Annotated in this window: 52 protein-coding genes (2 of these 52 running past the window's edge); 17 read left to right on the forward strand and 35 right to left on the reverse strand. The window is 40.2% G+C overall.

Features of this window, described 5'->3' with window-relative positions; all coding sequences use genetic code 11:
• On the forward strand, positions 1-177 hold the 3' end of the coding sequence (locus tag EGN73_RS16735; protein ID WP_219292542.1) for a hypothetical protein. 585 nt of this gene lie to the left of the window's left edge; the window shows 177 of its 762 coding nt (coding positions 586-762); its start codon lies beyond the left edge, outside the window; the stop codon is at positions 175-177.
• Here the strand turns inward: EGN73_RS16735 and EGN73_RS16740 are convergent.
• The gene (locus EGN73_RS16740; protein WP_219292544.1) at positions 170-619 is read right to left on the reverse strand and encodes a hypothetical protein; all 450 of its coding nucleotides are present in this window, start codon (positions 617-619) and stop codon (positions 170-172) included. The genes EGN73_RS16735 and EGN73_RS16740 overlap by 8 nt on opposite strands.
• 164 nt (positions 620-783) lie before the next feature.
• Between EGN73_RS16740 and rluF the strand changes: the two genes are divergently transcribed.
• A complete protein-coding gene (gene rluF, locus EGN73_RS16745) occupies positions 784-1,515 on the forward strand; it encodes a 23S rRNA pseudouridine(2604) synthase RluF (protein WP_219292546.1) in 732 nt (243 codons plus the stop codon).
• 39 nt (positions 1,516-1,554) lie between these two features.
• On the opposite strand, the gene EGN73_RS16750 is transcribed toward rluF, so the two are convergent.
• The 4 genes from EGN73_RS16750 to EGN73_RS16765 all read right to left on the reverse strand — a co-directional run bounded on the left by EGN73_RS16750 (position 1,555) and on the right by EGN73_RS16765 (position 5,744).
• Complete coding sequence (locus EGN73_RS16750) at positions 1,555-2,325, reverse strand: XRE family transcriptional regulator (protein WP_219292548.1); 771 nt, start codon at positions 2,323-2,325, stop codon at positions 1,555-1,557.
• Between the two features lie 12 nt (positions 2,326-2,337).
• Positions 2,338-2,592, reverse strand: a complete 255-nt coding sequence (locus tag EGN73_RS16755) for a hypothetical protein (protein ID WP_219292550.1) — start codon at positions 2,590-2,592, stop codon at positions 2,338-2,340.
• 464 nt (positions 2,593-3,056) lie between these two features.
• Complete coding sequence (locus EGN73_RS16760; protein WP_219292552.1) at positions 3,057-5,312, reverse strand: Tex family protein; 2,256 nt, start codon at positions 5,310-5,312, stop codon at positions 3,057-3,059.
• A gap of 180 nt (positions 5,313-5,492) precedes the next feature.
• Entirely contained in the window at positions 5,493-5,744 is a 252-nt protein-coding gene (locus EGN73_RS16765; protein WP_219292554.1) for a hypothetical protein, read from the reverse strand.
• A gap of 178 nt (positions 5,745-5,922) precedes the next feature.
• Between EGN73_RS16765 and EGN73_RS16770 the strand changes: the two genes are divergently transcribed.
• From EGN73_RS16770 to EGN73_RS16780, 3 genes are all read left to right on the forward strand, one after another.
• Positions 5,923-6,498 (forward strand): TlpA family protein disulfide reductase, encoded by a 576-nt coding sequence (locus tag EGN73_RS16770; protein WP_219292556.1) that lies wholly within the window; start codon positions 5,923-5,925, stop codon positions 6,496-6,498.
• Positions 6,499-6,602: 104 nt separating this feature from the next.
• Positions 6,603-7,253, forward strand: coding sequence for a hypothetical protein (locus EGN73_RS16775; RefSeq protein WP_219292558.1), 651 nt, complete (start codon positions 6,603-6,605; stop codon positions 7,251-7,253).
• Positions 7,254-7,360: 107 nt separating this feature from the next.
• Positions 7,361-9,697: a glycoside hydrolase family 95 protein gene (locus EGN73_RS16780; protein ID WP_219292560.1), complete on the forward strand. Its 2,337-nt coding sequence runs from the start codon at positions 7,361-7,363 to the stop codon at positions 9,695-9,697.
• A gap of 115 nt (positions 9,698-9,812) precedes the next feature.
• On the opposite strand, the gene EGN73_RS16785 is transcribed toward EGN73_RS16780, so the two are convergent.
• The 21 genes from EGN73_RS16785 to rsmA all read right to left on the reverse strand — a co-directional run bounded on the left by EGN73_RS16785 (position 9,813) and on the right by rsmA (position 34,705).
• Positions 9,813-11,732, reverse strand: a complete 1,920-nt coding sequence (locus tag EGN73_RS16785) for a sialate O-acetylesterase (protein ID WP_219292562.1) — start codon at positions 11,730-11,732, stop codon at positions 9,813-9,815.
• A gap of 108 nt (positions 11,733-11,840) precedes the next feature.
• Positions 11,841-12,074: a hypothetical protein gene (locus EGN73_RS16790; protein ID WP_219292564.1), complete on the reverse strand. Its 234-nt coding sequence runs from the start codon at positions 12,072-12,074 to the stop codon at positions 11,841-11,843.
• A 56-nt stretch (positions 12,075-12,130) separates the two neighbouring features.
• Positions 12,131-12,937 (reverse strand): metallophosphoesterase family protein, encoded by an 807-nt coding sequence (locus EGN73_RS16795; protein WP_219292566.1) that lies wholly within the window; start codon positions 12,935-12,937, stop codon positions 12,131-12,133.
• Positions 12,938-12,987: 50 nt separating this feature from the next.
• Complete coding sequence (locus EGN73_RS16800; RefSeq protein ID WP_219292568.1) at positions 12,988-13,185, reverse strand: hypothetical protein; 198 nt, start codon at positions 13,183-13,185, stop codon at positions 12,988-12,990.
• Positions 13,186-13,526: 341 nt separating this feature from the next.
• Positions 13,527-16,796 carry a VPS10 domain-containing protein gene (locus EGN73_RS16805; protein ID WP_219292570.1) on the reverse strand — a complete coding sequence of 1,090 codons (3,270 nt, stop codon included), beginning with the start codon at positions 16,794-16,796 and terminating at the stop codon, positions 13,527-13,529.
• A 129-nt stretch (positions 16,797-16,925) separates the two neighbouring features.
• Positions 16,926-17,426, reverse strand: coding sequence for a helix-turn-helix domain-containing protein (locus tag EGN73_RS16810; protein WP_219292572.1), 501 nt, complete (start codon positions 17,424-17,426; stop codon positions 16,926-16,928).
• Positions 17,427-17,975: 549 nt separating this feature from the next.
• The gene (locus tag EGN73_RS16815) at positions 17,976-18,488 is read right to left on the reverse strand and encodes a nuclear transport factor 2 family protein (protein ID WP_219292575.1); all 513 of its coding nucleotides are present in this window, start codon (positions 18,486-18,488) and stop codon (positions 17,976-17,978) included.
• A gap of 47 nt (positions 18,489-18,535) precedes the next feature.
• Positions 18,536-18,757: a hypothetical protein gene (locus tag EGN73_RS16820; protein WP_219292577.1), complete on the reverse strand. Its 222-nt coding sequence runs from the start codon at positions 18,755-18,757 to the stop codon at positions 18,536-18,538.
• Between the two features lie 344 nt (positions 18,758-19,101).
• The gene (locus EGN73_RS16825) at positions 19,102-21,858 is read right to left on the reverse strand and encodes a M14 family zinc carboxypeptidase (RefSeq protein WP_219292578.1); all 2,757 of its coding nucleotides are present in this window, start codon (positions 21,856-21,858) and stop codon (positions 19,102-19,104) included.
• 65 nt (positions 21,859-21,923) lie between these two features.
• Positions 21,924-23,075: an aminotransferase class V-fold PLP-dependent enzyme gene (locus EGN73_RS16830; protein WP_246611634.1), complete on the reverse strand. Its 1,152-nt coding sequence runs from the start codon at positions 23,073-23,075 to the stop codon at positions 21,924-21,926.
• Between the two features lie 255 nt (positions 23,076-23,330).
• Entirely contained in the window at positions 23,331-23,471 is a 141-nt protein-coding gene (locus EGN73_RS16835; RefSeq protein ID WP_219292580.1) for a hypothetical protein, read from the reverse strand.
• A complete protein-coding gene (locus EGN73_RS16840) occupies positions 23,471-25,162 on the reverse strand; it encodes a sulfatase family protein (RefSeq protein ID WP_219292582.1) in 1,692 nt (563 codons plus the stop codon). The genes EGN73_RS16835 and EGN73_RS16840 overlap by 1 nt, the downstream gene beginning before the upstream one ends.
• Before the next feature lie 282 nt (positions 25,163-25,444).
• A complete protein-coding gene (locus tag EGN73_RS16845) occupies positions 25,445-27,031 on the reverse strand; it encodes a hypothetical protein (protein ID WP_246611635.1) in 1,587 nt (528 codons plus the stop codon).
• A gap of 136 nt (positions 27,032-27,167) precedes the next feature.
• Positions 27,168-27,746: a hypothetical protein gene (locus EGN73_RS16850; RefSeq protein WP_219292584.1), complete on the reverse strand. Its 579-nt coding sequence runs from the start codon at positions 27,744-27,746 to the stop codon at positions 27,168-27,170.
• 115 nt (positions 27,747-27,861) lie between these two features.
• Positions 27,862-28,440, reverse strand: a complete 579-nt coding sequence (locus tag EGN73_RS16855) for a hypothetical protein (protein ID WP_219292586.1) — start codon at positions 28,438-28,440, stop codon at positions 27,862-27,864.
• Positions 28,441-28,846: 406 nt separating this feature from the next.
• On the reverse strand, positions 28,847-30,160 hold the full coding sequence (gene xylA, locus EGN73_RS16860; RefSeq protein WP_219292588.1) for a xylose isomerase: 1,314 nt from the start codon (positions 30,158-30,160) through the stop codon (positions 28,847-28,849).
• A 351-nt stretch (positions 30,161-30,511) separates the two neighbouring features.
• Positions 30,512-30,907, reverse strand: a complete 396-nt coding sequence (locus EGN73_RS16865) for an HIT family protein (protein WP_219292590.1) — start codon at positions 30,905-30,907, stop codon at positions 30,512-30,514.
• A gap of 53 nt (positions 30,908-30,960) precedes the next feature.
• Positions 30,961-31,434: a transcription elongation factor GreA gene (gene greA / locus EGN73_RS16870; RefSeq protein ID WP_219292592.1), complete on the reverse strand. Its 474-nt coding sequence runs from the start codon at positions 31,432-31,434 to the stop codon at positions 30,961-30,963.
• Positions 31,435-31,629: 195 nt separating this feature from the next.
• Positions 31,630-32,565: an NAD(P)-dependent oxidoreductase gene (locus EGN73_RS16875; RefSeq protein WP_219292594.1), complete on the reverse strand. Its 936-nt coding sequence runs from the start codon at positions 32,563-32,565 to the stop codon at positions 31,630-31,632.
• Positions 32,566-32,567: 2 nt separating this feature from the next.
• Positions 32,568-33,935 carry a magnesium transporter gene (gene mgtE, locus EGN73_RS16880; protein WP_219292596.1) on the reverse strand — a complete coding sequence of 456 codons (1,368 nt, stop codon included), beginning with the start codon at positions 33,933-33,935 and terminating at the stop codon, positions 32,568-32,570.
• A complete protein-coding gene (gene rsmA / locus EGN73_RS16885) occupies positions 33,923-34,705 on the reverse strand; it encodes a 16S rRNA (adenine(1518)-N(6)/adenine(1519)-N(6))-dimethyltransferase RsmA (protein ID WP_219292598.1) in 783 nt (260 codons plus the stop codon). The genes mgtE and rsmA overlap by 13 nt, the downstream gene beginning before the upstream one ends.
• Before the next feature lie 185 nt (positions 34,706-34,890).
• Here rsmA and pdxA point away from each other — a divergent pair, with 185 nt between their 5' ends.
• Positions 34,891-35,919, forward strand: a complete 1,029-nt coding sequence (gene pdxA, locus EGN73_RS16890) for a 4-hydroxythreonine-4-phosphate dehydrogenase PdxA (protein ID WP_219292600.1) — start codon at positions 34,891-34,893, stop codon at positions 35,917-35,919.
• Positions 35,920-36,636: 717 nt separating this feature from the next.
• On the opposite strand, the gene EGN73_RS16895 is transcribed toward pdxA, so the two are convergent.
• The 3 genes from EGN73_RS16895 to EGN73_RS16905 all read right to left on the reverse strand — a co-directional run bounded on the left by EGN73_RS16895 (position 36,637) and on the right by EGN73_RS16905 (position 38,889).
• Complete coding sequence (locus EGN73_RS16895) at positions 36,637-37,671, reverse strand: 3-keto-disaccharide hydrolase (RefSeq protein ID WP_219292602.1); 1,035 nt, start codon at positions 37,669-37,671, stop codon at positions 36,637-36,639.
• Positions 37,672-37,762: 91 nt separating this feature from the next.
• Positions 37,763-38,314 (reverse strand): hypothetical protein, encoded by a 552-nt coding sequence (locus EGN73_RS16900; RefSeq protein WP_219292604.1) that lies wholly within the window; start codon positions 38,312-38,314, stop codon positions 37,763-37,765.
• A 47-nt stretch (positions 38,315-38,361) separates the two neighbouring features.
• A complete protein-coding gene (locus EGN73_RS16905) occupies positions 38,362-38,889 on the reverse strand; it encodes a hypothetical protein (protein WP_219292606.1) in 528 nt (175 codons plus the stop codon).
• A gap of 429 nt (positions 38,890-39,318) precedes the next feature.
• On the opposite strand from EGN73_RS16905, the gene EGN73_RS16910 reads away from it, so the two are divergent.
• From EGN73_RS16910 to EGN73_RS16930, 5 genes are all read left to right on the forward strand, one after another.
• The gene (locus EGN73_RS16910) at positions 39,319-41,337 is read left to right on the forward strand and encodes a tetratricopeptide repeat-containing sensor histidine kinase (RefSeq protein WP_219292608.1); all 2,019 of its coding nucleotides are present in this window, start codon (positions 39,319-39,321) and stop codon (positions 41,335-41,337) included.
• Positions 41,338-41,350: 13 nt separating this feature from the next.
• Positions 41,351-42,115 (forward strand): LytR/AlgR family response regulator transcription factor, encoded by a 765-nt coding sequence (locus EGN73_RS16915; protein ID WP_219292610.1) that lies wholly within the window; start codon positions 41,351-41,353, stop codon positions 42,113-42,115.
• A gap of 551 nt (positions 42,116-42,666) precedes the next feature.
• Positions 42,667-42,960, forward strand: coding sequence for a Bor family protein (locus EGN73_RS16920; RefSeq protein ID WP_219292612.1), 294 nt, complete (start codon positions 42,667-42,669; stop codon positions 42,958-42,960).
• 147 nt (positions 42,961-43,107) lie between these two features.
• Positions 43,108-43,314 (forward strand): hypothetical protein, encoded by a 207-nt coding sequence (locus tag EGN73_RS16925; protein ID WP_219292614.1) that lies wholly within the window; start codon positions 43,108-43,110, stop codon positions 43,312-43,314.
• Positions 43,315-43,400: 86 nt separating this feature from the next.
• On the forward strand, positions 43,401-43,940 hold the full coding sequence (locus tag EGN73_RS16930) for a hypothetical protein (RefSeq protein WP_219292616.1): 540 nt from the start codon (positions 43,401-43,403) through the stop codon (positions 43,938-43,940).
• A gap of 67 nt (positions 43,941-44,007) precedes the next feature.
• Here the strand turns inward: EGN73_RS16930 and EGN73_RS16935 are convergent, their stop codons facing one another.
• A complete protein-coding gene (locus tag EGN73_RS16935) occupies positions 44,008-44,568 on the reverse strand; it encodes a type 1 glutamine amidotransferase domain-containing protein (RefSeq protein ID WP_219292618.1) in 561 nt (186 codons plus the stop codon).
• 390 nt (positions 44,569-44,958) lie between these two features.
• Here EGN73_RS16935 and EGN73_RS16940 point away from each other — a divergent pair, with 390 nt between their 5' ends.
• Entirely contained in the window at positions 44,959-46,182 is a 1,224-nt protein-coding gene (locus EGN73_RS16940; protein WP_219292620.1) for a DUF4236 domain-containing protein, read from the forward strand.
• 142 nt (positions 46,183-46,324) lie between these two features.
• On the opposite strand, the gene EGN73_RS16945 is transcribed toward EGN73_RS16940, so the two are convergent.
• Positions 46,325-46,897, reverse strand: coding sequence for a hypothetical protein (locus tag EGN73_RS16945; RefSeq protein ID WP_219292622.1), 573 nt, complete (start codon positions 46,895-46,897; stop codon positions 46,325-46,327).
• Positions 46,898-47,040: 143 nt separating this feature from the next.
• Here EGN73_RS16945 and EGN73_RS16950 point away from each other — a divergent pair, with 143 nt between their 5' ends.
• From EGN73_RS16950 to ggt, 4 genes are all read left to right on the forward strand, one after another.
• On the forward strand, positions 47,041-49,089 hold the full coding sequence (locus tag EGN73_RS16950; RefSeq protein ID WP_219292624.1) for a tetratricopeptide repeat-containing sensor histidine kinase: 2,049 nt from the start codon (positions 47,041-47,043) through the stop codon (positions 49,087-49,089).
• A gap of 4 nt (positions 49,090-49,093) precedes the next feature.
• Positions 49,094-49,837, forward strand: a complete 744-nt coding sequence (locus tag EGN73_RS16955) for a LytR/AlgR family response regulator transcription factor (RefSeq protein ID WP_219292626.1) — start codon at positions 49,094-49,096, stop codon at positions 49,835-49,837.
• A 71-nt stretch (positions 49,838-49,908) separates the two neighbouring features.
• Positions 49,909-50,160: a hypothetical protein gene (locus tag EGN73_RS16960; protein ID WP_219292628.1), complete on the forward strand. Its 252-nt coding sequence runs from the start codon at positions 49,909-49,911 to the stop codon at positions 50,158-50,160.
• Between the two features lie 185 nt (positions 50,161-50,345).
• Positions 50,346-51,944: a gamma-glutamyltransferase gene (gene ggt, locus EGN73_RS16965; protein WP_246611636.1), complete on the forward strand. Its 1,599-nt coding sequence runs from the start codon at positions 50,346-50,348 to the stop codon at positions 51,942-51,944.
• A 62-nt stretch (positions 51,945-52,006) separates the two neighbouring features.
• Here ggt and EGN73_RS16970 read toward each other — a convergent pair whose 3' ends face one another.
• From EGN73_RS16970 to EGN73_RS16980, 3 genes are all read right to left on the reverse strand, one after another.
• Positions 52,007-52,561, reverse strand: a complete 555-nt coding sequence (locus EGN73_RS16970) for a fasciclin domain-containing protein (protein ID WP_219292632.1) — start codon at positions 52,559-52,561, stop codon at positions 52,007-52,009.
• 289 nt (positions 52,562-52,850) lie between these two features.
• Positions 52,851-53,945, reverse strand: coding sequence for an acyloxyacyl hydrolase (locus EGN73_RS16975; protein ID WP_219292634.1), 1,095 nt, complete (start codon positions 53,943-53,945; stop codon positions 52,851-52,853).
• Between the two features lie 105 nt (positions 53,946-54,050).
• Positions 54,051-55,376: a DEAD/DEAH box helicase gene (locus EGN73_RS16980; RefSeq protein ID WP_219292636.1), complete on the reverse strand. Its 1,326-nt coding sequence runs from the start codon at positions 55,374-55,376 to the stop codon at positions 54,051-54,053.
• A gap of 350 nt (positions 55,377-55,726) precedes the next feature.
• Between EGN73_RS16980 and EGN73_RS16985 the strand changes: the two genes are divergently transcribed.
• Positions 55,727-57,181 (forward strand): amidohydrolase family protein, encoded by a 1,455-nt coding sequence (locus tag EGN73_RS16985; protein WP_219292638.1) that lies wholly within the window; start codon positions 55,727-55,729, stop codon positions 57,179-57,181.
• A gap of 86 nt (positions 57,182-57,267) precedes the next feature.
• Here EGN73_RS16985 and EGN73_RS16990 read toward each other — a convergent pair whose 3' ends face one another.
• Positions 57,268-57,671, reverse strand: the 3' portion of a protein-coding gene (locus EGN73_RS16990; protein WP_219292639.1) for an AEC family transporter. 712 nt of this gene lie beyond the right edge of the window; the window shows 404 of its 1,116 coding nt (coding positions 713-1,116); its start codon lies beyond the right edge, outside the window — the gene reads right to left on this strand; it ends in the stop codon at positions 57,268-57,270.

A 57,671-nucleotide genomic window follows, 5' to 3' on the forward strand; every position in this document is an offset into this window, starting at 1 on the left:
GTGTTTTTGCCGGACTATGATTATGACAGGGCAAAAGAAAAGAAACCTTCCCAAAACGGAGATTACATTGATTGTGGAGATGGGTACTGGCATGACATGAAAAAAGGAGTCTTCAACATTGATGACTCCTTTGATGCGATTTCCAGAATAAAAGAAGGATTCCGAAAACTTACCTGACAGCGGGGGATTCATTTTTATAAAAATCCCTCACAAAGGCCAAAAGTTGATTCTCGGTCAACTTATCACTCTTTTGGATAGAGATCCATTTATTGTCAAAAGACTTCAACTCCCTAAGCCTGTTCCGGATTTGTTCTTTAGCTGTTCCCGGTCCAAAAATCAAAATGTCTTCATAAGGTTGGAGTTTGGATTCGAGTATTTTGAAATAATCCCTCAGTTCATTTTGGCTGATATTGTGCTTTTTGTGTTCATTGTTGGAAGTATGGTTGTTGTTGGGAGTGAAACGGGTGCTGTCATTTCCCTCACCTGCCTCCCTCTTGAGGGCTTCTACCGGAGACTCCACTGTTTCAATCATATATGCCTGACCGTCTTGGTAGCCTATCAGCATTGCCTTGTTATGGTCTATCCATAATCCTAACTGTTTGAATGTCTTTTCATCCATATTCTTTCGGGTTTATTGTTTGTACAACTGATTTGCGGTTCACAGCAGGAATGCAATTGTTCCTGCATCTTAAATTACTGCTTTCTACAGAATCTTCCGAACCAAATTGAGTTTAATTTCTTCCTAAAAGACTTTACCTTGCGGGTTCAATATTTTGTATCCAAATGAATGATACCACAGGCACCAGAATCAATAAATATTTGAGTGAAGTTGGCTTTTGTTCCCGTAGGGAAGCGGACAAACTGATAGAAAAAGGCCTGGTAACAATAAATGGTAAAATCCCGGAAATGGGAACCAAAATCCAGGACGGCGACGAAATCAGGGTAAGAGGAAAACTGATTTCAGAGCCAGCAGAAGACCATGTCTATATTGCCTTCAACAAACCTGTGGGGATCGTATGCACTACGGACACGAAAGCCGAAAAAAACAATATCATCGACTACATCAATCATCCAAAACGAATATTTCATATAGGGAGACTGGACAAACCCAGTGAGGGCCTTATACTTTTGACCAGCGATGGGGATATAGTCAACAAAATATTAAGGGCTAAAAACAATCACGAAAAGGAGTATATAGTCACAGTAGATAAGCCAATTACAGCGGATTTTGTCCAGAAAATGAGTAATGGAATCCCTATTCTTGGAACGGTAACGGATAAGTGTGAAGTCAAACAAATCAACCGATTCAAATTCAACATCATCCTGACCCAAGGGCTCAATAGGCAAATCAGGCGAATGTGCGAATATTTGGGTTATAAGGTCACCAAACTGCAAAGAATCCGGATCATGAATATCCATTTGGACATGCCATTGGGAAGATGGAGAGACCTTACTCCAAAGGAAATGTCAGAACTGAACCGACTTATCGCTGATAGTTCGAAGACACATGAATGATTAGATTTTTGGAGTTAAATGAATTCAATACTCATGTAATCAACCTTTCATTCTGACTATCTCTGCTTTGATTTCCAATATCATCTGGGAAATATCCTCCAAACTTACAGGCTTGGACTTGTCTTTAGGGTTTGGGAAATCCGTACTGATAAATGCTTTGGCTTCCCAGATTTCCAGCACATCCTCTGCTTTTACTTCATAGGGTTTGTAATGCTCATTATCGGAGACCAGGTACAATTTCCCGTTTTCTTCAAGATAATTGAACACCCTTTTGTACACAATGCCTTCAGTTACCGTGACTAGGATATAGGTTTTCCCACTTTGAACCTGAGTCAATTGATCTACATAAGCACCGATTACAATCGTCCCAGGAACCAATGGCAACATGCTATCACCACTAAGCTCAAAAGCCCTGTATGTACTGCTTGTGGAAAGGCTGGGTAGGTGAAACTGCGGTAAGGATTCCATGTATTCCGGATCCGCAAATCCATTGAGATATCCGGCAGAAGCCTTTTGGGGAACCATGGTGATGTTTTCCTTGTCCTGATCATCTACTGCAATGGTCAGGACTTTGATATTTTTTTGCTGATTAACTTTTCTGCCATGCACCTGAATATCGTGGAATAAAAGCTCATCGAGGCTTGTGCCGAATGTCTCAGTAATAATTTCCAATGCCGCAAGCTTCGGCTCTGATCTTCCATCTTCATAAGCGGATATCATGCTCCGCTGTACACCTAGCTTTTCAGCCAGTTCCAATTGTGTCATCCCTTCTTTAGATCTGAGGAATTTCAGGTTTTTAGCTAACAACATAAGCCAGACAGGTTAAGCTGAAAAAAGATAAAAATTATGATCCTCTTTGACCGGATTAGTTAAAGAAATGGGATTGGCAGAAGACAAGGTCTTTCTTCTATACATTCTCTCCTGTATTTCCGCAATGATTTCCCCCACCGGCTTTGGTTCACTGGTCAACAAATAACCATACATCGGTTTGGTCTCATCTTCGATGAAAAATTTCACCTGACAGTTTCCACTTGGAAGTTCTTTTTGGGTAATGCTGATGTTTGCTTCTGTTTTCATGGCTTTGTCTTTTAAAGAATTAACAGTAGCTAATGTAGTAATGTTATTTTAAATAACATATATATGTTTATAAAATCAACCCTATTATGACATATAATGTCGCATTTTGTAGGAGAAGCGAGAGATGAGATGCGACAAATTTTCTTGATTCTCATTTTTCTTGTCTCTTGTCTCTTGCTTCTTGTCTCTTGTTTCTTGTCTCTTGCTTCTTGTCTCTTGCTTCTTGTCTCTTGCTTCTTGTCTCTTGCTTCTTGTCTCTTGCTTCTTGCTTCTTGTCTCTTGTCTCTAAACTTCCTCCTTTCCAACATTTCCCAAAAACTTTGAAACCTTGTGTAGCCTATACACGTCCATAAATTCGTGTTCTTATCAGGGACTATTTATAGAACTGCATTTTCTGAACCAACTGTTATAAAAAAAGCGCCGTAGATTCCTCCACGGCGCTTTTGCTTTTTGAATCCAGGTCATTACCTGAACTTATTCTGAAGCATGGCGAGTTTGGCCGCCAAATCTCCCTCGGCTTCTTTTTCTTTCCCTCTACTTGAATCTGATCTATCAGACTTTTTGGTTTTAGGCTTTGCTCCAAAAGGATCTGACTTCATACTTAAGCCTATTCTTTTCCTTGGAATATCTACCTCCATCACAGTCACTTCTACTTTTTGATTGACCGCGACAATCTCCGATGGATCGGAAATATAACGGTCCGCGAGATGGCTCAAATGTACCAGGCCATCCTGATGTACTCCAATATCTACAAATGCTCCGAATTTGGTGATGTTGGTTACAATACCGGGCAGCTTCATTCCAACTTTCAGGTCTGACATTTCATTGACACCATCCTGGAAACTGAAAACCTCAAACACCTCTCTAGGATCACGACCGGGCTTGGAAAGCTCGTCCATGATATCTACAAGAGTAGGCAATCCCACAGTTTCGGAAACATAGTTTTTCAATACCACCTTTGACCTGAGCTCCTCGGAAGTCATCAGGTCTTTTACCTTCGCACCAAGATCTTTTGCCATTTTCTCCACCAAAGCGTACCGTTCCGGATGCACAGCAGAACTGTCCAAAGGATTGTTCGCATTCCGGATTCTTAAAAATCCCGCTGCCTGCTCGTAGGCTTTATCCCCCAACCTTGGTACCTTTTTTATTTCCTCTCTGCTCTTAAAAGGTCCATTCTCATTTCGGAAAGCCACAATATTTTGTGCCAAAACAGGCCCAAGTCCTGAAACATAGGTAAGCAATTGTTTGGAAGCTGTATTCACTTCCACACCTACACCGTTGACACAACTCATCACAGTATCGTCAAGAGAGTTTTTCAAAGCAGACTGATCTACATCATGCTGATACTGCCCTACTCCGATTGATTTGGCATCAATTTTTACCAGTTCTGCCAAAGGATCCATCAACCTTCTGCCTATGGATACAGCACCTCTTACGGTTAGATCCAAGTCAGGAAATTCCTCCCTTGCCACGTTTGAAGCAGAGTAAATTGATGCTCCGCTCTCGTTGACCATGGTGATAATCACATTTTTGGGAAGCCCAAGGGATTTTACAAATGATTCAGTCTCCCTACTTGCCGTCCCGTTACCAATGGCTATGGCCTCCACCTGATGTTTCTGTACCAAGTTTCGGATAGTAGCCCCTGCTTCGGCGGTTCTTTTTTGCGGTTCATTGGGAAAAATAGCATCATAGCTCAGCAGCTGACCCTGAGGTCCGAGGCAAACGGTCTTACATCCGGTCCTGAAACCTGGATCAATGGCCATCACTGATTTTTCTCCCAATGGAGCTGCCAGAAGCAATTGCCTGAGGTTTTCAGCAAAAACTTTGATGGCTTCCTCTTCTGCTTTTTTCTTGGTATACAACCTTACTTCAGTTTCCATGGAGGGCTTGAGCAGCCTTTTGTAGCAATCTTTAATGGCCAGCTTGACTTGCTCTACTGAAGTATTGGCTTCTCCGGTCAAAATGATTTTCTCCACCAAAGCCAAAGCAGACTGCTCATCAGGGCAGGAATCCAATAGGAGAAAAAGCTCCTTTTCCCCTCTTCTCATCGCTAAAACCCTATGTGAGGGGGCAGTTTTGATCGGCTCTGACCAATCAAAATAATCCTTGTACTTGGCTGCTTCTTCTTCCTTTCCGGGAATTACTTTTGAAACGAACTCCCCTTTTTCAATGAAGAGCTCTCTCATTTTTTTCCTCACATCCACATTTTCATTGATCCATTCTGCTATGATATCCCTGGCACCTTGCAGAGCTTCCTCTGTGGATTTGACCTCTTTTTCTTCATCTACATATTTGGAAGCTTCTTCCTCTAGCTGTATTGACTTTTGTTCAAAAATAAGTATAGCCAAAGGTTCAAGTCCCTTTTCTCTTGCCACAGTTGCTTTGGTCCTTCTTTTTGGTTTGTACGGAAGGTAAAGATCCTCTAAGATGGCCATCGTTTCAGCGGCATTGATCTTTTTTTCCAGCTCGGGTGTGAGTTTTTCCTGCTCCTGAATCGACTTGAGGATAGCTTCTCTCCTTTTTTCCAAATCTCTTAATTGCTGCACCCTGTCCCTAATACTGGCTACCTGCACCTCATCCAGGCTTCCCGTCACTTCTTTCCTATACCTGGAAATAAATGGAACTGTCGCCCCACCGTCCAACAACTCCACTGTATCAGTTACCTGTTTTACTTTTACGCCAAGTTCCTCGGCTATTTTTACAAAATGATTAATATCCATACGTATTTTATAATTGGGGCGCAAAGTAAGCACTTCCCATTTTCCCTCAAAAAATTCCAAGTGACATTATGTCCCTATTGCCTTTAAGGGTCTGAGCATCTGAATAATGAGCCTTACTTAAAAAAAGCCCGGACAGATTTCACTGACCGGGCATTAAGAACTTAGCAATTGAGAACTGAATTAAAAGTCAAAGTCATTGCCAAGACCAGCTAAAAATGCAGCTCCGAAGAAGGCAAAAAACAAAACATAAAGGGCTATAATAACAGCAATCCACAATAAGGTTGCTTTGGCCCAGTTTTGCTTGTTGAGATTAGTGCCTTCACCGAATCCCCATACGAAGAGCATGACAAAGCCCACAAGCGGAATCGCGGCAATTAAAACTGTAATGAACCAGTCTTTGACAGTCATTACTGAGGTATTAGTATTTTCCATGGTTGGATGGTTTTGGTAAAAATGATAAAATTATACTTAGTCAAGATAAGAAGATCAGGTAAAAATTAAAACATAAACGGCAGATTTTGAGAAATATACAACAACCCATAAGACCTGTAACCAAAATCACCAAGCATTTATATTTGTATTTATAACTTTGTATGAAGATAAATTTAAAATGGATTGGAAAAAGGAAATTAAGAGTTGGGGCATCATATTGGCCGCGTTTGCATTTTTGTATTTTACAGGTCTGATCACACCTGTCATGGGAGGCATTCAATCCCTTTTACTCAGTACGGGACTGATCAAACCAAAAATTACCTTGGTGGATAAGACAAACAGATCCTTTGATTATACGGGAAGGTTCGTAGACTTGGAGGGAAACCCTGTGGATTTGTCTGATTACAGGGGAAAAACGGTATTCATCAATCTCTGGGCGACTTGGTGCCCTCCTTGTCGGGCTGAGATGCCGCATATTTCCGAATTATTTAAAAAAGTCAAGGACACGGAAAACCTGGAGTTCTTAATGATCGCTTTGGATAAGGAATTGGAAAAGAGCAAGGATTATATAGATAAAAAGGGATTTGCCTTTCCTGTAGTACATGCTTCTTTTGGACTCAACTCCACCCTTCAAAGCCAGTCCATTCCCACCACCTTGGTCATCAGTCCTTCTGGGGAAATCGTCTTCTATCAGGAAGGAATGAGTAATTTTGATACGGAAGAATTCAGGAGTTTTTTGATTAATCAAAAATAAAAACTCTGATTACTAACACTTTAACATTTCAACTGTATTTTTCTTGCCCGACCTGAAACCTTTCTCGTAGAAATATTAAATTTTAGACGAAAATTTCTATTTCTATGAAAAAACTCCTCTCATTTGTTCTTTTCGGTTTGTTATTCTCTTTTCAAGCATACGCCCAAGAAAAACCCCTCTTTGATTACGAAGAAACCAAGCATGAACTTTCACTGGATATTGACCCGATCATCAATGGGAATTATCCAAGTACTTTACTTTATAGAAGACATTACAAGACTAAAAATGATAAAAATGCAGCTCTTAGATTTGGGCTTAATTTTTCAAGTGATTTTAGAACAATAGGAACAGATTTTACGCCAATAAATTCAACAGATTTCCAGAATCATTTTTATGCAATTACAATTGGAAAAGAATGGCAACAAAACTTAACAACCAGGATTATCGGGTACTATGGTATTGACCTTGGTTTTGCTTATTCAGGTTCTAGATCCAAACCAAATGCAGATGATCCTGCTTTTATCACAACTCAAAAAGGTGATTCTTTTAATTATTCAAGCATTGGATTTTTAGGAATGAAATACCACTTTTCCCGTCATTTTTCTGTCTCAGCCGAAACGGGAGTTTCTGCAAGGTTCAGCCATTCTATCTACACTGAAAAAAGAGGAATTTCCGAAGAAGAAAAAAACAAAACCCAAAATTTTGGACTATCTTTTATTCCATTAAGAGCCATCAGGTTTGCTTTTCATTTTTAAATGAAGCACCAAATTTAGCCTACTGTCATCTTATCCTTGCCCCCAAGTGTCGACTTCTTGCAGATTCGGTAAATATTCAGGAATTTAATTTCCTTAAACCTAAGCTCATGAAGTCTTCGTTTTTTTTCTTACTCCTATTAGTAACAATCCTTTCTTCTATTTCAACTTCCTATGCCCAAAGCGTACTTTGGTACGAGCAACCTGCCGACAAATGGGAAGAGGCCTTGCCGCTAGGCAATGGCAGGTTGGGAGCCATGGTTTTTGGGAGAACAGACGTAGAAAGAATACAACTGAACGAAGATTCCCTTTGGCCTGGCGGACCTAATGACTGGGGCTTGGCAGAAGGAAAGCCTGAAGACTTGGCCTACATCAGAGAACTTTTGGTAAAGGGAGAAAACAAAATAGCAGACTCATTAATGGTAGCTCTTTTTTCCCGAAAAAGCATCACCCGCTCTCATCAGACCATGGGAGACCTTTGGTTGGAATTGGGGCATCAGGATATCAGCAATTACCAAAGAAGCCTTGATCTCGACAAAGCGCTGGCTACTGTCACCTATCAATATGAAGGGTATGAGTTTGAACAAATAGCTATTTCTTCTGCCAAAGATCAAGGAATTATTATCCAGATCACCACTACCCATCCAAAAGGTCTAAATGGCAAGATCAGGCTGGATCGACCAGAAGATGATGGATTTCCTACAGTAAAAATCAGCACTCCTGTAAATAACATCCTCCAAATGGACGGAGAGGTCACCCAAAGAAAAGGACAGATCGATTCCAAACCTGCCCCAATTCTGCATGGTGTTCGTTTTCAGACTATAGCTTTGCTGGAAAACGAAGGAGGAAAACTGGAAGGAAAGGGAGATGCCATTTGGATAGAAAATGTAGAAACACTCAGCATCAAATTGGTAGCAAACACCTCCTTTTACCATACTGACTTTAGAGGGAAAAATCAAGCTGACCTGATGGCATTGAAGGAGCTAAATTTTGCTGAATTGCAGAAGAGGCATCAGAAAGACCATCAGGATTTATTCCGAAGGGTAAATTTCCAATTGGGAGAAAAGAGTATTGATACAATCCCTACCGATAGGAGAATTGAAAATATAAAAGCCGGAGCTACAGATCTGCATCTTGAAAAGCTGCTTTTTGATTATGGCCGATACCTTTTGATTGGCAGTTCCAGACCAGGCACCCTTCCTGCCAATCTTCAGGGAATCTGGAACCAGCATATTGCTGCTCCCTGGAATGCGGATTACCACATGAACATCAATATGCAGATGAATTACTGGCCTGCGGAAGTCACCAATTTGAGCGAACTCCATGATCCTTTTTTTGAGTTTACAGATGCTTTGATTCCCAGTGGGCAAAAAACAGCAAAGGAAACTTATGGCATGCGGGGAGCTGCATTTGCTCATGGCACAGACCTTTGGAAAATGACTTTCCTTCAAGCAGCACAGGCCTATTGGGGATCATGGTTGGGAGCCGGAGGCTGGATGATGCAACATTATTGGGAAAGGTATCTCTTTACCCAAAATGTGGAGTTTTTAAAAGAAAGGTTTATCCCGGTAGCTGAAGAAATCGTGGCGTTCTATGCAGACTGGATAGTTCCTCACCCTTTGGATGGGAAATTGGCTTCATCCCCCTCCACATCTCCTGAAAACAGTTTTATCAATTCAAATGGAGATCATACTGCAAGTACCATTGGTGCAGCAATGGATCAACAGATCATAGCTGAGGTTTTTGACAATTACATAAATGCCGCCGAGCTTCTGGGCATTCAGTCAGATTTACTCCAGGAAATCAAAGAAAAACGCTCCAGACTTAGATCAGGACTTCAGGTAGGCAGCGATGGAAGACTCATGGAATGGGATCAGGATTACAAAGAAACAGAAAAAGGTCACAGGCACATGTCACACCTGTATGCTTTTCACCCAGGAAATGCTGTTACCAAAACGCAAACTCCTGAGTTGTTTGATGCTGTACGCAGGACACTGGACTACCGGCTTGAGCATGGTGGTGCAGGTACTGGCTGGTCCAGGGCCTGGCTGATTAACTTTTCTGCAAGGCTGATGGATGGGGAAATGGCACATGAGCATGTTCGGAAACTGATTGAAATTTCTTTATACCCCAATTTGTTTGATGCGCACCCGCCGTTTCAGATTGATGGGAATTTTGGTTATACCGCGGGTATTGCAGAGATGCTTCTCCAAAGCCATGATGGGTTTATAGAGTTATTGCCGGCATTGCCGCCCATCTGGTCAGAGGGAAAAATTGAAGGCCTGAAAGCAAGGGGAAACTTCAATATTGATATAGAATGGTCAAATGGCACTTTAACAAAAGCCAGCATTATTTCTCCCTTAGGAGGAAATGCATTAATTCGGTACAAAGGCAAAGAGATTGAAGTAGTCCTGGAAAAAAATCAAAGATTTGAATTGAGCTTTTAGCAAATATATATTTGCGCTTGATTTTGAAATGGATTAAGCAAAAAAATCAAGCTTTTCAAAATGCAAGAAATTTTTAAAGCTTGCTTTCATTTTACTCTGCCATTCTACAGCAGTATCATTGTCTGACTGAATCAATGTCTAGTAACCTAAACCTGAACGGTTCGGCAGGTAAACCTTCTGAATTATAAAGATTTACAGAGGGATTATCAGCCCATGCATAGCGAATCTCTACAGGATCAGTAACTTTAGGGTGAAACACCTGTATTTCGTTTTCTCCAGTAATTCTTCCCTTGGCAGAATAAAACTCACCATCTCTACCGGTAATAATAAAGCCTTCTACTTCATCACCTGATTCTAAAACAAAACCCTCGCCTATGTCAGCATAATTTAAAACAAACACATCGTTCACAACCCTGGCACGGAGTAGGTTTGGCCCTCTGTGCAAAATGCCATCTCCATAAGCCACCTTCTGTGCAACCCTATACAACCTATGTCCAACATCCCGCTTATTTCTAGGGTGAATATCCTTTTCATCCCCTATATCAATGGTTACCGCCATTCCTGTATTCGGAAGATTTCTCACATTACTTTGGGCCTCTCTTAAAAATGCCCAATTAGAATCCGGCTGTACTTCTTTTCTTTCCATAAAATTAGCCAACTGAACGAAAAGAAACGGGAAGTCCCCTATTGCCCAGTTTCCTCTCCAACTTGAAATCAGGGTAGAAAATAGCCCTTCATAATGCTCATGGTCTCCTGTATTGCTTTCGCCTTGGTACCAGATCACCCCTTTGATGGGGTAATTGACCAGGGGATAAATCATGGCATTGAACATCATACCAGGAAGCCAGTTGTACTTTTCTACATTTGGAAGCGGATCTTCAATACGATTGTTGAATTTCCAATCTCCTTCCAGATTGATTTTCCCTTGATTGGTACTGAGATAAAAATTACCTTTTTGTCCAACCCTCACTTCATTGTTCCAGGTATTGACTACCCGAATTGCAATGAGGTTTTCACCTTTTTGAAGCATACTGGAAGGAATAGGATACTCCCTGACTTTGTCGGAATAATCTTTTACAAAAAGACGTCCTCCATTGACATAGACGTGTCCGAGCTGCTCAATTTCACCAAATTGGATTTTTACACTTTGGGTATCAGTCAGATTGACCTTTTTTCTCAACCAGACCACATCTTTCAAAGGATTGGCTTCCGGCAATTTGATGGACTCCCAGTCACTGTCATCATAGTTAGGGTTGACCACCCCTTGGATTTCAGCTTTCCGGGCGTCACCTACTACTTCATTTCTTTCCAACTCACGGAGTTTGTTGTCAATTACCTCCTGTTCCCAATATTGGCTTCTATTAATGATATCCCCTGCCTTGGTTCCATAAAACTCAGATTGCAGCAAAGCTTCGGCATCTATCCAACCTTCTGCGGGAGTTCCACCCCAGCTGGCATCAATTATCCCTATAGGGACTCCCTTATCGAGATGGTTTCTCTTTGCAAAAAACCATGCTACAGCTGAAAAATACAGGAGATTATCAGAATTGGCCACTTTCCATTCCCCTCCCCTGACATTGAATTTCTTTTTGGCATCATAATCATGGGGCACTTTGAAAAAACGTATCAAAGGGTAATCCGCATCGGAAATTTCCGTGTTGAGATGCTCTACCCCTGCACTCATGACCCATTCCATATTGGATTGTCCTGATGCCAACCACACCTCTCCTACCTGCACATCTCTAATTTTCATTTCATTAATTTCAAGATCAAAAGGTCCCGATGCTGACATAGCGTCAAATTCCACCAGCCACTTACCATTTTCATCCACTTTTGCCCGTTGAGTCTGTGAATTGAATTTAACTTCTACAAACATTCCCTCTTCACCTTTTCCCCACACCCTGATAGGCTCTCCCCTCTGGAAAACCATGTGATCAGAAAAGAATCTTGGTAATTCAACTTCGGAAAGGCGTTCCTCTTGCCTACAGGAAAACACCACAAAAAGGCAAATCAGAACACAAAGTCTATTCAACATTCGGCACATAGGATTAGGGTTGGTTTTAGAATGGGTACCAATTTATCCAATTTGTACCTAAGGCAATAAGGTATTTACAGAAAAAATCTTCAAAGCAAAAGAAATCGCTCAATTTCTATAGCCAAAGGGATTGGTATCGGCAGTGGAAATGTCTCTCTTGATTTCTCCTGTCTGGTAATTCATGGCACAATGAAGGGTCTTATCCACCCAATGGACTTCTTTCACTTCATTTCTGAATTCAGGTGAAAATCTATTGACCAATTCGGCCTCCAGTTCCTCCATTGATTCTGCTAAAACCACAGACTTGGAACTGTCATTTAGGATTAAAGTATAAAATGGCATAAGCTTACGTTTTGAACAGAAACCTAACCCTCCATAAACGAAATTGTTGAAAAAGATCACAGGGTATAACCACTCAAAATCCTGTCATCTTTCATGGATTTGAGGTAAGTGACAGTGGTACCATCAGCGCCGATTTCCACAATTCTATATCCCGGAACGGGAGATCCCCAGTTCCCTCCAAAATGTCCTGTCCAAACAAAAGGTTTTTTCTTGTACAGCATGACACCGTTGACATCATGATCATGTCCGTGTATCACTGCTTTCACATTCGGATAGGAAGCCAAAAGATCCATAACCTCCATGCAGGAAACACCATGTCTGGTCCAATCCTGCTGTGAAATATGGATGCATACAAATACGTGTGACAACAGCTCAAATTCATTTAATTTATTTTTTAAAAAATCAAGATCTACACAAAGGTACTCTCCCTTTTCATTGGAACTGTCCGCCAATATGAATCCAAAATTTTCATTTTGGACAAAAGCAAAATCGGTAGGAATACCCCAAATCTCTTCCCAGGCTTGTGTAGTAATGCGGTCATGATTTCCCCGAACTGGGAAATAGGGTGCCTGAAGTCTTTCATAAACTTTCTTGACTTCAGGCATCCATTTGGGCTCATCATGTATGAGGTCTCCATTAAAAATCACCAAATCCACCTTTTCTTCTTTGTTGATCGCATCAATCAGCGTATGGTGAACAGATTCGAAATCGGTTCCCGACTGACCATAATGGCCATCTGAAGCGATGATAAACCTGAATATAGGATCAGTGGGAAAATTCATTTTCCCAAAAGTCAAAAAAGGCATAAGTGGTGTAATTGCCGTTGCCAGACTGATATTTTTTATAAATGACCTGCGCTGCATTGTGATCTAAATATAATGCTGCAAGCGCATACAGCCTATTTTCAGCGTGGTTATTTTTTACGTGCCGACATGACCAAGCCAAGCACCAAGACCACCCCACTCACAATTACCGGGGTCCAATTGGCTGTACTTACTGCTATGTCCATTCCCAATAAGCTAAAGCTTTCGGAATCTTCCATTGCCTGTAGCCCAAAAACGATCAGACCGATACCTCCTAAAATCGATAAAATAATTCCAATTGTTTTCATAGTGTTATAGTGTTTATTTTCAGATACCATTCGCAAATGGTGTACCGAAGGGGAGGCTTAAGATTGTAGATTTAAGATTTTAGATTGTAGATTTTAGATTGTAGATTGGGATTTTAAAGTTTGAATTCTTATCCGAGGATATGTTGTAGATCTTGATTATGTTTTTTTAAGGCTAATCATTATTTAAGCCATACTTTATTGGATAGTATAGATTGAAAATGTAGAGGTAATTTTTTCCGGATTTCCATAAAGATAGGAAGCCCTTAAACATTGCCTTCTTTAGAAGATAATGTTTAAGGGCTCAAAGCACATCAAGGTAAGCTGGATGTGGAAGAAAAGCTTTACCTACCTCTATTTGGGGTATAAGGCGCTCCCGCTTCCTCCAGTTTTCTTTCGAAGCTTTTCATTTTTTGGAAGAAAGAATCCGATGCCTGCTGATAGTCTTCAAATTCACTCTTGGCTATCTCAATATTCCTTTTTTGGGTAGAGGTTGGCGGCTCCGTACTGTCCCAATGCCCGTAGACTGTAGCACCTATCCTTCCTGTGATACTTGGAGAGGTAGACTCGTCCTTACTGCCTCGGATTTGGTCATACATCAGCTTGGTCTTAAGTTCTGCTAAGCTTTCGTTGATGTCGTTCCACTCTTTGAACAAATCCGGCGAAACATTAGGAGTCTTGGTAAATGCGGCTTTGATAAACCTGAGCTTTTCTTCAGCTTCATTTAATTGTCTTACCGCCGTGAAGGTTTTTCTATAAAGTTCAGCCGTTTCTTTCTTGAAGTCAGCCATGGCTTTGAAGTCCGTAGATTGCTCGTATACTGGCTTTACAGTAAACACCTGCTTATCCCCTAATGATTCAAGCGCTCCATTACTATTGACAAAAAGCTCCACGCTGTACTTTCCGGGAGCCACCAATGGCCCTTCAGGTTCACTTACCCAGGGAGGCTGAAACTCCGGCATAAAAAGGCTGATCGGATGTGGGGCGGGCAGTCTTAAATCCCAACTTGCTCTATGAATGCCTTCTGAAGCTTTTCCTTCAATCCACCGGATAGGCTCTCCGGCTTCATCCCTAACCAAAAGAAGCACACTTGGATCTTGCTCCAGCTTTTCTTGTCGCAACTCATCCCAGTCCGGAATGGAAACATTGTTTTTCTCTTCCCTTAGTTTTTGTTCTTTTTCTTTCCGCTTGGTCCTGTCTGTTTTGGGCAAATCTTTAATGTAATAGGTAAATACCGCTCCAAATGGTGGATTGTCACTGACATAACTATCCGAACCCTGAGAAGGCATTCCTTTAGCCTGCATAGGTACGCTTGGTACATACCACCATGCATCTCTCACTGGTAATACCATACTTGAGCTTGACTCGCTCAGCTTCCCGAGATTTCTCAATGGAGAGTAGTCATCCAATACATACACTCCTCTCCCAAAACTTGCTCCTACCAAGTCATTATCCCTAGGATGCAATTCAATATCTCTGAATGAAATAGTGGGTACGCCTGCTTTGAGCTTGATCCAGTTTGCACCTTTGTTAGGGGAAAAGTAAATTCCATACTCTGTCCCAATGAAAAGCAAGTTTTCATCTTTATGATCCTGCTTCAGCACCCAAATGATAGTGTTTTTGGGTAAATCGCCTGCTATGGATTTCCATGATCTACCCTTATCGGTACTCATAAAGACGTAAGAATTGTAGTCACCCAACTGATGCCCATCAGCCACTGCAAATACCGTATTGACATCATGAGGAGAAGCATGGACATGGTTGATAAAGGTCAATTCCGGAACACCGGGAAGTCTTGTACATTTTCTCCAGTTTTGTCCATCATCTTCACTCGCATGAATCAACCCATCATCAGAACCAGTGTACAGAACTCCGGCCTGTACTGGAGATTCACTGATACTGGTTAAGGTGGCAAATTTGGACATGGCTCCATTGTCGTATAAGGCATCTATTCCAGGCACCTTGTCTATCATGGGAAGCTCGTACCTGCTTTTACCAGTAGTCAAATCTTCACTGATAGCTGACCAGGAATCACCTCGATCAGTACTTTTCCAAACCCTGTGGGAACCAAAATATAAGGTCTTATGGTCATGAGGACTTAACTGAATGGGACTATCCCAATTCCATCTTTCCGGCGGATCGTTGGGCTCGGGCTGAGGCTGAATACCCAAAACTTCCCCGGTAGTCCGGTTATGCCTATGCAACATTCCTTGTTGAAATTCCATATAGACTGTATTGGGATCTTCCGGATCAAAAACAGCATCATGTCCATCAGCACCCAATGGCACGTACCAATCCTGATTTCTCACACCCTCAACGTTGGTCGTACGCGATGGTCCAAGCAATGTCCCTAAGTCCTGGGCTCCAACCACTACATTGAAAAAGGGTTCTGAGTTGTCTATGCCTACTTTGTAAAATTGAGAAATGGGCAGGTTCGGAAATAGCCTCCAGGTCTCCCCCTCGTCAAAAGATTCGTAAAGCCCTCCGTCTGTACCGACCAACAAGTGTTTCCCGTTGGCGGGGTCAATCCAAAGTGCGTGATTGTCACTGTGTTTTCCTCTTCCTGTTTCTCCGTAGTCAAAAGTCTTTCCACCATCCCTGGTCCTATGGAGAAATACGTCCATTTGGTAAACCAGATCCGGATCAGTCGGAGAAGCTTCTATTTCCTGATAATAATGTGGCCCTGTCCCACCTGATACATAACTGTTGCGTTTTTCCCAGCTTTCTCCTTTGTCTGTAGATCGATAAAAACCCTTATTGGATTCATCTGCTTCGATGGTTGCATAAACAATGCTCGGATCAGCCGGAGTTACTGCCAATCCGATTTTACCAATATCACCTTGGGGCAAACCTTTGCTTACTTTTCTCCAGTTTTCACCGCCATCAGTAGATTTATAGATTCCAGAATTGGGACCTCCGGCTAAGAATGCCCAGGTTTTCCTTCTCCGTTCATAAGCAGCGGCATAGATAACATCCGGATCGGAAGGGTCGAATTCGGCATCTGCCACACCTGTATTTTCATCTATTTCAAGGACCAGGTTCCAATTTTCACCTCCGTCATTTGTCTTATACAAACCACGCTCTCCACCGGATGACCAAAGCGGTCCCTCAGCAGCTACATACACCACATCGCTGTCCCTTGGATCCACCAAAATCTTCCCAATATGCTCAGATTTTTTCAATCCCATCTGCTTCCATGTGGCTCCGCCATCCAAACTTTTGTAAATGCCATCACCCCAACCGACATGCCTTCCGCTCACATTTTCCCCAGTGCCTACCCAAATCACTTCGGGATTGTTGGGGTCTATCACTACGGTACCTATGGAGTAAGACGGCTGATCATCAAAGACCGGAGTCCAAGTAACTCCGCTATTGGTGGTTTTCCATAAGCCCCCCGAGCCTACCGCCACATACCAGGTACTGGAATGAACCGGGTGAACCGCAATATCCGCTATTCGGCCGCCCATGACCGCAGGCCCTATACTTCGAAGTTCTAAGCCTTTGGCCAGCTTTTTAGCCAATTCTGTTTGATTGGATTGGGCATAAATACTGTTTTCATGCCCTAAAAGGCCAAGAAACAGAAAGCAAATAAAAATCAGTAAATGTTTACGCATAGTATATTTGGTTTTATTGATAAAAAGGTACAAGAAATTTTATTTTCTTTCACATCCATTTATCAAAAAACCACATCCTAAGCCAATAATAGAATCCTTTCTGACTCCCTGCCCTAACATACAAAAAGTCTAGACTTTAGATGGAGGAACTCCAAACCGATCTGAAAAGCATTTTGAAAAATAACTAACAGAACTAAACCCAACCAAATATGAAATTTCCGAGACTGAATATTTCCCGGAATTCAAAAGCTCAACGGACTTACTAAGCCTTATATTTCTAATGAGTTCGCAAGGGCTAACACCGGTTAATATCTTGATTTTACGATGGAGATTTTTTCTACTCATGTGAAGACAATAACTGAGTTCACTTACACCAAAATGTTCGTTCCTTATATTTTCTTTGACTTTATTGCCAAAGAGTACTAAAAACTCACGGTCCTTATAATTTAATCCATTCTTACCTGTAATTGGCAGGATTTCTTCATGAAATGAATATTTTAAAATATTTTTTTGAAGAGTTTCTTTACTCGATTTGGTTCCGATTTTTTCTGGCCTAATAAAAAATTTTATTTTAAAATCGAGTCGGGAGTAAATATCCGGATTTTTGAATGTGGTATGCCCTCCTTTCATTTCTATATTTGATTCAAAAAGATTTTTACAACTCAAATGAACCAACCATACGATCGCTCCAATAGATACCACAAAAAAGAAAAAAATTAGAGAAAAGTTCATAACTGATACTAAAGTTAAAATCCTCACAAATTGATATGGAAACAATTACAATTTACCTTTGAATTCGAGGCTTTTAAATCTATAAGTTTGATTTGATCACCAATTGATTTTTCTCAAAAAAGGATCTCCCCCAAATAATGAGCCCTCAAATTCTCTAAAGCGAAAATTATCCTGTTTCCCGATTTTAAATAAAGTTAATAAAAATACTTAAAATTTGATATAAAATAAAATTAAATTAGTTTAATAAAAAATTATCGAACTTTTCTATCGAAAAATAAATGATTATTATTACATAGTTCTTTCTATAGTTTTTTAAATAAAAACGATAGAACCTTCTAAAAATTTCATTCATATCAATTTATAAGTTAAGATATTCGGAAAAGATTTTTCATAAAAAAACCTTTCTATCAGGTAGTTAGAAAGGCTCTTTAAAACATTAAGATTCAACTAATTGCCAGGAGATAGCTTAAATCCCAATTGAGTCATCAATTCCAATTCATTGAAATATAACCTCGATCCAATAATCTTCCCATCCCTTGTTTGGGAGGTCAATTGAAACGGGAAACTCACTTTTTGGCCATCTGATTTTTGGACAGCACTGTAATTCGCCCATGAGCAAACCCAAGTTCCTTTCAGGTCGCCATCTTTGACTTCCAGTGCAGCATTCACTATTTCAGTTATTTTAATATCATTGGCAATATTGTGATTATTTTTCCAGTTTTCGATAAAGGTAGCATGATCGGCCATTTCTGAATTACCCGGTCCATAGCCTTCATAATCTTTGTGTAACAGATTGCCCAAAGTAGTAAAATCTCCTGCTTCAATAGCCTTAAAGAAATCCATCAATAATTTTTCTTCTTTCTCATGGTCCATACTGACCATATAAACTTGCGCCTGAACTGAGCCCAAGGTTGCAATTATTGCAAAAAGGAGCAAAAGGGATTTAAATTGATTTTTCATAATGTTATAGTTTTGGTTAAGCGTTATAAAACAATTTGAATTGCTGACTATGCGGTCTTAATAAGTACAGTTTTCATTTTATTCAATAATTGTGGTTCGTATTTCCTTCCATTAAGTAAAAGCCCGATAAAGCTGTTCCTCACAAAAATCTCATAGCTAATTAAGCTGATCAAAAAAGCTGTATGTATGACTATACCTAAAAGCATCATGATCTCCCTTAAAGTATCTAGCGCAAAAATCCGTTGGGTTTTCGGTGGTAAATTTTCCATTGATTTCAGTTAAAAATTTTAAAACAATAAAATCAAATCTAGAAAAAAAAATCCTGGATCACTTTCAATTTTGTGACAACAAATTACAATTTTGAGACCTTATACTGCATTTTATTTACCATTTCAATCTCTTAGACACAACCACTTTCTATCAGCAATTTGTGCAATAAAAAAAGCAGGCCATCCCTGACCTGCTTTTTTACAACCAAAATTCAATGTCGCTTAAAAAAGTTTGCTATTTGAATTTAAACTATTCCAAAGTTGGTTAAAATTAAAACAAACTCAATTGCCAAAACTCAACTTTGGAATAGTTATCCTAACTAAACGATATTGAATCAAAAGTTTTATTTCCTCAATTTATCCCAATTGATCAGGGCGTTCCAGACCATTGGAGAATCATGATGGTTCAGGTAACGGTGAAGAGGATCAAATGTAAAGGCCACTACAGTTCCTTTACCAAGTGGCAGGCTGAATACAGAACCATGTCCTACGATCTCCTGCTCATTTCTGACCATTCCAGCAATCACATAATCAGGATTTTTATCCTTTTTCTCCTCCTTTTCTACTTTTTCTCTTTCAGGCATTCCCATAATATGGCCTTCGTATTCCACTTCGTCCTTCAATGGATCAAAACCATATTGCACCAACATCAAATCCCTGTTGTATTTGTCAGTCTGCAATAGTGGCCCATTTCCTCTGAAAAGCTGGAAACTTTCTCCAAACCCGTACAATACCGGAGAATCAGATTTTCTGGCTTTGGCCCGGATAATGGAACCTGGGTGAAACAATCCCGAAGTACTTACAGGTGACAGTTCGGAAGCGATACCCAACTCAGCCAATATCGCACTCATATTATCGAAGCTGATAATTACACCACCTTCTTCACCGAATTTTCTCAAATTATCCACTCCCAAGAAACCCGGACCACCAGTCATGTCACTGGTAGATGCCGGGAATCCATGGGAAGGAAACTCCGCAGTTTTGGTGAATGGCATAGGACCGAATTTCTTATCGACTCCATTGACGAAATTCTTGGCATTCCCTCTGATCCTTGGCATGATGATCACATCATATTTGGACTTCAGGCCACCTGCTTTCAGGTCATCCTTGTCTATAGAAGTGTAAGGAATTCCCCTTTCCTCAAAAGTATACCTGGTCCAGCCTTCGTCCTGTGTATTGTACCAAGTGTGGTATACTGCCACTCTTGGAAGATTGACAGTTTTCAAATCATCAGAGGACACATTGGCATTGCTGGATTCTAAGTCCAAACCGAAACCTGAAGCAATTTTAGAAGCCTGATTCGCATTGACTTTTTTCAAAATCAAAGATCCAGCGCCGTAAGTCTGTCCTCCTATCTCGGTTTCTTTGGTAAGAATGGATATTTCAGCATTTTTATTGTCCTTCTTCAAACTATACAAGGCAGGCAAAACAGTATTCTGGGCATGATAAGGAAGAATATAAGTATTCCCAGAACCAGAAATCTTTCCTTCATAAACGGCGTCTTCTGTCAACATTTTCAGGGAAGAAACATCAAAGTCCACTTCATCTTTTGCTTCCACATCTACTCCATACAGGTAGGGTAATGTCCAGGCAATGGCATCATAAGGCGGATATTTGGCCTCTTTTGGATAAGACTGTGGCGTCAAAAGAGACACCAATAGGTTTCGATAAGGCTGTTCAGAAAGCACCACATAATGGCTGTCGTTTTCATGAACTTCTATACCTTGAACCTTGAGCTGGTTGGCAAGATAGGCTACCATGGCCGGGTCTCTTTGCTCCTTGGCGATGGTAAAGGCTTTTGGTCCTTCTTTTTTCCCTTTTTCTATGCTGTTAAATCCTTTTTTATAAAAATTCCTCAACAATAATTGCCCATTGGTGGCCGCATAATAAAGGGAAGCGATGACACCCACTTGGGTATAGTTGATATTGTTTCTAAAAGACCAATAAACCAGTGGAGTGGCCGGGTCCGGTCTATACCATTCTTTGGAAGAGGCGAGGTCTCCGGCAAATTTGGCCGTGGAATAATCCCTCAAATAGGTATCTGCTCCTGCATTGCCATAAGTTTCGTAAAATCGGCCGTTGGAATTATGGTTGTTTGCCACCCAAATCCCATACCCTGGCCACCATCCGTCATAAAAGGCCCAAGTAAATGCACCGGGCATGCCTTGTGCAGAAACTTCCGCCACATCGTGATTGCCCATGACCTGCCATTCACTTTGGGTGATTGGGTCAACAAACTCATTGTAAGGACCTGTTCCGGTAGAGATATAAAGCAAAGGTACAGACTCATGCAAATCCAACATTACCGTGGGGTGAAACTCAAAGAAGCCTTTGAAAATAGACTTGGTGATTTCCTGAGAAACTTGCAAACCATCTCTATTATTGTCATGGAACACATACTTGGCCCAGTAAGGCGTAGATCTTGGGAATCCATCGTCAAACTTTTCCCTGCCTTTGGTATATCGGAAATACCAATCCACTTGTTTGTCCCAGCCATCCGGTTCTGAAACAGGATTGATCACAGTGATGACATTTTCACGGATCGCATTGATATCATTGGCATCGGAAGTGACCAGCCTGTAAGCCAATTCCATCAACATCTCGGGCGCACCCATTTCGGTGGCATGCATGCCGGCTGACACGTAATAAACAGGCTTGCTGTCCATGATAATTTGCTCGGCCTGTTCCGGACTGGTTTTTCTGGCATCAGCCAGTTTGGCCAGTTGATCTTTGTAATGGTCTAGCCGGTCCATAGACTCCTGATTACCGATAACGATCAGGTAAAAAGGCCTGTCTTCTTCCGTCCTGCCCATTTCCTGCATGTGTACCAATGGAGAGCTTTCGGCTAATTTTTGGTAATACCCATAAATCTCAGAAGTACGGTGAACAATTCCTTCTGTACCTATGATATGTCCAAAATGCTTCAATGGTGAAGGAATGGAAGGGTGATCTACTATATCCAATAAGGATTTGGGTAAAAAGCGGTCATCTGTGGTAAATTCCTTGATTTTTTCCACATAGGCTTCATCTACCTTTTGAGCCTTCAGCTCCAAGCTGAATAAGACCACAAGGGCAAACAAAATTTTAAAGGTTGGCTTCATATCGATGGTTATATTATTTTCTTGAAGGGAAACTACAAAAAAAGAGCGTATAGCTGAGGTAAAATTTATTTGGATGGTCGATCCAATACATCCATCAAAGCCTCAAGGTCCTCTAGAGTATTGAAAAGATGTAAGGAAAGCCTGATGGCCTCTCCTCTTACAGAAACATATATTTTACTTTTCTCTAAATCCGCCAACAGACTTTCCTTGTCCATGGTAGCGGGAAGATGAATCCCAAAAAGATGCCCACTTCTGAAAGCCTCTTCCTCAAAACCATAGCCTTTTTCTTTCAGGAAAGGAAAAAGAGGTGCTGCCAGTTGTTTGGTGTATGACTCAATATTTCCCACTCCCCAATCGAGTATTTGTTCCAGGGCTTTGTTCAGCATAGGCAGAAGTATAAAGTTGCTGAATTCACCCATATTGTACCTGCCGGCGCCTTCGGAGTACACCGGGTCATACTTGGTAAGTGAGGCAAACTCCTGTGAATTGGACCTGTTCATCCAGCTTTCTTCCAAGGGAATCCCATCATTGAACAGCTCCGAAAAATACGCCAAACCTAAGGAATATGGCCCTAACAACCATTTGTATCCTGCGCAGACCAGGGCATCCGGTTTCACTTTTTGCACATCAAATGGTATCGCTCCTACAGACTGGGTGCCATCCAGAATAAATACCACCTTATGCTCCCTGCATTTTTGGCCTATTTCTTCCAAAAGGTACTTCGTCCCATCTGTCCAGTGAACCGTTGACATCATCAATACAGCCGTTTGATCTGTAATGTTTTCCATCAATTGTTCGTGCCATTCTCTACCTACCTCAGGATTTTGGTAAGGTCTTGGGATGGTTTTGAGTTGTTTCTGGTGTTTTTCACACCAGCGGACTATGCTGAAGTATCCACTTGGAAACTCTTCTCCTACTACCAAGGCTTCGTTGCCATTTCCCAGAGGCAGGTTATTGACCGCCGTCATCAGTCCATAGGAAGCTGAAGGCACGATGGCAATCCGCTCAGCAGAAGCATTGATGATTTTTGCGAAATTTTGCTTCAACACTCCAGCTTCTTCAAAAAAATGTTTTGGTTTGATCTGGGTTGGATTGTTTTTCTTCAGGACAGCTTCAATGCCCGCTTGCTCCACAGTCTTGAGCTGTGGCCCCATATAAGCACAATTCAAGTAGTGGATATCCTTGGGAAGGGAGAAAAGGTGTTTTTGGTTTTTCAATTGGTATTGGGTTGATCTTTATTCACATGCAAACTACTGCTTGTAGATCAATCGACAAATTATAATTTGATCTAACTAAAGAAAAAATTCAAATATTAGGATCTCAATAATTAATGTACATAATTTCTATTATGATCGAAATCATTCACCAAATGAATTTACATTTCGATTGTAATCGAAATTTATATTATTGCCAAAAAAAAGGAAATGACATTGCTTATTATAAATTTTGCCCGAATATAAAACCTGACAGGATTAATACAATGATTTGAATGTAGAAAATCTCTTTTCTGCAAAATCCAGAAAACGCTTCCAATCGTAAATACTCAGGTCATGTTCTCCCTCACGGAGATGGTATCCTATATTTTCCAAATGAAGGGTATTGATCCTTTTCATCAATCCAAATTAAGTTGGGTATCCATTTTCAGTATTTTCTGCAATTGCTCGTCCTTGAAGCCTTCAGCGCCTTTCTTTTCAAATTGCCTCAAGTACTCTTCCAAAAGCCTTTGGCTAATCTGGGAAGAATCTCCATATTTTTTGCGCATATCCTTAAGATCCTCATGAAGCTTATTTTTAATATCCGCATACTCGGGATCATTGTACACGTTTTTCAATTCATGAGGATCATTTTTCCGGTCATACAACTCCCATTCATCCACATCAAAATAAAAATGGATCAATTTGTATTCTTTGGTAACGATGGCATAATGCCGCATGACCATATGGATAGAAGGGTATTCATAGTAATGGTAATAAACGGCATCCCGGGTCCATTGGTCCGACTGCCCTGTCAATAGCGGAATCAAACTCTCCCCCTGCATGTCTGAGGGGGCTTCAATGCCCGCTGCCTCCAAAAATGTCTGGGCAAAATCGAGGTTTTGCACCATTTCATCTGATTTGCTCCCAGCTTGAACCTTTCCTGGCCAGGCCACCAATAAAGGCGTTTTGAAGGATTCGTTGTACACAAACCTTTTATCGAACCAACCATGTTCTCCTAAGTAAAAGCCCTGATCAGATGTATAGACTATGATGGTGTTTTCCATGAGCCCATTGGCTTCAAGATAATCCAAAACCCTGCCCACATTTTCATCGACTGAAGCAATCGTCCCCAAATAATCCTGCATGTAGCGTTGGTACCTCCATCTCATTTTTTCCTCTTCGGTCATGTTGGGATAGGCGGCTTTGAAGTCCTCATTTACAGGACCATAGGTCTTATCCCAATTGGCCCTTTGTGCTTCATTCATTCGCCCAACTTCCCTTTGGAAAGCTCCCTTGTCCCAGCCAGAGGCGTCAGCAATACCCAATTCATCCATCACTTTCGGATACACCTTGGAGTCCCCGGCCCAGTTCATATGGGTCAAAATATTCATTTCAGCATCTTTTGCGGCAGTACCACGACCTACATAATCATCAAAAAGTGTCACAGGCTCTGGATATTCTTTCTGGGTAAATTCAGCGATGTGCCTTTCAGCAGGCAACCATTCCCTATGTGGCGCCTTGTGCAGGTACATTAGCATAAATGGTTCTTCTTCTTTCCTTTCATTTTGCAACCAATCCAAGGTCATATCAGTGATGATATCCGTGACATAACCTTCAACTTTTATATTTCCTTCATTTTTGGTGATGAAATCAGGGTTGTAATAAGACCCTTGTCCAGGGAGAATTTTGAACTGATCAAAACCCTTAGGATTATTTCCAAAATGCAGCTTTCCAAACATGGCAGTCTGATAGCCAGCCTCCTGAAAAAGCTGTGGAAAGGTGACATTGGTCGTGTCAAATGGAAAATGATTGTCTGTCTTCCCGTTCAGATGGGAATGTTTCCCGGTAAGTATGGTCGCCCTAGAAGGAGCACATATGGAATTGGTTACAGAGGCATTGGTAAACAACATACCCATTTTCGCAATCCTGTCGATATTTGGAGTCTGTATCAAACGCTCATCGTAAGCAGAAATGGCCTGATAGGCATGGTCATCAGACATAATAAAAATGATATTGGGTCGCTTTTTTTCTTCTTCCTTTTGTTCACAGGAAAAGCTTAACATGATCAAAGCAAAATAAAAAGGGAGAATAAAAGCGATATTACGCATGCTATGGAAGGTTTTTAGTGATAATTGAATAGGGATTTTTTACTAGAGTTATTCCTTTATTCTTGGATTTTTAAAAGGATATTCTTCAATCCCAATTTAAGGTTCAATTCCCCTTATTCAAATTTTATTTTGCTCAATGGTAGCAAAAGCCAAATATACTATTCCACAACAATACGAATGGATCTATCCTGGAAAGAAATAAACATCTAAATTTTTGGATTGGCAAAGCTGATTAACGTGCTAAGATTGCATAAAGACTATCTGACCATTTTATAGCATCAATCAAAAGTCATCCACCTGCAATTCCTGAAAGAAAAAGTTGTTTTCATCAACTGCTTGACCATCTTCATTCACATACCTTATTTGTTGCCTTCCTGTCAATAGAAATGACCCATTATTTAATGCTTTGACCTCTAAGTCAGAGTTTCTTAAACTCAATACTTTATCACCTTTCTGAGGATTCAGGATTTTGACTTCTTGGTTAATTTCCTGAAAATCACCTTCTGAAATTAACGAATAGAAAAGCTTTCCTTCAAATTCATATATGAAATGATCCTTGTTTCCTGAGAATATCTGACCATAAGAAAGCGGGACAAAAGTAGACTTTTTGGGCAGGGGCACGGCATAATCCCATAACACATCTCCATTGTTGTCAAACTGTAAAAAGTGAGAGGATTTGAAGGAAAAGTAAATATCAGGATCAGTCACTGGAGTTGGGATCCACACTCCAGAACCAGCTTCATAAACTGGAGCAGCGGTCCCTCGCCTTCCGTAATTTAAATCCTTTATAGGGTTAAAATGGTAATAGTGATGATCATATACTCCATCCTTCGTTAAATGCGAATTGCCTACAGGCAAGAAATGATCTGAATACAAAAGATAGCCATGATCATTTTTTATGATTTCCCTTGCTGCCAAAGCTTCCTTCAAAGAAGGGTTCCTAGACTTTTCCCAGCTTTTACGGCTCTTTTCACCTCCATCTTTTTCAAAAGCAAAGAATCCATCCAGGTCATTGATCTCAACAATATTGTTAAAGGGGTCGCTACCATCAGCAAGGTATCCTCCATAGAAACCGTTGTACCCAACTTTATTCGTCATCCCAACAGTTCCTGCAATAAATTTCAAAGGACCTTCATTAGAAATGATCATGTCAATGTTCTCCCTATTTTTGGATTCGTTTTCAAACAAGTGGTTTCGAAGCATAACCCCTTCCTTGTTGATCGAGGACATGAGAAAAGATTTGCTTCTGTCTTTCGTCCTGAATTTGATCATCAGGTTAAAAACCCCTGTCATTTCATCTCCAAAAACCTCCTGAACAAGCATCCCAGGTTGAAAAACATCCTCCACCGTATAAACCTTGCCGGTAGCCATTTCTTTGACCTGGGCAATGGGCCTATTTTGAACATAGTACAACAGAAGTATCCTGTCATCTAAAATTTCAAAATCAGAGATTGGGCTTTCTACTGTGTTCTTAAGGTCGATTTCCTTTGTTTCTTTAGTTTTCAGGTCTAAGATCAACAGGTATTTCTCATTCAAATGCCTCTGGGTATTTTCACATAAAAAGTAAACTTTATCCCCAAAGACTTTTTTTCTTTTGAGCACATGACTCCATTTGAGAGGAATGTCTACCACCTTTTCATCCCCAAATGACTTAGTCGCTATGGATATTTTCAAATTCAACTGTTTCTCAGCATCTCCTTTATTGATCTGATAGGCAAAAAAGTAATCCTCGGAAACGTCTACCCACACTGGCTGACTGGAAAATTCGCCGCTTACCTCAAGTCGTTCGCCAAAGCTGACTTGCCCAAAGGAGTATGTGCAGAATACACTTAAAAAAGATGCCAGGAAAAATTTATACAGTAATTTCATAACTAAATATAAATTATTCCAGCGAATAAAAAAACCTGCTCAAATCTTGGATCTAAACAGGTTTAAATGAAATCACTAATTATTATTGAATACTGTTAAGTATTCAGATATCTATTAAGCTAACTCTTTCTCATTTTTAAAGAAAAAAAATGTTATTGGTGAAGATTGCTGAAAAAAGATCCAATTCCTTTTCTAGGTGATCAAGGTGAAGTTTCTTAACAGGTATTGAAGCATATGCATTATCAAATTTGGAATACTGCGGAAACAATTCTCCTACTTCATGGAATAACTTTCTTGCGAAAATCTCCACCTCTTCATCATAGGGGTAATAGCTATACCAACCTTTTCCGGTACCATCTTCTAAAGGAACCAGTGCACGCTTTTCATAATCGGCAAAATACAAGCCATAAAGCCCGAGCATACTTACCAAAAGTACTACTCCCCGACAACCCGGACCATCCATCCTCACTTTCACACTCAGAATATGATTCCCGTGCTGAAAAGAAGAGTCCCGAACTTCATATACCCCTTCAAAGGCTCTGATTTTTTCTGAAAACTTCTCCCATTTTGGTAAATAACTGCTTCGCAGTAAGCCTAGTTTAGAATATTTCTTCTCCATAATCGGAATTAAGGGAGAATTCCAATCCCAAGGATCCATGGTAAAATCCTTTAATAAATTTAAATATGCTTCTGGTTTATTGACAATGGGTTCCATATATGGCTGGGGAGTCTTATGTAATTATTTTATTGTCTTTCTGAGAAAAACTCATCAAAGTTAACCTTATTCAAAACCTAAAAACCTTGTTTTACTAAAAGACAATTTAGTATATCTATAGAAATATAGTATTAGTAGTAAATATGGCCTTAAACAAATCAAGTTCCTTTTCAAAATTACCCAAATAAATGTTATTCACTTTAATGGAAGCATATGCATTATCGAACTTGGAAAAATCAGGGAAAAGAGTCCCTATTTCGTTAAAGATTTTGCGAGAAAGAATCTCCCCTTCCTCATCGTAAGGATAATAACTCAACCAACCTTTTCCATAACCATCATCTAAAGGGACCAGAGCTGGTTTATCATAATCCACAAAAAAAACGCCATATAGTCCAAGCATACTTACTAAAAATACAAGCCCCTTACATCCTGGCCCTTGCAGTCTAATTTGTGTACTTAAGAGATGGAAACCGTGTTGAATCGAGGTTTCTTTCACTTCATACACACATTCATAGGTACTGAGTTTGTTTAGGAATTTCTCCCATATTGGGAATAATCGAATTCTTTTTTCACTTAATTCTTCCTTTTTTGCTTCCATAGCCGGAATTAAGGGAGAATTCCAATCCCAGGGATCCATGGTAAAATCCTTTAATAAATTTAAATATGCTTCTGGTTTATTGACAAATGGTTCCATAGTTTGCTGAGGAGTCCGGGGCATTTATTTTATTGTCTTTCAGGCAATAGCCACAGCTGATTTTCTAATATAATGAAAAAAACCTGCTCAAATATTTGATCTGAGCAGGTTTAAATGAAATCATTAATTTATTTTTCCGCATCACTGCGTATGAATATCATATTTTCTGTCTTGAGGGGATATTCATGGATATTAAATTGATATTGGGATATTTATCACACAGATTCTACGAGTTTGAATGGGAATTTATATTTACTTCAACCTAAGGGATATACATACTTTTTTAAAGGAATATTAGTTTTCCAAAGAATCCAACATTCAAATTATGTTTAACCCCAATATCCAATACCTACTAGTATCCATTAATATCTTAATCTATGAATCCTGGCAGGTTGACCGAATTTTATCAAATATAATCATTCAAAATATTCTCGAACAGTTCCTGTCTGCCACTTCTCTGCTTAGGCTCACCTACTGACTTGGCATGGTTTCTCAAATCCTCCAAAGTCAAATTGCCTTCTTCAAAAGATTTTCCATTTCCGGCATCAAAAGAAGCGTAGCGCTCTTTCCTCAGGTCTTTGTAAGCTGATTTTTCCAATATTTCATTGGCTATCAAAAGTCCTCTGGCAAAAGCATCCATACTGCCAATATGAGCGTGAAAAAGATCCTCAAGGTCTGTGGAATTCCTTCTCACTTTGGCGTCAAAGTTGACCCCTCCGCCTTGAATACCTCCACCTTCCAAAATGACCAACATGGATTCTGTAAGTTCTTGGATATTGATGGCAAACTGATCGGTATCCCAGCCATTCTGATAATCCCCTCTATTGGCATCTATGCTGCCCAACATGCCCGCATCAACAGCTACCTGAAGTTCGTGCTGGAAAGTATGGCCGGCCAAAGTAGCATGGTTCACTTCAAGATTCAGTTTGAAATCTTTATCCAGACCATGATGTCTCAGGAATCCAACAACGGTAGCGGCATCGTAATCATACTGATGCTTGGTTGGCTCCATAGGCTTAGGTTCGATAAGGAAATTCCCTTTGAAACCTTTTGATCGGGCATAATCACGCGCCATGGTTAAGAATTTGGCCAGGTGCTCAGTTTCTCTTTTCATGTCTGTATTGAGCAAAGACATGTAGCCTTCTCTACCGCCCCAGAACACATAATTTTCTCCCCCCAATTTGATGGTGGCGTCGATGGAATTCTTCACTTGGGTACCGGCCCAAGCTACCACGTCAAAGTCAGGGTTGGTAGAAGCGCCGTTCATGTAACGTGGATTGCTGAATACATTGGCAGTGCCCCATAGTAATTTGATTCCAGTTTCCTTTTGCTTCTCAAGCGCATAATCTGTGATGATCTGCATACGCTCTTCGTATTCTTCCAGCGTAGCACCTTCATCTATCAGATCCACATCGTGGAAACAATAATATTCTGCTCCGATTTTGGTAAAAAACTCAAATGCAGCATCCATTTTGTCTTTCGCTCTTTGGACTGCATCGGCATTTTCATCCCAAAGTCTGTTCATAGTACCTGGCCCAAAAGGATCTCCACCTGTGCCGCAGAAGGTATGCCAATAAGCAATCGCAAATTTGAAATGCTCCTTCATGGACTTTCCAGCCACTACTTGGTCAGGGTTGTAATACCTGAATGCAAATGGGTTTTTAGAGCCCTTGCCCTCATATTTGATTTTTTCTATCCCGGGAAAATAGGTCTTGGCCATAGTTTTTGGGTTTTAATAGATAAAATAGGTTTAAGAAATTATTTAGGTGACCAAATTATATATTTTATCTGAATATGGAAAACGTTTGCACCTCCTTATGCAAAGTCTGTATGATTAACTTTATGGAATCGGTTGCAAAAATGAAGAACGGAAAAGAGATGGGATTTACGAATGAGAATTTACGATAAACGGAGATTTTTCCAGCGCAAAGGTTTATGATTTTGTTGAATGGTTGCTGGGTATCGGGTAAAGGTTAATAGTTAAAAAAGTTAATGGTTAATGGTTAATGGTTAATTGTCCGTACCCCATAACGCTTAACGTTTAACCCTTAACAGTTCATCGATTCATCATTTAATCAAAACCCTTCCGTATCGTTTCCGCAATCTCTGCCAGTTCCTCCTTGCTGAGTTTGAGCTTTTCTCTGTTGAAATTGATGTCGTCCATGCTTCTTAAAGGAACCAAGTGAACATGCACATGGGGCACTTCCAAACCGATCACCGCTACACCAACACGTGTACATTTGATGGTTTTATCAATTGCCTTGGCTACTTTTTTTGAAAAAACATGTAAGCCAGCCAGTATTTCATCCTCAAGATCAAAAATATAATCGACCTCCACTTTCGGCACTACCAATACATGTCCTTTGACCAAGGGCATAATATCTAAAAACGCAATATAATTGTCATCCTCTGCTACTATCTGTGCAGGGATCTCTCTATTGATGATTTTTGTAAATATGCTTGCCATAGTCCTAAAAATAAAAATCCCAATGGGGAATACCAATGGGATCTGAGTTTAATTTAATAACTGATATCCAGGATTTCGAACTCCAGGGTGCCAGCAGGTGCTTTGATTTCTGCTACATCTCCTACGGACTTGCCCAAGAGGCCTTTTCCGAATGGGGAAGCGAGTGAAATTTTACCGGATTTAAGATCGGCTTCTTCCTCGGAAACCAACATGTATGTCACTGTCGCACCGTTTTTCAGATTCTTGATTTTCACAGTTGACAGAATACCGACTTTAGAAGCATCCATTTTGGAATTGTCCATTACGCGGGCATTTCCCACTACTGCCTCCAATTTGGCTATTTTCAATTCCAAGAGACCCTGTGCATCTTTGGCCGCATCATATTCAGCATTTTCACTAAGATCACCTTTGTCCCTTGCCTCAGCAATCTGCTTGGCGATATCAGACCTTCCTTTGGTCTTCAATTCATGCAGCTCATCCTTGAGCTTCTTCAATCCTTCTTCGGTGTAATACTGTATCTTACTCATGCTTTCGAAATTTTACTATGGCTATGAAAAATAAAAGAACGGTCTCATTGACTGAAACCGTTGCTTTTCTCCTTGTTTACTATGTTGATGCACAAAAGTAACAATTCTATTCAGACTTACCAACCTATGCTGTTTATAAAGATTTGAAAGGATGGAAATCGCATCAATTCATTCCCAATAATAATGCGCATAATTTCAAAAAGCCTCTTTAATTTTTTCAACCAATACCTGATTGATTTTTTCATAAGACTGAAAAGTCCAACCTGCGACATGGGGGCTGAAAATCACATTCTTCTTTTGAGCAAGTATTTCAAATGACTTTTTTTGTTTATCGGTAAAGGTTTTGAATTTTTCATTTTCCAGCACATCCAATACAGCTCCCTTTATAATACCCCGGTCAAGGGCCTCATTCAAGGTCTCAAATGTTATGATCTCTCCCCTTGCAGTATTGATCAGGTAAATGGGCTTCTTGAATCTTTCTAGGAGATCAATATTCAAAAAACCTCTGGTCTCCAATGTAAGTGGGACATGTAGACTGAGTACATCTGTCTCTTCCAAAAGCTGCCCCAAAGAGGATTCTCTGACATGAAAATTCCCAAAACCAGTCTTGTACTTGTCGTAAGCCAAAATATTGACTTCAAATCCGGCCAGTTTTTTAGCAAATGAGGAACCCATATTTCCATAACCTATGATCCCTACAGTTTTGCCTTTCAGCTCTTCCCCCCTGTTTTGTTCTCTCTTCCAAATCCCCTTTCTCACTTCATCATCAGCTTTGCTGATGTGATTAAACAAGGCCAAAAGCCCTCCTACGGCATATTCCCCTACCGCATCCATATTCCCCTCCGCCGCATGAAACAGCTTAATCCCATGGTCCGAAAGATAGTCAAGGTCAATATTATCAAGCCCTGCACCCGCCCTGCCAACAAATTTTAAATTACCGGCTTGTTCCAACAAAGGCCGGTCAATCGGTGTTTTGGAGCGGATGATCAATCCCGTATACATACATATAACTTCCAAAATTTCATCTCTCCGGATATCCGGATGGTAGTCTACCATATACCCTGCATCTTCCAAAAGAGGTATTATGGAAGGGTGCATTTCATCTATAATCAATACCTTACCTAACCCCATTTTCACAATTTTAACAACGTCATTGCCACTCCAAAATAAACCGCCAGACCCAACAGGTCATTGGCAGTGGTGATAAAAGGACCCGAGGCTATGGCTGGATTGATCCCAAATTTATCTAAAACCAAAGGTGTGACCGTGCCCATAAATGAAGCCAGCAAAACCACACAAAACATAGCCAAACCTATGGTAACCCCAAAAATAGTTTCAAAACCGTAAATGAATTTGACAACAGAAAATACAAATAGACCCAGAACTATTCCATTTACCAAGGCGATTAAAAATCCCTTTACAAAGCGCTGCCAGGGTGTATCATCAAAGACTGACTTGCTGGCAAGCGTCTGTACCACCAGAGAGGAAGACTGAATCCCCACATTTCCACCTGTGGCAGCCACAAGCGGAATAAATGAAGCTAAAGCGATGTATTTGCTGAGGCCATCTTCGAAAAAGGTAATGATCTGTGCTCCCATAAGACCTCCTACTACTCCAATGATCAGCCAAGGAAGCCGTGCTTTGGAGATCCTCAGAATGCTATCCGACTCTTCCACATCAGCAGAAATCCCCGTCATGGCCTGAATATCTTCTTCTGATTGCTCACGGATCAAGTCCAAAATATCATCCACTGTAATTCTTCCCACGAGCTTGTTTTTGGCATTGACTACGGGGACGGATTCCAAGTCGTATTTCCGCATAATTTCGGCTACTTCCTCTCCATCCAGGTGGGTAGGTACTGAAATCAACTCCGGCTCATAGATATCCATGATCTTGGTATTGGAAGCCGAAAGGATGATTTTTTTCAAAGAAACCCTGCCCAGAAGATGCTGTTTATTGTCCACCACATAGATAGAATAAATTTTTTCTACCTTCTCCGCCTGCCTCCTTATTTCCTCTATGGTCTGTATCACACTCCAATTTTGATTGGCTTTGATATATTCCTTTGCCATAAGACCACCCGCAGTGTCCTCATCATAACGGAGCAGGTCGAGGATATTGGCTGACTTTTCTTTCTCCTGTAGGTGGCTGATTACCTCCTCTCTTTCTTTGGAGGGCATCAGGATTAAAATATCCGCAGCATCATCAGAGTCCATTTGATCAATCAAGGAAGCAAGCTCATACGCCTCCATGTCCCTGATCACTTTGTTGACTGAATCTTCATCCAATTCTATCAAAATATCTGCTGAAGTAGCTTTAGGAAGAAGCCTCAACACGTAAATAGCTTCGTCAAGATTGAGTTCATCCAGCAATGCAGCAATATCTGCCACATTCACACCTTCCAGAGATTCCAGAATAAAATCATTCTGTTGTTCTTCTATCCCAAGCCTAAGACTCTCCAGGTATTCTTTGGATAATTCAAAGGTTTTTATTGGTTCCAAGATTCCTGTATTTTTTTTGTTAACAATACAAATTCAGACACATCGAGCTGCTCTGCCCTCAGGTCCAGCATGGGATCTTCCCTAAGCTCATCTTTCAATCCCATTCCCTTCATACAATTTCTAAGGGTTTTCCTTCTGGTACTGAAAGCCTGCTTGACTACCCTGAAAAAAACCTTTTCGTCGCAGGGCAATTCCCTCACAGTATTCCTAGTCAATCGGATCACTCCCGAATTCACTTTTGGAGGGGGATTGAAGACCCCCGGAGGCACAGTAAATAGGTACTCTATATCATAAAATGCCTGTAGCAACACAGATAAAATCCCATAACTTTTATTGCCCTTTGGCGAAGCTATGCGTTCTGCTACCTCCTTTTGGAGCATGCAGACAACTTCCTTTACGGCATTTCTTTCTTCCAATATTTTGAAAAAAATCTGAGAGGAAATATTGTAAGGAAAATTACCTGCTACGGCGTAAGGACCTCCCATGATCGGGGTAAAATCCTTTTTGAGGTAATCCGCTTCGATAATTTTATTGCCCAGATCAGGGTATTTGCCATGGAGATACACAATAGACTCACTGTCAATGTCTACCAAATACAAATCCCATTTTTCTTGAATCAAAAAATCCGTCAAAACACCCATTCCCGGACCTATTTCCAACACTTTGCTGACCCCATCCTGTCCCTGGACTGCTTTGGCTATCCGCTCTGCTATCCCCAGATCGGTCAAAAAATGCTGTCCAAGGTGTTTTTTGGGTTTGACCTTCTCCATGTACCTTCCTTTGATTATTTTCTATAAATTGCATCTCAAAAATAAGAGAATTATCACAAAGGCCTATCATATAATTCCAAATCAATGGAATCTGTGGAAATCCAACACCAAGTGAGACACCGGTTGATCGGTCGAAGTTTTGTGAACAGCTCTTTACTCTTTTCATTTTGAACAGGACAGACTTAATGAACCAAAGAAAAAACAAACCCGTCATAGGTATCAGTATCGGAGACATTAATGGTATCAGTGCAGAGGTAACCATCAAGGCACTTTTAGACAACCGGCTTCAGAAGCTTATTACTCCCGTCATTTATGCACATGGCAAAGCCATGACATTCTACAGGAAGCAATTGGAGCTGGAAGACTTCAACTTTATGCAGATCCGGAACATAGACGAAGTTCATAACCGCAAGACCAACCTGATCAATGTAGTAGACGAAAGCCCCGAAGTCATCCCTGGTGTGGAAACACAGGAAGCAGGAAAAATGGCTTTGGCTGCGCTTGAACACGCCATAGAAGACCTGAAATCTGGAAAAATAGACGGCTTGGTTACTGCGCCATTGAACAAAAACAATATCAATAGCCCGGAAAAAAAATTTATTGGGCACACGGAATTCCTGACAGAAGCTTTTGGAGGTGAAGAAAGTCTGATGTTTCTGGTTGCAGAGGATATCCGTGTTGGTTTGGTGACAGGCCATATTCCAGTTTCCCAAATCACCAAAAACATCAGTGCTGAAAACATCAGAAAAAAACTGAATCTAATGATTGATTCACTTAAAAATGACTTTGGAATCAGCAAGCCGAAGGTTGCGGTTCTCGGACTAAATCCCCATGCAGGTGAAGACGGACTATTAGGTGATGAGGAGGATAAAATAATCAAACCTGTGGTATCTGAATTCAAAGACAAAGGTCATTTAATATTTGGTCCATATCCCTCTGATGGCTTTTTCGGAATGCTGCATCACAAAAAATTTGATGGTATACTGGCAATGTACCATGACCAGGGCTTGATACCTTTTAAAACTTTGGCTTTTGAAACAGGTGTAAATTTCACTGCGGGACTTACTATTGTCCGTACCTCACCTGATCATGGCACTGCTTACAATATTGCAGGAAAAAATATTGCGGATGAAGGTTCTATGCGGGCAGCCATTATGCAGGCTTATGATATCATCCGCAACAGAATGGGCTGGGAGGAAGAAGAGGAAGGATGAAGGAGGAAGGATGAAGGATGAAGGATGAGGGATGAGGACTGTCCGACTGGTCATCAAGGCGGGAAGGAAGGATGAAGGAGGAAGGAGGAATGTTGGCCAAATGACCGATTTGAATAATGAATGCTGAATGATGAATATCGAATAATGAAGTTGGGTCTAACTTTGTTTGAGGGAATCCCTAGCCCTGTAAGGGCGGATTGTATAATAGCCCAGGATTTTAAAATCTACCATTGACAGATATGGAGGGATCGTCATTCTGAGATTTTAAAATTTTGCATTTACAGAAAGGAAATGACAGTTGGTGTACGTCATCCTGAATCGGAGCTTGCGGAGATGAAAGCCTGTCCCGCAGCATTGCGGGAGATCTCCTCTATTTTGGGAGACTCTTCCTTCGTCAGAGTGACGTGTCGCCCCGATCGATGTCATTGGTAACGTAGTGAAGAATCTCTTACCATGTGGGAGATGCTTCGACTCCGCAAGCTCCGCTCAGCATGACGCGTAATTTTGTCATTACCCTTTCTGAACATTCCCTAAATGTTAAAATCTCAGAATGACGGGTCTGCAGATGTCATTTCCTTTCTGTAAATGTCAATTTTAATAACTCAGGATGACGTACACCAACTGTCATTCCCCTTCTATCATTGCCAATTTCAATAACTCTGAATATCAGCCATACCTATTGCTGTCAGTTCAGCAATAAAACAGTTACACAATTCATCACTTCCCCGGAGTTAGTACAATCTTCCTAAACTCCACCGGTCCATGGTCTCCCTGAAGCATTATTGGTCCAGGAAGGGCCTCGTGACTGTCCAAAGCTCCTCCGGTAATTCCGGGGATGATCTGATCACAAATAATGTTTTTACCATTGGCAACTATAGTCAGTCTTCTTCCTACCAAGGTAATCTCAAAAGTCTGCCACTCTCCTGCTGCCTTTGCCACCATCTCATTGGGGGTCAAAAACCCATACACTCCTCCAAAAAGTACCGATGAGGCTTCTTTCCCTTTGTCATCCTGGATTTGTACTTCATACCTTCCTCTCAAAAAAATTCCACTATTGCTTCCTTCCGGATACCGGAATTCCACTTCTAGCTTAAAATCATCAAATTTCTCCTCTGTGATCAAATTGGCACCTGAAACTTCACTTGTGAGAATGCCATTAACTACCTTCCATTGATTATGTTCATTATCCGCATACCAGCCTGAAAGGTCATTTCCATTAAAAATCGCAATTGGTTCCGCCCATTCAGGAGCCTTCTCTCTTACAAGAGATGGAGCCGGTTTTCCCACAAAACTGTATTTATCACCCATGGGATGTAATATAGTGCCTGTCATTTCCCCATTATTGACCATGCCTTCAAAGACCAAATCCTGATCAGTATTCTGCCATTGTGGCGGAATGCTAAAAGAGACCTTTCCATTTTCGAAATGAACTTTGGAAATTGGTCTGGCACTCCCATCATCTCCTACAAAATGTCCAGTAAGCACCTTGAAGCCTGATAATTTCACCTCCAACCAGGATGGCGCTTCTTTTCCATTTTTGTCCAGAGTGAGGTTCCACCTACCTATGACATCCTCCGCATCAGGTGTACTCAGCTGCGTAGTATGTGGGCTTGGTTCATCAGTTTGGAAGGCAACTTGCCCGGCTTGAGGTGTATTTTGGCTGTGGGCAGAAAAAATAAGGCCCAAGGTCAATAATGACCCTAGGCCTAGTGTTTTTAAGTTGTGATTGAGGTATGGTTTCGATGTATTCATCTCTTGAAATTAAAGGTTATTTGGATTTCAAGATAGCCAAATACCTTAATTTTTAAAACTCCTCGCCTCATTAGTCAAAATTTCAAGTTCTTTAATTCATCCTTCTACTTGCTGTAAATTCTCCGACCACCTCTATTTCTCCTGTTACATTAAAATTATCATCTGTTTTTGCCAAAATCACATTAAAGCTACCTTCTACTTTATTATCAGATGATGAAGAGATAGTTAGAGTGCCTCCATACCCTTCTATTAGAGTCGAGTATTCTTCTGAAGCCGTAAAATCACCATTGGGAATGTGCGTGTATATTGCTGTGAAAACAGAAGTGCTGTTAGGTTCAAAACCTACCTGATAAGTTCCAGGTGAAGGTCTTGATACATTTGAAGTGGATGAAGTTAACATCAACTGGAAGCTAAGGCTTTGTGGATTATTATCGTTCATGCTTATCTCCCAAGTGTTAACTCCAAAAGAAGACATACCATCAAAATCAGCAAAGCCAGATGCCGTAGATTGAAAATTTCCTGAAACTTCAAGTTGAAAATCGTCTGCGCCTGAAATAGGATCCGATCCATTATCATTGCTACATGCGCCACTCAAAACCAAAAAGCACATGAAAATAACTGATAGGCTTTTTATTGATTTCATTTTTTTGATTATATAATAATTAGAATTCTTCCTTGTTTGGTTTTAGATCAATTGATCTTCAAAACTACTCCCAGGTTCAACCAAGCCCAAGTATTACCGATCTCCCCGTACACTCCAAATTTTTCAGAGAGATAATACCTCGCACCTGCATGAAATGAGAGAAAGGCCCCTCCGGTAGCAAATGCAGTTCCCTCAAAGTTGAAATTCCTGTAATACAAACCCAAACCTCCATATAGGTCTAGATTGTCTTTCTCAAGTTCCAAAAGCTCTGCAAAATGGAATGAGCCCCGAACCCCAAAAGTGGTCAATGAATAAAAATTATACCCTACGTAGCCGAATTCTCCAGCTACGCCTATTACTCCTTTCTCAAGGCTGGCAACCCCATACTCTGCACCCACTCCTATTGGCAAGCCAAAACCACCGCCCCATAAACCCGCTGCATAAGTACTTCCCAGCCCTAGACCAGCGTTCAAAACCAAGTCTTTTTCCTGAAAAGCCTGCCCATGCACGTACGGCAGTGAGAAAATAAACAAAATGAACACAAAAGCGATCCTGATAAAATTTTGATGTAGCATGATAAATTGATTTTGTTTGATTGTTGTAAATGAGCTTAAAAAAAGAAAACTCACAATCGAAATTATATCAATATTTTAAATAAAAAAAATTACAAAAACCACAATTTTTATATACTTATTATCAAAAATAACGAATAATAATTTAAACATCCACCTTACTAATTCAAGTTAGATAAATTCTCATTGGAAGGTTTTTGAAAAAAAATTAAATCAAATATTTCGGAAACAATTTTCTCATCCTGACACCTTATAAACCCTAGAATTCAAGAATACTATGTACCTCCTCCATATTTTCCACAAAACTTTCTTTTTTGTTTTGGAATTCCAGGATTAATTTAGTTTTTTAAACAAAAATTTAATTAATCGGAGTATAGTTCAAAACCCCGTTAAGTTCAACCCCGATTACTACCCTTAATTACTTAAAGTAAAATGTCGTTTAGATATTTTTTGGTGACCTGTGTTTGTTTCACTCATTCATTTTTTATCGTTGCCCAATCTGAATTGGACAGCCTTAAAGCTGTGCTTCAAAGCAATTCAGACGATTCCAGCAAAGTCAGAACTGCTATGTATCTTTCCAGGCAGATCCATCGGCTCAACCCTGAGGATGAGGATGATTTTCGATTTGCAGAACTTGCTGTAGAAATGGCAGAAACCCACGATGACACCCTACTTTTAGCAGAAAGTCTCGACAACCTTGGGCTGCTTTACAGATATCATTCACTTTATGCCAAATCAATCCCTCTTCATGTAAGGGCCGTTGAACTTGTCAAAGACAAGGAGGTTGATCCATATTTCAAAATGCGATTTGCCAATAATGTTGGGGTATCAGCCAGGTACGACCAAGCATTTGACCTTGCAGTGGAATACTACCTTTTTGCCCTTAAAATCGCCGAAGAAGAAAACAACCTTCGCAACATCGCTATAGCTTCCAATGGACTGGGGAATTCATTGAGCTATATTGAAGGAAAAGATGAAGAAGCCCTTGAATATTATCTGAAAGCCCTTGAAACTGAAAAGGAACAGGAAAATACTTTGGGAATGGCCATGAACTACCTTTCCATTGCAAGCTATTACTCCAGAAAAAAAGATTATCCTGAGGCAAGAAACTACCTGGATGAGCTGCTCATCATCAATACCGAAAGAAAGGACAAGCACGGACTGGGCATGACCTATGAATATTACGGACATTCTTATCTGGAAGAGGGCCAAGACCTCAATCAAGCGAGAGCGTATTACCAAAAAGCACTGGAAATTTTTGAAGAAATCAATCAGAAACACAAAGTTTCCGGAATGCTACTTGCCTTAGGCGAGGTTCAGTTGCAGCAAAACCGCACTTCTGCTGCCTTGGATTATTTCAGAAAATCTCTTCGTATCGCCCAAGAAGTAAACAATAAGGCCCTTATCAGGGAATGCGCAGCCAAAATGTCAGAAGTCTATGAAAAGGGAGAAAACTATGCCCAAGCCTTACAGTACTTTAAAATGGCTGAATCATACAAAGATAGCCTCAACCTTGTGGAGCAGGAAGCCACTATTGCTGGCTTAAGAATGGAATTCGACTTTGAGAAAAAAGAAAACGAAATCAACCTCCTACAGGCAGAAAAAGACCTGCAAGAACAGCAGTTCCTCCTTTCTGAAGAAAAATTCAAACGGGAAAGAACCTTACTTTTCGGAATGCTATTGGCCATTATTGCAGTCACCTTGGTGATCATACTGACACTTAGAAACCTCAACCTAAAGAAAAACCTGGCTTTACAACTTGAAGAGCAAAAAAGAAAGGAATTGGAAGCTGCCTATCGCAACGACCTGCTGCAAGCCGAAGTATTGGCTACCAGAATGCAGATGAACCCTCATTTCCTTTTCAACTGTCTCAATTCTATCAAACTTCTGATCCAAAAAGACCAAAAAAGAGAAGCTATCAAATACCTGACTACTTTGAGCAGGTTTATCAGAGACATCCTTCAAACAAGCAAAGTACCTACAATCAGCCTTGAAGAGGAACTTGAACTTACAAGGAAATACGTAGAACTTGAAGAAAACCGCTTTGGACAAAACCTCAATTTCGGTCTTCTTCTTGATAACATTGACGAGGAGGAACTGCAGAACACCAGAGTTCCTCCTATGCTGCTGCAACCCTTCGTGGAAAATTCAATTTGGCATGGTCTGCTTCCCAGTCCCGCTCCTTTCAAAAAACTGGAAATCCAAATAAGGAAAAACAGTCAAGGAATCGTGATTTCCATTAAAGACAATGGTGTGGGCAGACAAAAAAAGGCAGCCAATCCAGAACATAACAGCCACAAAAGTATGGGGGTAAGCATTACCCAGCAGAGGATAGACCTATTCAACAGAATTTCTGGAAAAAACATGGTCTTTGACACCTTGGACCATAAAGATGAGCAGCAGATGCCCACAGGAACAGAAGTGAAAATTAGCCTTTCGGAAGCATCATAAACCCAAATGAAAAATGAAAATCGCGATAGTTGACGACGAAATACATTGCATAGAAAGCTTGGAAATGGACTTAGAAAGTCTGGAATCTGAACATGAAATTGTATTTAAGACTTCCAATCCATTGGAAGCACTTGAAAACCTCCCAAAACTAAAGCTGGACATTCTTTTCCTGGATGTGGAGATGCCAAAGCTCAATGGATTTGAGTTGCTAGATCAACTGCACAAATTAAATTTTGATGTAGTTTTCACTACTGCCTATAGCCAATATGCCCTGCAAGCTTTTAAAAACAAAGCCTTTAGCTTTTTACTAAAACCTGTAGATGTAGATGAACTAGCGGAAGTGCTCGCTTCCTGGGAAACTGACCAAAAAAAGCGGTCCGTGCTTTTGGATGAAATTGCGGTAAAGGAGCTTTTGGAAAAAATCAAGTACGAAGGTTATGTCAAAAGCAAAATTGCTATACCTACTGTAAATGGATTTGAATTTTTGAAAGTGGAAGAGATCATGTATTGCCAAAGTGAAAACAATTATACTCGTATCCATCTCCAATGTGGAGAGCATAAACTCATCAGCAAAACTTTAAAGGACGTAGAAAAAACCTTGACCAATTACATGTTCCTCAGAATACATCAGAGCTACTTGATCAATCCCAAATTCCTCAAACAGTATCATAAAAATGACGGCGGATATGTCGTCATGGACAATGGCAATTCTTTGCCGGTCAGTAAGCAAAAAAGACACCTACTTACTGAGTTTTATGACATTATCAGCAGGGACTGATAGCATGGCTTTTCTTCCACTTTTTAAAAGGTATACTTTACTCATTGAAAATCATCAATTAATCATCAGATATTTTTTCGGATTGAAAGATTTATTTACTTGAAAGAAGATTTGAAGGAAATCACCAAATGGTGAAGATCCTGTAGACTTGAAAAATGGTATTCATGTAATTGATAAAAACAGGGGTGAATCATTTTTATCGATGCTCTTCCAAATACAGGCATAAGGCCAGTGTTTAAGGGTGAACAAAGAGTACGGTGAAAGTGAAGATTTTTTTTTGAACGACTGCGGGGTATCATTACCCCGCTTTTTTTTTCAAAAAGATGGGATGTCTTCAATTTTAGAAATTGATCGTAAAACTGTTACTTCTTTCTGATGAAAGTAGAAACTTACTATACTCTACTTCTTCAAATACTTACAATTCTCATTGAAATGGCCAAAAAAGTAATTTCATGTTTTATAGGAATATTATTTTAGAGAGTTTTAAAAAAGAATAAATTAATTCATTAATTTAGAATAATAAAAAAATTTTCAATTTAAAAATTCTCACTATGAAAAGTCAATTTTACAGTTTGCTCTTCGCAGCACTTTTGATGTTTGGTACCACTTCATGTTATACCTACCAATTCAGTGTAGGAAATGGAGCTCAAACCGGTGCTTCGGTGACCCAGAAAAACCATTACCTAATTTATGGTCTTGCACCGATCGGCACTTCTGATCCAAAGCAAATGGCCAATGGTGCTGCAGATTATGATGTTCAAATCCAGCACACTTTTGTGGATGGTTTGCTTAACATGATTACGTTTGGTATTTACACCCCAACAACCACTACTGTGACACGATGACATTCGGAAGGGGAGTCATACGGCTTCCCCTTCCTTTTTATATGAAATCGAGCCTACTTAAGGCATAAAAGTCTGTCAGCCAAAGACAGTGATTACATTCATGTTCTCGGAACTGATCATGACCCACTGAAAAGAAAAAATAAACAAATGAAACAAAACCTGGCACTCGGATTTGCACTTCTTGTATTGGTCATCGGACTGTTCAATTTTTTCAAATATGTAAGTGATTTCGAGCTCCTGTCTGATTATGGCAAAGGATACCTTAGTGGAAGTGTGATATTTATACTTCTTGGAGGCATTTTGTCTTTTTTGATTATCAGAAAAAAAATCCAAACAGCCCAAACCCCGGAATAACAATCCAAAACTTTCCTTTTTGCAATTTCAGTCCTTCATAAAAGGTCTGCCTGAAATTACTATACCTATAACTTAAAATAAAAACAATGAAAAAACACAGCTCATGTTTATCCTTTTTATTCCTGATTTCAGGTTTACTTTTATTTTCCTGTGTCGAAGACGACGAAAACACCAATGGAACCCCTCTGATCAACTCAAGTTTTGAAGCTTCAGAGGCAATTGAAGGGGAGTTTGAAGCAAATGGATCATTTGTAGCCCAATATGTACCTGAATTTGAACTCTATGTCAATGGCTTTGATTTTTATGATGCTTCAAATGCAGCAAATTCAGAATTTTTGATCGGGATACAAATCTACGATGAAGCAGAAATTGAACTCACTACCGGAATTTATACACTCAGAAATTCTTACTTGGCAGGAGGTGACTTGGGAAGAATGGGAGTTGGGGTGACTTGGTGGGATGAAAACAGAAATGCGACTATTTATTCGGAAGTAGAACAAGGTATTCTACGCATCAGGGGAATCTCGGAAACAAGAATTTGGGGTGACTTTATGTTTGACATCATTTCGCCCCAATCAGGCGACAAACTGGTTGTCAGAGATGGGCAATTCGATATTAGAAGGTAAATGATTTTTATAAAAAAATAGCGGAATCGCGAAGACTCCGCTATTTTTTTAAATGTAAATCCGACTTTTACAAAGTCTTCTGCTCCTCATGGATTCCCTCTCTGATCTCTTCTATGATCTTTTTGTTAAAAGCTGGCAGATCATCCGGTTTTCTGGAGGTCACTAGACCAGAATCGCAGACGCATTCCTTATCTACCCAATTGACTCCTGCATTGACCAGGTCAGTTTTGATAGAAGGCCATGAGGTCATTTCTCTGCCATCTAGTGCACTTGTTTCTATCAAAACCTGAGGCCCATGACAAATGGCTGCCACTGGCTTTCCTTTCTCAAAGAAATGCTTTATAAATTCAATGGCGTCCTCGTTCATCCGCAGTTTATCAGGATTGATGACTCCGCCGGGTATTACCAGGGCATTGTAGTCTGAAGGGTCCGCTTTATCCAGCTTTTTATCTACTTCAATTTCCTCAGCCCAGTTCCCGTCTTTCCAACCTTTAATGGAATCTGATGGAGATATTACATGGACAATTGCCCCAGCTTCTTCCAAAGCTGTCTTGGGACTTTTCAATTCACTTTCTTCAAAACCTGTTTCGGTCAAAATGGCTACTTTTTTATTCTCTAACTTACTCATGATATTTAGTGGTTTAGTTTTCGATTAATATCTTTATAAGAATAAGCCCAAAGACCAGACCATAGACACACTTTTATAAAATATTCATTGAAAGCAGTGAAATAGCTAAAATAGGGCTGATTACCTGTTTCAGGTATCATGATCACTTTCCGAAATAAAACTTCAAAATTCTACAAGTTGAGTAAAAATGGCCTTAAATATTTACTCTTACAAAAACTATGGTTTTAAATTATTTCAGAATGACTTTTCCTAACCGATTTTTTTCGACAAATTTAAAAATCAATAAACTGAATATTTTAAGCTCGGCCCATCTAAATTTTCACATCCGTCGCTTATGCCATTTTCTTTTTCCTTCACCTATTTCAAAAAATGAACAATAAATAATTCTTCATGGCTTTTTATCTTAGAAAAGGTTTCAATTTCGGACCACTTCGTGTAAATCTTTCCAAAAGTGGACTTGGATTTTCGGCAGGTGTAAAAGGGGCTAGAATAGGAATAAATTCCCAAGGAAGGTCTTATGTTCATGGAGGAAGACATGGGATGTATTATAGAAAAAACATAGGTTCAGTAAAGGGTACCCCTACCTCCCATCAGCCCACAGGATCCAAACTTAAAGAAGAAGAAATTTTTACTGATACCGGTCTAACTTATAAGCCGGTGACGGACTTATCTAGGGCTCCGTTTAGTTTCCCTGATATTTTCAGGAAAACCAACCCAATATTGATGTGGTCAGGAATTTTACTGATCATCTTCAGTCTGCTGATCAGCAACCTTAGCGTAAAGCTAGTAGTAGCCATTTTAGGACTGATTTTGTTAGTCTTTTATAACAAAAAAAGAAATAAAAGAAATCAACTTGAGCTGGCTTTTGAGGCGCTCCGGAATCTAAAACCTCTGGAACAAAATCAGGCTTCTTGGGAAATGCACAGCTCGGACTTGGATAGTGAATCCAAAAAGGACCTGGCTTTACTGGTATTCAACTGCTGGCTTGAAAAACAAATGACAGAAGGTGAAATACTGTACAGCAGTACTTTGATGGATTTTTTACTTATAGAACCTGATAATCTCCAATCCATAACCTTAGAACAATACCGAGAAGCTGTAGAGTTTGTACTTGCAGACCATCAGTTGAGCTATGCCGAAGAACAACTGATCAGACAAATGGAAGAAAGGTGGAAGATTCCTCCTAAAACGGTAGAAGCCGAACACCGGCTTATTGCCAAATTTGCAGAACTCCGAAAAATGCAAATGGAGGATCTGAAGCCAATTCTTTTGGGAAGGCCACCCATTGGCAAGGAACAGGGATACTTTGAAGGTGAAGGAAAGCTTTTGAACCTGAGGGTTCTGGATACCTACCAAGAAAATAAGCTACGCTACAAGACTGTCGGCTATCAGGTAGACATGGAAGGAACATTAAGAATCACCGATAGGGTTATAGAAATTGTAGAAGGCCGAAACTCCAGAACTTACCCCATCAACCGAGTGGAGGACATCTTTTTAAACGTTGCCGAAGGAGTAGTGGAAGTCAATATAAAAGGCAGAAAAAACCCATTGATTTTTACCACCCCGGAGATTTTTACGTTTGCAGGTATTCTACAAAAGTGCACGATGAATTAATTGGCCGATAGCTTCCAAGAAACTTTATTTTTTGATGATTTTGTCAATTTAGTGATCCTGGAAAACGACCAAATCCACCCACATGCCACCAAACTTTCAAGAAAAATAAGCCCATTTTTGCTTATTTTTTTTCATCAAATACTCACCGAAGCTTGAAGACCAATCCAAGGTTGAGGTAAGAAACTCCATATCCTACTTCTGCAAATCCACCAAGATTTTCGGAAAAATAATACCTTCCGCCCAAATACAAGGTCAGCCCTGCAGTACTTCCATAGCTTCCCCCTCCTATGTTGGGCATCCCGGTATTATCTCTATAAGAATAATTCAGGATATTGTAGCTCAACATTAGTCCTGCGAATAGATCCAGCTTATCATTGTCAATACCATTGTAATGAAAAGCACTTCTCACACCTATTATGGTATAATTCCATCTTGAAGTTGCCTCAAAATTACCAGACATGGTCTTGTAGGAAAAACTTTTGTATCCAGCATAGCCCCCTAAGCTGATCACTCCAACATCACCGGCATTCCACATACCTTGCTCATATTGTATACTCAATCCAGGTATTTGAGAAGAATAATTGAATCCACCTAAAGAACTGCCCAAACCTATGCCTGCGGCAACCACTTTTGTATCCAAATCAAATGTCTGTGCAAACACATTTCCTCCTTGAAGGAGTAACATTGCTATTAAAGAGGCTATTAGCTTTTTCATATTTGTTTTTTGCTAAAAAGTTATCCATAGTATGACTCAAGATCAACTTACATTGAGCAAACGCCGGCGTTTATTTATTTTTTGCAGAAAATATACTGATATTTACTTTTTATATATTAATTTTTGAATCTTATTTGACGGACATGAAAACTTTAAAGGTACTTCCGGTTTTTCTTTTTTATAGTTTGCAGGTGACCTGTCAGACAGACTTTTTGGATTCTTTATCCCATTTGCTTTTTGATAAAAATTTAAAAGACAGTACTAAGGTTGATATTTATAATGATCTTTCTTATGACTGGTCCGGGTCTGACCCTAAGAAAGGGTTATTGTACGCAGATTCGGCCATTTGGCTGGCCGGGAAAATTTCTGATGAAAGAAGAAAATATGCCGCGATCAATAGCAAGGGAGTCAATTATTGGATGAAAGGAGAAGACTCAATGGCTTTGGAGTCATTCCGCGAAGTAATGAAGTACCACCAGTCACAATCCAATGAATTGGGAGAAGGCAGAATGCTCAACAATATGGCTTTGCTGCTTTACAACAAAGCAGATTATAGAACAGCTCTGGATTACCACAACCGGGCCAACCAAATTTTTGAAAAACAAGGCATTACCAATTACCTTATAAATGGACTATCCAATTCGGGGGTGGTATATCTTGCTTTGGCCGATTATCCAAGGGCATTGGAAACATTTCTAAAAGCCCTTAGCCTGACAGACTCCACCATGCTAAATGAGAGTGCAAAACTTCATACCAATATAGGCTTGGTGTACAAAAACCTGAATGAATTAACAGAAGGGGAAAAATTCCAACGCAAAGCAATCACCTATTACCAAAAGTTAAAGCAAAGACAAGGATTAGCCTCTGAGTACGGCAACCTAGCAAGCAATTTACAAAACCAAGGAAGGCTTGATGAAGCCGAGGCTTTGTATATGCAAGCCTTGGAAATCAACCGTGAGATCGGTAATGAAAGGAGAATTGCTTCAGACCTGGCCAATTTTGGCAAACATCAACAACTAAAAGGAGACCTAGAAAAAGCCAATGAATTCCTGGGGGAAGCGATTGAAAGGTTTTCAAAAATTGATGATGTCCTCAACCTGGCAGCAGTATATCTGGATCAGGCAGAAGTATGGAAGCAACAAAACAAACCAATATCCCAAATCCTTGAAATACAAAAAAAAGCATTGGAATTTGGACAAAAGTCAGGCTCATTGATTCGCCAAAACGAAGCCTGGAAAGCAATCTCGGAAACGTACACGGTGGCAGGACAAAGTCAAAATGCATTAGAAGCCTTTCATAATTATGTGCTTTTCAAAGACAGTGTTTTCAATGACCAAAATCAGAAGGATATTATGAAAATGCAGATCCAGTTCGATTATGACATGAAGGCCCAGCAAATGGAATCTGATTTTTTGCTGAACGCCAGTTTGCTGGAGGCTAAAAACGAAAAACAAAAAATCATTTCGATTGTAGCGATCTTCCTGTTCCTTCTTTTCATCATTTTCGGGGCAATAATACAGCATTTTAGAAGCAAAAAGAACCTTTTGGAAAAAGAGAAGCTTGAAGCTGAATTCAATGCCCAAAAAGCAATTCTGGAGCAAAAAGCCTTAAAGGCTCAGATGAACCCTCATTTCATCTTTAATGCCATGAATTCTATCAGCAATTTTCTGTTGAAAAATGAACCTGAAAAAGCAGATTTCTATCTGAACAAATTTGCACGTCTTATCCGTAGGATATTGGAAATGTCAGAAGAAGAATTGATTTCCCTGGAAGAAGAATTGGATGTATTGAAAGATTACATTGATATAGAATCCTTGCGATTGGGGAAAGCCATAGAGCTACAGGTAAACCTTGATGAACGTTTGGATCCAAAACTTGTAAAAATTCCTCCACTGCTAATTCAGCCCATGATCGAAAATTCTATCTGGCACGGAATAGCTAATACACCAGAAGAGGGGCAGATCAAAATCTCCGTCTTTCAAAACAATGGTCTTCTGAAGCTCACCGTGAAAGACAATGGAAACTCTCGTGCAGAAATACCCAGTCAAAATCCGGAAAAAAAGAAATCCATGGGCCTTGGTATTATTCAAGGAAGGTTAAAAATCCTCTTGGGCGATAAAAGTCCTGATATTAAATGGCAAAAACTCAGTAACGGCTCAGAAGTAGCCCTTCACCTACCAATTTTATCTTAAGCATATGAAAAGTAATTGCCTAATCATTGAAGACGAACCACATTGCAAAGAGAGGCTCCAATTGTTGTTGGAAAAAAACCATTCCAAAGATGTTGAAATATCAGGTTGGGCTCAAGGTCTTGATGAGGCCATAGCACTGTTTAAATCCGGTCATTTTGATCTGGTTTTTTGTGATATTGACATTAAAGGAAGAAATGCATTTGAAATCCTTTCTGAGCTTCAAGTTGAAAAATTTGACATCATTTTTACAACTGCCCACAATAGCTTTGCCTCAGAAGCATTCCGTGTAAATGCTCTTGATTACCTATTGAAACCTATTTCACAGGAAGAACTTAAAGAAGCTATTGACAAACATTTGGATAAAAAATTGAAAAGCCAGCAAAATGGCCAACCTCAAGGAGCCCAAGAACTCAAAATCCTTAACAAAAGAATAGAAATCCCAACATCAAAGGGACTGGAATTCATACCTGCCAAAGATATCATCCGATGTGAAGCTGATGGTAACTATACCGTAATCTACCTGAAAGATAAAACCAAGCTCACCGTGTCCCGGACGCTCAAAGAATTTGAAAAAGCTTTGGAAAAACACCATTTTATCCGTCCACATCAATCTCACTTGGTTAATATCAAAGAAGTCAAAGCCTATCACAGAGGCAAAGGAGGAACCCTGATACTGACTGACCTTACAGAAGTGGAGGTAGCCTCAAGGAGGAAAGAAGAAATCCTCAGGATATTGAAATCAACTTAAAGATAAAACCTTCATTTTTTTCTTTTCATAGGTTTTTTTTCAATTTTGCCTCCTAATCAACTTTAACATTCATGTTTGACAGCCCGGACTACCCAGGCCCCTTATTAGAGGCCACTTTTGACAAATGGTTGGAAGCTGGCAGAGAAAGTAAAATCCCATTTGCATACCTATTGATTATTTGGGATGAACTGGACGGGCAATACCTGGCATCTTACACAGAAAACCGCTCTGAAATCAAAAATTTCGCCCGGTATGGACACTCTCCTGAACACCGCACATTAGTGGCAGCTTATGATCTTTTTTCAGAAGGACGTATCCTTTAAGATTTCTGTTCATCTATTCTTTTTCCATAAGACAGAAAGCTTTAATTTAAGTTTTTCTAAAAAACTTCATTTTCCGATATACTAATATGAACTACAAATCTCTGCTATTCAAAAATTGCATTTCGGTCATTTTTTGCTTCTTAATTTGCTCTTATACTCAAGCCCAGACGTATGGAAAAAATGGTATGGTTGTATCTGACAATATACTTGCTTCTCAAGTAGGAGTAGATATTCTTAAAAAAGGAGGAAATGCTATAGATGCGACAGTTGCCACTGCCTTTGCTTTGGCCGTCACCCATCCTGAGGCGGGAAATATTGGAGGTGGCGGTTTTATAGTTCTTATGACTTCTGCAGGCGATGTGACCACATTTGATTTTAGGGAAAAGGCACCCCTAAAAGCTAGCCCTGATATGTTTTTGGATAAGGATGGAAATTTAGAAGCAGGATCAAATCATTACAGCAGTAAAGCCATCGGTGTGCCTGGGTCCGTAGCTGGGTTGTATACTGCTCATCAAAAATACGGGAAGCTTCCATGGAAAGAACTTGTACAACCTGCAATATTACTGGCAGAAAATGGGTTTCCTATGACCTGGGGATTGTACAAGGTAGCTTTATCCCTTTCACAATCCGATAGTTCACCTGCATTCATGAAATCCTTTTTTCATGATGGATCAGGAAAAACCGTCCAACCAGGGGAATTATGGAAGCAGCCGGCTTTGGCCAAAACACTTGCTTTGATCAGAGATCATGGAAGCGATGGTTTTTATAAAGGACCTGTAGCTCAGGAAATCGAATCTTGGATGGAAGAAAATGGTGGAATAATCTCCAAAGCTGACCTAGAAAAGTACACTGCTGTGGAGAGAAAACCCCTAAAAGGATCTTTCAAGGATTTTGAGATATTTTCAATGCCTCCCCCTAGCTCTGGTGGAGTAGCCTTAATTGAAATGATGAACATGATGGAGCTGGCAGATTTTGACAAGGCCGAATTCAATTCCACTCCCTACGCACACCTATTAGCAGAAGTAATGCGTAGAGCATATGCCGATAGAGCTGAGCATTTAGGAGACCCGGACTTCAACCCGGAATTACCCGTTGACAAGTTGATTTCCAAAGAATATGCCCGATTTAGATTTGATAATATTGACTTGGAAAATGCATCTATTAGTGATCCGGAAAAATACGGACAACTTTATGACGGTAGCAGTACTACCCATTTTTCAGTAGTAGATAAGGATGGCAATGCCGTTTCAATGACTACCACACTGGAACATTCCTATGGGGTAAAAATGGGCTCACCCAATCTTGGCTTTCTTTTCAACAATGAAATGGGCGACTTCAACCCTGTCCCAGGTGTCACCAATGAAAGAGGCCAGATAGGCTCATCTCCGAACCTTATAGCGCCTGAAAAACGGATGTTGTCCAGCATGACCCCCACAATCGTATCCCAAAATGGAAAACCTTTTCTTATTTTAGGCAGTCCTGGAGGAAGAACCATCATCAATACCGTATTCCAGACGGTTCTTAATGTGCTTCAATATGAAATGAGAGTAGACAAAGCCATTGAAGCCATGAAAATCCATCACCAATGGCTTCCTGATGAAATCAGATATGAAAGACACCTTCTTTCTCCTGACACCAGAAAAGCCCTTGAAAATATGGGACATAGTTTAAGACCTGTCAATAACCTGGGGGTATTGATGGGAATTCAATTAGATACCAGCTTGGGAGTTTATATGGGCGCTTCTGATTCTGCAAGCGCTGATGGGGGAGTTGCCGCTTACTAGAAAATAAAAAAAGGCTGCCTTGAAAAGGCAACCTTTAAATTGTTCGATTAAATCAAATAACATTACTCCAATTCAGGGAGTAACACACCATCGATCACATGTACGACGCCATTCTCAATTTCTACGTCGGCATTGATAACATTGACAGTGTTTCCTGTGGCATCGGTTACAGTCACCGCTTCACCTGATCTTACGACAGTCAATTCTTGACCGGCTAAAGTTGTAAATGTGTTTTCACCTTCTTCCAAATCAGTAGAAAAAGCAGTAGCCGGCACTACGTGGAATCCTAGAACTGTTTCAAGTTCGTTAACACCACCTAGCTCTTCTACCAATCCATCCAGATCATCTACTTCAAATGCGTTCAAGGCATTTTCAAATGCACCATTTGTAGGAGCAAAAACAGTAATGGATTCTGACTGCATCAAAGTAGTACTTAAACCAGGAACAGTCTCTACCGCATCTAAAAGTATAGTAAGATTTGCCTCATTAGCAGCTTCTACTAAAGTCGGGGTCTCAGGCTCTTCTACTGTTGGCGGAGTTTCATCTTCTTGACATGCTGTAAAAGCTAAAACAGAAAAAGCCAGCGCTGTGGATAGTAAATAATGAAGTTTTCTCATGATATTTAATTTGTTGGTTCGATGTTTAAACTCCAATAAAATATTAAAGGTTTTATTTTTTAATGTTTTTTTTATATTTAATTGTAAAATGGTATAATTTCATCAATAATTACCAGTCAAAATTTATTTTTACCAAACACATAGACCTGTTAAATTCTAATTAATAATTTTTTTAATCAATTTATCGGGTTCAGTAACTAAAATGAGGCCAAACTCCATGTCGAAATGACTGCATTACACAAGTGTTGACAACCAAAAGAAAAATCACCCCCCTTTTTACAGGGAATTCCTAAAACCTATACCCCAAGGACCATTCCATATAATCTGCCCTACCTCCATGTGCCCTTAAAGCAGCTGCTACAAGCCAATTTTCCCCCAACTGATAATGAAGCCCATATCTTTGGTAAAAGTAATTGTGTGTAGCATGAGGCCTGATAACATACGCAGCAAATTGGGTCAGTAGACTAAGTCTGTTCATGTGCAATTGATGACCTACACTCATTCCTGGCCTAAAACTGTAAAAAGGATTTTCTCCATTTGAGTTTTGGTTGATCAATCTTCTCTCACTGATATAACCCCTATTATAATCCACATCTAATCCCAGTGTCCATGATCCCAAAACAGAATAGCGAAGAGCGGAGAGATGGCTTAATCCAAATGCAGGAAAAACAGCATAATCCATAGCACGGACACTTTTTACCCCGGTACTGAATATAAGCATGTGCTTCAATTCTCCTAATTGGTAGGACAGGTCACTTTGATTGAACTTTCCGAAAACCTGAGAAGAGCTCTCAGATATCCTATAATTGACACCAACACCGGCAAAAAGAATATTCAATCCTGCATTGGGCAACTTTCGCGCGGCATTGCTGATATGTGTGATTCCCGTTTGGGCATTTACACCAATGATCTCGCTTATTTGATAAGTGTACAGCAACTGGGCCTCTCCATAGTAATTAACATTGGACCCTATGGCTTTTTGAATCTGGTTATTTACAGGATCAAATGGATTTTCGACATAAGCCATCCCCAAAGTCAGCCTATTGGCAAGCTGATGCTTACCCCATGAACCAATGGTAGGCTGAAGAAACCCTCCCACTGCTAAAGATCTTCCAGTATCTTTATTGTCATGGTTAATATAAGTCAGACTTACTCCTGCCAGGGGAAAATTCATTTTCTCATGGTATTCCTTGGTGTTTAGCCTTACCGAATAGTCTAACTTCATCATCAAAGGGAATCCCCTTAGTTGCCGGACATCAGAATTATGAGGTATGGTATACCCTTGATTGGTTTGGAATTGAAGAAAAGTCTGGGCTAAACCCTTTTCCCAAAAAATAAAAACCAAGAAAATAGCTATCACTAAATTGATCCACTTCAGCTTCATCCAATACAAGTTAAGGATTTCGACAATACAATTGATCCTAAGACGGATTAGGTTTAGCTATCGTTGAATTAACATGGTTAAAAATGGTGGTTGGCTTTAATAAAATCAATTTGCCAAAGCCACTTTCACCTTTCCTTTTTTGAGCCTTTGGCCATTGAGATTCTTTGCAAGATTGGCTGCTTTCTTAAAAGTAACTGCCACATAGCTGCTAAAATCCATCAAGGTGATCAAGCCGATATCAGAAGCATCCAAGCCACCGGTTTTTATAAGAAATCCGGCTATATCTCCTTTACTGACTTTATCTTTTTTCCCTGCACTGATGTAGATCAAGTCCATTTCGGAAGCTTGAGGTAAAATCAAATCCTCCACCTGTACTTCTTCTATGCTTTTTTCATCCAGAAAATCGGGAAAAGGCTCATCATGCGCCATCACCACATACCCCTTCCCTGAAGCATGCATTCTGGCGGTACGCCCGTTTCTATGGGTAAATGCATCTTCCTTATTGGGAATCTGATAATGCACAACATGCCTGATTTCAGGAATATCGAGGCCTCTTGATGCCAGGTCAGTAGCAATCAAAAGTGTCACTACCCCACTTCTAAACCGGATCAGGTTCTTTTCTCTTTCCAACTGTTCCATTCCTCCATGCAAAACTGCATGAGCATAGCCATGGTCACCAAGAAGCAAGCTGATCCTATCTACAGCCTCTCTGTGATTGCAGAAAACTATGGAAGCTTCCCCCTGAAAGTGCGAAATCAGGTGCATGAGACTAAACACCTTTTCTTTACTAGAGGTTGGGAGAAGTCTCAGTTCAAGGTTTATCTCCTCTTTTTCCTCCAAAAAATCTACAAGATATGGCTTTTTAAACGGCAAAAACTCCGGCAGCCTATCCAAGGAGGTGGCAGAGGTGAGCAGGTGCTTCTTCACTGCTGGAAGTTTTCTGAAAATATCCCTCAATTGATCATGAAAACCCAACTGTAAGGATTTATCAAATTCATCCAATACCAGAAAGCCTATACTTGAAGTATCCAATGAACCTTGGTTGACATGATCAGACAGCCTGCCTGGTGTGCCGATGACCACCTCAGGCATTTCAGCAAGGCTGTTTTTTTCGATTTTCATGGAATGTCCCCCATAGCATGTACTGACCCTATATCCCGTTTTCAAAGATTTGAAAACAGTTTCTATCTGAATGGCCAATTCCCTCGAAGGAACCACTATCAGAGCCTGTGTACTTCGCGAAGTAGGGTCAAGGTTTTTGAAAATAGGAAAAAGAAATGCCAATGTTTTCCCTGATCCAGTAGGTGATAAAAGCATCAGGTCATTCTGCTTTTCTGCAGCATCTATAAATGCCCGCTGCATTTCATTAAAACTTGAAAAATCCAATCTGCTCAAAAACTGCTCTTCGAGACTTGTGTTTTGCTCTTCCATCCTGCGAAGATAACTCAAAGGAAGTAAATTCCAGTCCAATTCATGCCCTCATTCCCATTAAATTTACCAAGGCTCAATCTTGGGCAGCATGGAAATGAAAACCCTGGATACATCATTGATCCAAAACAACCCCAAAATAGTAAGCCATACGTCCTAATCGACAATCCAAGGATTATTCTTTTTTCCCAATTCCTTTTGCAGCACTATTCCTTATTTATTTTCAAAAGACACCCATACAACTATAACTCTAAGCAACTTTACGCTTGATATAGAGTTATATTATGTAGTAAGAATTTGCAGCATTCCAAATTCTTTACAATTTTCCAGGTTTTCATTTCCTAATTTTTGTTATGAAGAAAAAACAAAATACTGATTTCGACAGAAGAGATTTTTTAACCAAAGCTGTATCCTTGGGAGTTTTGGGTTTCGCTGGTAATGCCTCTTCTTCCTTGGGAAGACCGGGATCATACACCGGACAAACCCCTGAAAATTCACCATTGAGAAAGGGAAACTACCTGATCAAAGGAGCTTACCTGATCACTATGGATCCTGAACACGGAGAAATGGAAAACCATGATATCCACATAAAGGGTGGAAAGATTGCATCCATAGGAAAGAACCTCAGCACAACCGATGCCGAAGTCATTTCCGGAAAAGACAAAATCATCATGCCAGGGATGATAGATACCCATTGGCACATGTGGACTGCCCTACTTAAAAGTATGGCCACAAGTAAACCTGGTAAAGGCTACTTTGAAACTACCTCAGGACTTGGGCCCCACTTCAGTCCGAATGATTTTTATCTGGGCACCTTACTGGCTGGTATTGAAGCTGTTAATTCCGGCATCACCACAGTCCATGATTGGAGCCACAATGTAAGGAGCCTAAATCACGCAGAAGCAGGCATCAAAGCACTTGTAGAATGTGGGCTTAGAGCAAGATATTCATGTGGATCAGCCTCAGGACAAGATGCGGAAGAACCTATGGATTTTGATATAATCCATAACCTCAAAGCTAATTGGAAAAACCTCAGCGGTACTTCAGATTTGATGCATTTGGGGTTTGCCTGGAGAGGCCTTGGCGGACACCCTGGTATTGACAGCAAAACAAAAATCGGTCTTTGGGAATTGGAGCAGGCAAGAAATATGGATTTGCCCATTTCTGTACACGCCAGTGCCGGGGAGGTGATGGAAAAACTTGTAAAATCCGGCGTTTTGGCTCCTGACATACAACTCGTTCATGGAATGGACGCCAGCACTTCACAATTGGAAGCCATGGTTGCGGCAGGCTCACCTATCAGCATTTCCCCTTACAGTGAATTGAGAATAGGATATGGATTTCCACCCTTGGACAAGATGCTGGAAGCCGGAGCTGAAATCGGACTTTCGGTGGACACCACCACCCTAAGTGGAAATGCAGACATGTTTGCCATCATGAAAGTATTCCTCAATATTGTCACTGCCCAAACCAGGGATGAATTCAGCATAAGTGCCAAAAGGGTGATGGAAATGGCAACTATTGAAGGAGCGAGGACTCTTGGTATAGAAGATCAAACAGGTTCCCTAACTGTGGGTAAAAAAGCCGATATCATCATGATTTCCACCCACTCTCCCAATATGGGAATTGTCCACAGCCCCATTGATCTCATAGTGGAAGCAGCACAGCCCTCCAACATTGACGCTGTATGGATAGATGGCATACTTCGGAAAAAAGATGGAAAACTCATAGGAGTAGATGAATCTTCCATCTATAATGAAGCTAAAGAGGCTCTTAACAAACTAATCAAGAAAGCTGAAAATGCGTGATGCTTTTAACACTTTCTCAAGGAGATTTTAAGGGACTTCCCATACTTTTTTTTGAAAGCAAATCGGCAAATAAAATTTAAATTATATTAATCAGATGTAGCACTGCTCAAAGAGAAATCAGATCCAGCAATCATTTTCACAAATTTTGGAATAACGGATGCGATGACCAGAATTGCCCCTATGATCAGAAGGTTAAGATAATTTGTAAAGTAATTTCCAAAAGAGAAAACTCCCAGGATAAGTAAAGTACTGAATGGCATGGATACTGCCAGTAAGTTGATCCCAAGCTCCAGATCAAAAGTTGGCTCTTTTTTCATGTTCGCATTTTTGTCTCTTTCCAATTTTCTCACAGCAGCCATGTGTGCAAATGGCCAGAAGCTGACAGCACTTTGAGGAAAAACTACAGCCAACAATACAGCTGCCTCAGTCGGCAAAGGAAGTGCAAATACTATTATAGCACTTAATATAAATGTAATCCCAGCCCTGAATA

This window comes from Arthrospiribacter ruber (genome assembly GCF_019343195.1).
GTDB classification, from domain to species: Bacteria; Bacteroidota; Bacteroidia; order Cytophagales; family Cyclobacteriaceae; genus Arthrospiribacter; species Arthrospiribacter ruber.

What these genes read in the sequence shown, in the direction of transcription:
- EGN73_RS16740 (WP_219292544.1), bottom strand. Translation starts at nt 619, where the DNA reads ATGGATGAAAAGACATTCAAACAGTTAGGATTATGGATAGACCATAAC.
- rluF (WP_219292546.1), top strand. Translation starts at nt 784, where the DNA reads ATGAATGATACCACAGGCACCAGAATCAATAAATATTTGAGTGAAGTT.
- EGN73_RS16750 (WP_219292548.1), bottom strand. Translation starts at nt 2,325, where the DNA reads ATGTTGTTAGCTAAAAACCTGAAATTCCTCAGATCTAAAGAAGGGATG.
- EGN73_RS16755 (WP_219292550.1), bottom strand. Translation starts at nt 2,592, where the DNA reads ATGAAAACAGAAGCAAACATCAGCATTACCCAAAAAGAACTTCCAAGT.
- EGN73_RS16760 (WP_219292552.1), bottom strand. Translation starts at nt 5,312, where the DNA reads ATGGATATTAATCATTTTGTAAAAATAGCCGAGGAACTTGGCGTAAAA.
- EGN73_RS16765 (WP_219292554.1), bottom strand. Translation starts at nt 5,744, where the DNA reads ATGGAAAATACTAATACCTCAGTAATGACTGTCAAAGACTGGTTCATT.
- EGN73_RS16770 (WP_219292556.1), top strand. Translation starts at nt 5,923, where the DNA reads ATGGATTGGAAAAAGGAAATTAAGAGTTGGGGCATCATATTGGCCGCG.
- EGN73_RS16775 (WP_219292558.1), top strand. Translation starts at nt 6,603, where the DNA reads ATGAAAAAACTCCTCTCATTTGTTCTTTTCGGTTTGTTATTCTCTTTT.
- EGN73_RS16780 (WP_219292560.1), top strand. Translation starts at nt 7,361, where the DNA reads ATGAAGTCTTCGTTTTTTTTCTTACTCCTATTAGTAACAATCCTTTCT.
- EGN73_RS16785 (WP_219292562.1), bottom strand. Translation starts at nt 11,732, where the DNA reads ATGTTGAATAGACTTTGTGTTCTGATTTGCCTTTTTGTGGTGTTTTCC.
- EGN73_RS16790 (WP_219292564.1), bottom strand. Translation starts at nt 12,074, where the DNA reads ATGCCATTTTATACTTTAATCCTAAATGACAGTTCCAAGTCTGTGGTT.
- EGN73_RS16795 (WP_219292566.1), bottom strand. Translation starts at nt 12,937, where the DNA reads ATGCAGCGCAGGTCATTTATAAAAAATATCAGTCTGGCAACGGCAATT.
- EGN73_RS16800 (WP_219292568.1), bottom strand. Translation starts at nt 13,185, where the DNA reads ATGAAAACAATTGGAATTATTTTATCGATTTTAGGAGGTATCGGTCTG.
- EGN73_RS16805 (WP_219292570.1), bottom strand. Translation starts at nt 16,796, where the DNA reads ATGCGTAAACATTTACTGATTTTTATTTGCTTTCTGTTTCTTGGCCTT.
- EGN73_RS16810 (WP_219292572.1), bottom strand. Translation starts at nt 17,426, where the DNA reads ATGAAAGGAGGGCATACCACATTCAAAAATCCGGATATTTACTCCCGA.
- EGN73_RS16815 (WP_219292575.1), bottom strand. Translation starts at nt 18,488, where the DNA reads ATGAAAAATCAATTTAAATCCCTTTTGCTCCTTTTTGCAATAATTGCA.
- EGN73_RS16820 (WP_219292577.1), bottom strand. Translation starts at nt 18,757, where the DNA reads ATGGAAAATTTACCACCGAAAACCCAACGGATTTTTGCGCTAGATACT.
- EGN73_RS16825 (WP_219292578.1), bottom strand. Translation starts at nt 21,858, where the DNA reads ATGAAGCCAACCTTTAAAATTTTGTTTGCCCTTGTGGTCTTATTCAGC.
- EGN73_RS16835 (WP_219292580.1), bottom strand. Translation starts at nt 23,471, where the DNA reads ATGAAAAGGATCAATACCCTTCATTTGGAAAATATAGGATACCATCTC.
- EGN73_RS16840 (WP_219292582.1), bottom strand. Translation starts at nt 25,162, where the DNA reads ATGCGTAATATCGCTTTTATTCTCCCTTTTTATTTTGCTTTGATCATG.
- EGN73_RS16845 (WP_246611635.1), bottom strand. Translation starts at nt 27,031, where the DNA reads ATGAAATTACTGTATAAATTTTTCCTGGCATCTTTTTTAAGTGTATTC.
- EGN73_RS16850 (WP_219292584.1), bottom strand. Translation starts at nt 27,746, where the DNA reads ATGGAACCCATTGTCAATAAACCAGAAGCATATTTAAATTTATTAAAG.
- EGN73_RS16855 (WP_219292586.1), bottom strand. Translation starts at nt 28,440, where the DNA reads ATGGAACCATTTGTCAATAAACCAGAAGCATATTTAAATTTATTAAAG.
- xylA (WP_219292588.1), bottom strand. Translation starts at nt 30,160, where the DNA reads ATGGCCAAGACCTATTTTCCCGGGATAGAAAAAATCAAATATGAGGGC.
- EGN73_RS16865 (WP_219292590.1), bottom strand. Translation starts at nt 30,907, where the DNA reads ATGGCAAGCATATTTACAAAAATCATCAATAGAGAGATCCCTGCACAG.
- greA (WP_219292592.1), bottom strand. Translation starts at nt 31,434, where the DNA reads ATGAGTAAGATACAGTATTACACCGAAGAAGGATTGAAGAAGCTCAAG.
- EGN73_RS16875 (WP_219292594.1), bottom strand. Translation starts at nt 32,565, where the DNA reads ATGGGGTTAGGTAAGGTATTGATTATAGATGAAATGCACCCTTCCATA.
- rsmA (WP_219292598.1), bottom strand. Translation starts at nt 34,705, where the DNA reads ATGGAGAAGGTCAAACCCAAAAAACACCTTGGACAGCATTTTTTGACC.
- pdxA (WP_219292600.1), top strand. Translation starts at nt 34,891, where the DNA reads ATGAACCAAAGAAAAAACAAACCCGTCATAGGTATCAGTATCGGAGAC.
- EGN73_RS16895 (WP_219292602.1), bottom strand. Translation starts at nt 37,671, where the DNA reads ATGAATACATCGAAACCATACCTCAATCACAACTTAAAAACACTAGGC.
- EGN73_RS16900 (WP_219292604.1), bottom strand. Translation starts at nt 38,314, where the DNA reads ATGAAATCAATAAAAAGCCTATCAGTTATTTTCATGTGCTTTTTGGTT.
- EGN73_RS16905 (WP_219292606.1), bottom strand. Translation starts at nt 38,889, where the DNA reads ATGCTACATCAAAATTTTATCAGGATCGCTTTTGTGTTCATTTTGTTT.
- EGN73_RS16910 (WP_219292608.1), top strand. Translation starts at nt 39,319, where the DNA reads ATGTCGTTTAGATATTTTTTGGTGACCTGTGTTTGTTTCACTCATTCA.
- EGN73_RS16915 (WP_219292610.1), top strand. Translation starts at nt 41,351, where the DNA reads ATGAAAATCGCGATAGTTGACGACGAAATACATTGCATAGAAAGCTTG.
- EGN73_RS16920 (WP_219292612.1), top strand. Translation starts at nt 42,667, where the DNA reads ATGAAAAGTCAATTTTACAGTTTGCTCTTCGCAGCACTTTTGATGTTT.
- EGN73_RS16925 (WP_219292614.1), top strand. Translation starts at nt 43,108, where the DNA reads ATGAAACAAAACCTGGCACTCGGATTTGCACTTCTTGTATTGGTCATC.
- EGN73_RS16930 (WP_219292616.1), top strand. Translation starts at nt 43,401, where the DNA reads ATGAAAAAACACAGCTCATGTTTATCCTTTTTATTCCTGATTTCAGGT.
- EGN73_RS16935 (WP_219292618.1), bottom strand. Translation starts at nt 44,568, where the DNA reads ATGAGTAAGTTAGAGAATAAAAAAGTAGCCATTTTGACCGAAACAGGT.
- EGN73_RS16940 (WP_219292620.1), top strand. Translation starts at nt 44,959, where the DNA reads ATGGCTTTTTATCTTAGAAAAGGTTTCAATTTCGGACCACTTCGTGTA.
- EGN73_RS16945 (WP_219292622.1), bottom strand. Translation starts at nt 46,897, where the DNA reads ATGAAAAAGCTAATAGCCTCTTTAATAGCAATGTTACTCCTTCAAGGA.
- EGN73_RS16950 (WP_219292624.1), top strand. Translation starts at nt 47,041, where the DNA reads ATGAAAACTTTAAAGGTACTTCCGGTTTTTCTTTTTTATAGTTTGCAG.
- EGN73_RS16955 (WP_219292626.1), top strand. Translation starts at nt 49,094, where the DNA reads ATGAAAAGTAATTGCCTAATCATTGAAGACGAACCACATTGCAAAGAG.
- EGN73_RS16960 (WP_219292628.1), top strand. Translation starts at nt 49,909, where the DNA reads ATGTTTGACAGCCCGGACTACCCAGGCCCCTTATTAGAGGCCACTTTT.
- ggt (WP_246611636.1), top strand. Translation starts at nt 50,346, where the DNA reads ATGGTTGTATCTGACAATATACTTGCTTCTCAAGTAGGAGTAGATATT.
- EGN73_RS16970 (WP_219292632.1), bottom strand. Translation starts at nt 52,561, where the DNA reads ATGAGAAAACTTCATTATTTACTATCCACAGCGCTGGCTTTTTCTGTT.
- EGN73_RS16975 (WP_219292634.1), bottom strand. Translation starts at nt 53,945, where the DNA reads ATGAAGCTGAAGTGGATCAATTTAGTGATAGCTATTTTCTTGGTTTTT.
- EGN73_RS16980 (WP_219292636.1), bottom strand. Translation starts at nt 55,376, where the DNA reads ATGGAAGAGCAAAACACAAGTCTCGAAGAGCAGTTTTTGAGCAGATTG.
- EGN73_RS16985 (WP_219292638.1), top strand. Translation starts at nt 55,727, where the DNA reads ATGAAGAAAAAACAAAATACTGATTTCGACAGAAGAGATTTTTTAACC.